Raw genomic sequence first — 57,671 nt, 5'->3', positions numbered from 1 at the left:
CGTACCACTTTCAATGATTTTGCCTTGCTGCATCACCACAATGCGGTCGGCTTTTTCGATGGTGGATAAGCGATGTGCAATCACCAAGGTGGTACGACCCACCATCAGGTTTTCTAATGCTTCTTGCACTTTGCGTTCTGACTCGGTATCAAGCGCACTGGTCGCTTCATCCAAAATCAAGATCGGGGCGTCTTTATAAATCGCTCGCGCAATCGCTAAACGTTGTCGCTGGCCGCCCGATAAACGCACGCCATTTTCACCGAGCATTTCCGCAAAGCCTTGTGGCATTTGTTCAATAAATTCAGTGGCAAATGCCGCATCGGCCGCCGCGCGCACCCGCGCCATATCGATTTCATCCACACCATAGGCAATATTGGCGGCGACGCTGTCATTAAATAACACCATGTCTTGCGACACTAAAGCGATTTGTGAACGTAAATTGGCCAAACGATAATCCGCCAGCAACTCGCCATCAAGACGAATTTCACCGGCGCTAGGCTCATAAAATCGCGGGATCAAATTGGCCAAGGTGGTTTTGCCACTGCCTGACTGGCCGACCAAAGCCACACTTTCACCCGGTTTGATGTCTAAATCAATCCCCGCTAACGCTTTCACGCCATCCACTTGATAGGCAAACTCAAGTTGGCTAATCGTGATGTGCCCTTTCACGCGCTGCGGCGCCAATGTGCCATGATCTGGCTCTAATGGCTGATCCAAAATACCAAACACCGAGTCAGCAGCAGCCAAACCGCGATGCAATGAATCGCTCAGCTTAGATAGATTTTTAATCGGTTGTTGCAACAGCATCATGGCGCTCATAAATGATACAAATGAGCCCGCAGTCATCGCGCCATCGGCTGCGCGTAAACCGGCAAAATAAATAATCGCTGCAATCGTGACCGCGATTAAAAACACCGTAAAGCCCGAATTCAAACTTGCCGTTGCTGCCCGCTTTACCGCTAAACGCCGCACATTTTGATTGGCCGCGCCAAAACGTTTCGCCTCATAGTTGGCACCACCAAAAATCTTAATAATCCGCTGCCCGCCTAAGCTTTCATCCAAGATTTGGCTCATTTCGCCCATGGTGTCTTGCGTTTGTTGCGATAATTTGCGTTGGCGTTTGCTCACAATCCGAATTGATACTGCGGCACCGGGCAGCATAATCAAGCAAAACAAGGTCAGCTGCCAATCAGTCCACAGCATAATGCCGAGCAAAGCAATCGCCATCACCGAGTCTTTGACCAACACGGTAAGCACATTCAGGCCTGCATCCATGATCTGGTTAATATCAAACGTCACTCGCGACAATAAAACCCCGACTGACGATTGATCAAAAAAACGAATCGGCATCGCCATCATGCGTTCAAACACTTGCTGGCGTAAATCATGCATCACGCGTGACGACAGCCAAGCGCTGCCATATTCGTAAGCAAAACTCGACACTAAGCGCACCAAGCCCAAACCAAACAAAGCCAGCGGCATCAACCAAGCCGCCTGTGCTGCCGCGTGATTTTGCTTAAAGCTATCAATAATCACGCCGAGCATTTTGACCATCGCGGCATCGACACCACCGGCCACCACCATGGCCAAAATCGCCATCACTGCAATGCCACGGTACGGGCGAAAGTAGGCAAGAATTCGGAAATACAGCTGTTTGCTATTCATGAGCTCAGATAGAGAAAAGGCATAAAGTCAGATTATAACGGAGTCACGTCACGCTCAGGACAGCAGCGCAACATTCACATCATTTACCGCAAATAAAAAGCCTACGCTGGCGTAGGCTCATCATCTAAAATTGGTCGCAATGGATGCATTTAAACCGCTAGGCGCTTTAAAAATCCCCATAGCGTGATTGCAATAAACCAGCAATCACCGGCGCAACGCTTTCGGTGCGTAAAATTCTTGGCCCTAACAAAACAGATGTATAGCCCGCTGCAATAGCTTGACTGTCTTCTTCAGAGGAATACCCCCCTTCAGGGCCAATCAACACGCAAACGCTTGCGACTTTTTCTGGCAAGCTAGCCCATGCCACAGCGCCGGTTGGGCAGAGCAATAATTTTACTTCGTCAGAGTTTGGCTGGGCTAAAAATTGCGCCAGCGTGAGGATAGGCCGGATTTCTAATAAGCGCGTTCGGCCACATTGCTCGGCCGCGCTGGCGGCAATCGCTTGCCAATGCGCGAGCCGTTTTTCGGCGCGCTCGCCTGAATAGCGCTGCTGGCAATATTGCGAAATTACCGGCTGCAACACCGCAACACCCAGCTCTGCAGCTTTTTGCACGGTGTAATCCATGCGATCAGCGGCAGAAATCGCCTGCACCAAGGTGATTCTCAGCGGCGATTCACGATCTACATCGGCAAAAGACAACACATCGACACTAACGGTTTTTTTACCCATGGCCGCAATTTGCGCAGTAAATTCACCACCTTGGCCATTAAATAAAATAATTTCTTCACTCGGCTGCAAACGCAAAACTTGCACATGCCGCGCCACCGACTCGGGTAAGTCAAAACTTTGCCCAATTGAAAGTGGCAAATCAATATAAAAGCGCGGCATAAACCATCATGTCCTTGCAATAAAACACGCATCAATCAAAGGGCATTAAATCCCAAGCGGAGGGAGGTCATGAAATGACGAAGGCACGTCTTTAAGCCGATCAAAACTCACCATTTCATAATTACTCGGATCTGAAAGTAGCTCGCGCAGTAATTTATTATTCATGGCGTGCCCCGATTTATAGCCAGAAAACGCCGCTATCAAAGGGTGGCCGAGGATATATAAGTCGCCAATCGCATCGAGGACTTTATGCCGAACGAATTCATCTTCAAACCGCAAACCGCCTTCATTCAGCACCCGAAACTCATCAATCACCACGGCATTATCCATATTGCCGCCGCGAGCCAAGCCGTTCATGCGTAAGTATTCCACTTCATGAATAAAACCAAAGGTGCGCGCGCGGGCGATTTCGCTGATGTAATTTGAATCAGCAAAATCCAGCGTGATCGTTTGTGCTGATTTTTTAAAGGCAGGATGTTTGAAATCGATCGTGAGTGAGACTTTATAGCCATCATGCGGCTCAAATTTAACCCACTTATCCCCATCGTGAACTTCGATGGGTTTTAACACTTTGACAAACAGCTTAGGCGCGTCGAGCTCGCGCACCCCTGCCGTTTGAATCAAATAAATAAAAGGCGCAGCAGAACCATCCATAATCGGCATTTCTGGCGCATCAACTTCGACAATCACATTGTCGATACCGAGCCCAGCAAAGGCTGACATTAAATGCTCAATCGTGCCGACACGCACGCCGTCTTGCACTAGCGTTGAGGAGAGTCGCGTGTCGTTCACCAAATCGGGGCCGACTTTGAAAGGCGCTGACTCGGGTAAATCAGAGCGCTTAAAAACGATGCCAGTATCCGCAGCAGCCGGTCGCAAAGTGAGTTTTACTTTCTCACCCGAATGCAAACCAACGCCAGTCGCATGGATCGTTGAATCCAAAGTTCTTTGTAAAAACATGCCCATTCTGCCTAAACAATCAATTGCTTGATTTTACCAGTCCTAGGCAAAAGACTGGTTAAATCATTCCAATCATACTGATTGATTTAATTTATTACGCAAATTTCTCGCAAGGTTTAATCCGCTTGGCGACGCAAAAATGCCGGAATATCCATATCGATATTGCTCATTGCGGCTGGGCGAGCGGGTGTTTCTGCTGCACGGCTACCGCGATTATTACGCCAAATTGCAGGCGTATCGTAAGCATCTTCATACGCTTGATTGTCAGTACCCGTTTTCAACGTTTGGCTACTCACAACGGTTAACGATGGCGTACTAATCGCTTTGCCACCCAAACCGGTTGCCACTAAAGTCACGCGAATTTCGTCTTCACCTAGCGCTTCATCGTAAACCACACCGTGCTTCACCAACGCGCCTTCGGCAACGTGTGATTCGATAATTTCCAGCGCTTGGCGGGTTTCTGATTTTTTCAATTTGCCCGGTGCGGTCGAGAAATTCACCAACACGCCACGTGCGCCTTTAAAGCTAATATTGTCGAGCAATGGGCAACGAATGGCTTCTTCGGTGGCACGAATGGCACGATCAGGACCTGTGGCATGCGCCGAGCCCATCATCGCCATCCCCATTTCACGCATCACGGTTTTAACGTCTGCAAAGTCAACGTTGATTAAGCCTGGATATTGAATGATTTCAACAATCGAACCAACGGCATTGCGTAATACGTCATCAGCCGCACGGAATGCTTCATCCACCGTGACATCATCGCCTAAAACTTCTTCAAGTTTTTGGTTAGACACCACAATCAATGAATCCACATAACGCGACAATTCATCAATACCGACTTGTGCCACTTTTTGGCGACGGCCTTCGTCTTGTCCGGGTGAAGTCACCACGCCGACTGTCAAAATGCCTTTTTCACGCGCTACTTGCGCGATCACAGGTGCGGCGCCAGTGCCGGTACCACCGCCCATACCGGCAGTGATAAATAATAAATCTGCGCCAGAAATCAATTCTGCAATGCGTTCGCGATCTTCTTCAGCAGCTTGTCGGCCAATATCAGGATCACACCCTGCGCCAAAGCCTTTAGTGAGTTCAGCGCCCAACTGAACCACATTATCCGCCCGCGATTGCTTCAAAACTTGAGCATCGGTATTGGCGGAAATAAAGTCAACACCGTGCGATTGCATCGCATGCTCGATCATATTGTTGATTGCATTGCAGCCTGCGCCACCAACGCCAATCACTTTGATATTCACGTGATGTGAAACCTCTGGTACTTCAATTAATAATGCCATTTTCACTCTCCTCTTGCCCGATTTTACTGCTTACCCGAATATTTCAGAAGTTATTTTGAAACCATGCCTTCATTCTGCTAAAAACATCACCCATGCCGCCTTCCTTACCTCGAGCACCGGGTGCTTTTTGCATTTGTTGTCTTGCTAATAACAGCAAGCCAACCGCAGTGGAATAGCGTGGATTTTTAACCACTTCAGCCAATCCACCCACATAACGCGGCAAACCTAAGCGCACCGGCATATGGAAAATTTCTTCAGCCAAATCAGTCATACCCGGCATCAATGAAGCGCCACCGGTAATCACAATCCCGCTCGACAATCGATCTTCCAAACCGACACGGCGCAATTCGGCTTGCACAAAGCTATACAATTCTTCAACACGGGGCTCGATCACTTCAGCCAGCGTATGACGGCTCATTTGCCGCGCACCGCGCTCACCCACGCCAGGTACTTCGATCATGGTTTGCGGATCGGTCATATGGCGTAATGCCACACCGTGTTGGATTTTGATGTTTTCGGCTTCACCGGTTGGCGTACGCAATGCCATTGCGACGTCATTGGTAATTTGGTCGCCAGCGATTGGAATCACTGCGGTATGGCGAATTGAACCGCCAATAAATACCGCGATATCGGTAGTACCGCCGCCAATGTCCACCAAACACACGCCAAGATCTTTTTCGTCTTCAGTCAGAACGGCGTAGCTGGAGGCCAATGGCTGCAACACCACTTCCGCGATCTCTAGCCCACAGCGGCGCACGCACTTGGTGATGTTTTGTACTGCTGACACCGCGCCAGAAACAATATGCACCCGCACTTCCAAGCGCACACCCGACATACCGAGCGGCTCTTTGACGTCTTCTTGACCATCAATCACATACTCTTGCGACAAAATGTGCAGCACTTGATGATCGGTTGGAATATTGACTGCGCTCGCCGTTTCAATCACGCGTTCAATATCAGCTGGGGTAACTTCTTTATCTTTAATCGCCACCATGCCGTGCGAATTGAGGCTCTTGATGTGGCTGCCGGCAATGCCGGTATACACTTCGCTGATTTTGCAATCGGCCATCAATTCAGCTTCACCCAATGCCGATTGAATCGCTGCAACGGTTTTTTCAATATCAACCACCACGCCGCGCTTCAAGCCTTTGGATGCTGCGGAACCTAAGCCCACCACATTCAACGAGCCATCTTCCTTCACATCAGCCACTACCGCGACCACTTTTGAAGTCCCGATATCTAGCCCAACGATGAGGTTTTTTGCATCCCTAGTCACTGACAGCCTCTTTTACAATTCTTAATGTTTAACTTTAAATACCACGGCCAACTTAATTGCTTTTTAACCACTTAAAATACCAAAAGCATAAATCATGCCGAAGCTTTATTGGCCTTAGGTTTTACGACAGACGGTGATACACTTCGTTTGCCAGCCTCTAAGGGCGTATATGACGGTAAATGCACCGCAAAGCCATTGGGGTAACGCAAATCAACATATTCAAATGGCTGCTGCAATAAAGCCAATGAATTGGGATAAGCATTCACAAAACGCTTCACTCTATCCACCGCTTGATCACGCCCTACTTCTACAATCAATTGTTTATCTAATTCAAAACGCCACGCCCGTCGATCCGATAGCCACAAGCGCGTTGGCGTGCGCTGTAAAGGCAATAACACCGTCTGCAAAGCCTTAAACTCACTCACCATCAGCTTTTCAGAACCTTCAGGTCCTTCCAAAATGGGTAAAGGATCACTGGTTGCTGCGTCGAATTTTTCACCATGTGAATTGAGTAAACCCGTCGTTCCCCAGCGCGCCACCGCTTTGTGCTCTTCGATATTCACTTCTAATCGATCTGGCCAGCGACGACGTACTTCAACTTGACGTACCCACGGTAATTTTTCAAAATTCTGCCGCGTTTTATCCAAGTCCAGCGTAAAAAACGTCCCTTTCAATTCGTTTTTAATCACATAGCGTAATTGCTCGCGCGTTACGTGCGCTAAATCCCCGTCGACCTTAATCATGCGAACAGGAAACAAGGGCGAATGCACCGCCAAAAACAATAACGAATAAAACAATAACATCAATGCTAAAGCTGTCAGCAAGTTAGCAAGCCACATCAATAGCTGTGGCTTATCCCACATAACAGCTCACTTTTAAGTGTCGATTTAAAGCCCACTCAGGCATATGGATTGATTCCTAATTGGGTGCTTCAAACACCCACCCAGCATGGGTATGCAAACGTAGCCAAATTATAACAATAGTTGCAAGGATATACCCTTACAAAGCGCAAAACCTATGAGATTGTTCCTAAAATCGTCAATACCAAGGCGTCGTAGCTAATTCCTGCTTCACGAGCGCACATTGGAAATAAACTGTGCGTCGTCATGCCGGGGGCGGTATTGGGCTCAAGCAAAAACATATCGCCCTGCTCATTCATTAAAAAGTCGATTCGCGCCCAACCTGAAGCACCGAGCACTCGATACGCTTGCTCGCATAAATCACGCGCTTTTTGCTCTTGCTCGCCCAATAAACCCGGGCAGTGATACACCGTATCATCACGGATATATTTCGCTTCAAAGTCATAAAACTCAGTCGCCGGTTCAATCTTAACGGTGGCCAAAGCCTTACCGTCGAGTACCGCGCAAGAATACTCACCGGCACTAATCGCCCGCTCGGCCAACACCAAAGCATCGTATTGCGCAGCCAAGGCGTAAGCCTGAGCAATTTGCGCAACGCTGCTACAACGCGTAACACCGACGCTTGAGCCGCCATTGGCGGGTTTTACATACAGCGGCAAATCTAACTGCTTGGCAACGGCAGCAAAATCACTGTTGGCATCGAGCAAAACATAATCAGGAATCGGCAAACCGGCCGCTTGCCACATCAGCTTGGTACGCCATTTGTCCATCCCAATCGCCGAAGCCATCACGCCACAGCCAGTGTAAGGAATCGACATAAACTCCAAAGCACCTTGGATCGTGCCATCCTCGCCATAGCCGCCGTGCAAAATCAAAAAGGCGCGCTCAAAGCCTTCATCATGCAACGCTGACAATGGCTTTTCAGCGGGGTCAAAACGATGTGCATCCACCCCTTGGCGAACTAAGGCTTCCAATACACCTGCACCGCTGAGCAAAGAAATTTCTCGTTCGCTCGAAGCACCACCCATAACGACCGCGACCTTACCCATCGCCTTCACATCAACGCCGCTCATTTCACCATCTCACATAATAATTTCGGTGTATTCCCAATCGTGCCAGCGCCCATCGTCACCACCACGTCACCTGCTTGCACTGCGGCAAAAATCGCCGTTGGCATATCGGTCATTTGCGCCACAAACACCGGTTCAATCTTGCCGGCCACACGCACTGCACGGGCTAAAGAGCGGCCATCAGCGGCAACAATCGGCGTTTCACCGGCGGCATACACCTCGGCGAGTAATAAGCCATCCACGGTATTGAGTACTTTGACAAAATCTTCAAAACAATCACGGGTTCGCGTATAGCGGTGCGGTTGAAACGCCAATAACAAGCGGCGCCCGGGAAATGCGCCCCGTGCAGCGGCTAAAGTAGCCGCCATTTCAACCGGATGATGACCGTAATCATCGACCAAGGTAAACGTGCCACCCGTCGGTAAAGCGACTTCGCCATAGCGCTGGAAACGACGGCCCACGCCTTGGAAACGCGCCAGTGCCGATACAATCGACGCCTCATCAGCGCCCACTTCAATCCCGATGGCAATCGCAGCTAGTGCATTGAGCACATTGTGCATGCCCGGCATATTGAGCGTAACGGCCAAGCGACGTGATTCGCCGTTTTGCCAAACCGCATCAAAACGCATCATGCCGTTATCAGCCACAATGTTTTCTGCACGCAGCATCGCGTCGTCTGACACCCCATACGTCGTTACTGGGCTAGTGACTTTCGGCAGGATTGAGCGCACATGCGGATCATCAATACATAAAATCGCCCGACCATAAAACGGCAAATGATGCAGAAAATCGATAAAAGCTTGCTTTAGTTTTTCAAAATCATGGCCATATGTGTCCATATGGTCGGCATCGATATTGGTCACCACCGAAATCACCGGCGTGAGGAGCAAGAACGACGCATCGCTTTCATCGGCTTCGGCGACCAAAAAGTCGCCCTGCCCTAAGCGCGCATTCGAACCTGCGGCGTGTAGCTTGCCGCCAATCACAAAAGTTGGATCCAAACCAGCAGCCTCGAGCACACTGGCACTCAAGCTGGTGGTGGTGGTTTTGCCGTGCGTACCGGCAATGGCAATACCTTGCTTTAAGCGCATCAATTCAGCCAACATCATCGCACGCGGCACCACTGGAATCTTGCGCTGGCGCGCGGCAATCACTTCGGGATTGTCGTCTTTCACCGCACTCGAAATCACCACCACGTCGGCATCGGCAACAAACTCTGCCGCATGCCCTTGATAAACTTGGGCGCCGGCATTCAGCAAGCGTTGCGTTGTGGCGCTCACGCCTAAATCTGAACCACTAATTTCAAAGCCTAAATTGAGCAAGACTTCGGCAATCCCGCTCATGCCGACACCACCAATCCCAACAAAATGGATGCGTTTTACTTTATGTTTCATTGCGCTAATTCTTTAATCACTGCAACGACTGCCGCCGTTGCATTAGGTTGAGCTAAAGCACGCGCAGCCGTTGCCATCGTTAGGCAGCGTTCACGCGTCATTTCTTGAATCCATTGCGCCAGTTTTTCTGGGCTGCTATCGCTTTGCGCTAATAAAATCCCCGCGCCCGCTTCGCTTAAAAATTGTGCATTACCGGTTTGGTGGTCATCCACCGCATGCGGAAATGGCACCAAAATACTCGCCGCACCCACGCACGCGAGCTCGGCCACCGTCAACGCGCCAGAACGGCACAAAATCAAATCGGCATCGGCATACGCTTGCGCCATATCGGCAATAAACGCCACGCAATCGGCAGTTACATTCGCAGCGGCATAATTCGCGCGCAATGTCTCTAAATGCTTTTCACCCGATTGATGCGTCACCATCGGGCGATCAGCCGGTGCAATCAGCGCCAAGGCTTTCGGCAATTGTTCATTAAATACTTGCGCGCCTAAACTGCCGCCCACCACCAAAATCTTTAAAGGCCCAGTTCTACCAGCAAAACGCGCCGCAGGTTCGGCCACATGGGCGATTTCACTGCGAACTGGATTGCCAACACAATCGGCCTGATTAGGAAATGCCGACGGAAACGCAAACAACACTCGATTGGCAATTTTCGACAACACACGATTGGTTAAACCCGCCACTGAGTTTTGCTCATGAATCACTAACGGCAACCAGCACAAACGCATCGCCAAGCCACCAGGAAAACCGGTAAATCCACCAAAACCAATCGCCACATCAGGGCGACGGCGGAAAATCAGATTCAACGCCACCAACAACGCTTTGGCTTGCACCCAAGGCTGGCTGAGTTTTTTTAACCAACCTTTACCACGGACACCGGTAATTTTAAGCGTCACCAAATCGATACCTTGCTGCGGTACAACGCGAGTTTCCATCGCGCCAGTTGCGCCCAACCACACCACATCCCATCCCTCAAGACGCAATGCATTAGCCACAGCTAGCGCGGGGAAAATATGTCCACCCGTACCACCGGCCATCACCAACAACGTGCGTTGCCCACCGGTGGCTGCGGGTTCAATCCATTCGGCATCTTCTTTGCGCATTCGCCATCCGCTGACAATCAAAGCCAGCATGGCAACAATAAAAAGCACCGAGAAAACAATCGTCATACCTTATAGCCTCGAATCATTTGACGATTTTCAAAATCAATCCGTAATAAAAAACCCAGCGCCAATAAATTAGCCACAATCCCCGAACCACCAAATGACAATAAAGGCAGCGTTAACCCTTTAGTCGGCATCACGCCCATATTGACGCCGATATTAATCACCGTTTGCACGCCAATCCAAATACCAACGCCTTGCGCTGCTAATGATTGCCAATGCCGCTCTAATTTATTCGCCTGTACGCCAATCGAAAAAGCACGGAAAACTAAAAATGCAAATAAGCTAATCACCACGGTAACGCCAATAAAGCCAAATTCCTCCGCAATAATCGCCATTAAAAAGTCGGTATGCGCTTCGGGTAAATACGAGAGTTTTTCGACACTCAACCCCAAACCAACGCCAGTAAATTCACCACGACCAAAAGCAATTAAAGAATGACTTAATTGGTAACCTTTACCATACGGATCTTGCCAAGGATCTAAAAACCCTAAAACTCGTGCACGGCGATAAGGACTCGAAATAATCAAAGCAAAAAAAGCGCCGCCTAAAAACATAATCAGGCCAGCAAAGATTCGCCAACTAAATCCCGCCAAAAACAAAATCCCCATCGCAATGGCGGTGACGACAATCAAGGCCCCCATATCGGGCTCGGCCAATAATAAGCCACCCACAATGGCCATTACAACGCCGAGCGGTAATAAGACCTTGGTTAAGCTGTCCACAAAAGAAGATGTCATACTGCTGTTTTTACGCACGCTATAATCAGCGGCATACAGCACAGCAAAATATTTAACCAATTCGGAGGGCTGCAAATTAATCACAAATAAACTTAACCAGCGCCGACTGCCATTCACCTCACGACCAATACCCGGAATCAGCACCAAAATTAATAACACAATACCCAATATAAATAAAGCCGGGGCATAACGATGCCATATTTCAGTCGGAATATTAAATGCAATAAATCCAGCAAGTATACCTACAACCAAAAATGCAGAATGCCGCATCAAAAAATAACTGGAATTAAATCCGGTATCTTTATCCACCTCAGCCATTGCAATCGATGAGGAATACACCATTACCAAGCCAATCGTCAGCAATAAAGTAACGCACCAAAATAAGCCTCGATCATAAGCGCTCATTTTGGGTTTCATGCGCTGCATGGCTTGATAAAGAATTTGCCGCATTACTGCTCCAACTCTTTCACTGCGGCAATAAATACTTCGGCGCGATGATGGTAATTGCGAAACATATCTAAACTAGCGCACGCCGGTGACAACAAGACCACATCGCCAGGCTCGGCAAAATTACTCGCTACCGAGACCGCCATTTCTAGCGTCGGTAACATCATCACCGGCAAATAATTATCATCGTCATCTGGCAAATAAGCCGATTGCGCTTCATTTAATACCTCGGCCAAAGCCGGGGCATCTTTGCCAATGAGTAAAACAGCACGACAAATTCGCTCGCAGGCTTCAAGTAATGGTGAGAAATCTTGCCCCTTGCCCTCACCCCCCGCAATCAACACCACCGGCCGCGTCATGCCTTTTAAAGCCGCTTCAGTCGCACCAACATTGGTGCCTTTTGAATCGTCGTAATACGCGACACCATTGATGTCGGCGACAAACTCAACCCGATGCGGTAAGCCTTTGAAGTTTTTCAAAGCCTCAAGCAATGGCGCTAACGGCAAATCGGCGGCACGGCATAAGGCAATCGAGGCCAGTGCATTCACGGCATTATGCAAACCCGCTACCGGTAATTCGGAGGCATTGAGTAATTCAGTTGCGCCATAGCGAAGGCTAAAATCATTGTCGATTTCAAGTAAACCATACTCGCCATCAGCAGGGGCATCTGCGCCAAACCAAATCACATCTTGGTCTGAATCAGCCATACCCTTACACCAACCATCTTCACGATTGAGAATTTGCACCCCTTGGCCGTTAAAAATACGCGCCTTGGTTGCCGCATATTCTTTCATTCCGGCGTAACGATCTAAATGATCTTCGGAGACATTCAGTACCGTCGCAGCCGTCGGCACCAAAGAATAAGTCGTTTCCAATTGAAAACTAGATAGCTCCAACACCCAAAAATCGGGCCACTCGCCACGCGCCTGCCATTGCGCCAATGCCGTCAACACCGGAACGCCAATATTGCCGGCCATCACGGTGGTTTTACCGGCGGCTTCACACATTTGCGCCACCATCGTGGTCACTGTGGATTTACCGTTCGATCCGGTAATCGCAATCACTTTGCCAGGCTGACCTTGCAGCGCCAAAGCCAACAATTCAATATCCCCAATCACTGGGATACCGCGCGCAATCGCCGCCACCACTTCTGGCGTTGCCAAGGGCACACCTGGGCTGGTAATTAAGACATCGGCATCAGCAAAGGTATCGACGTTAAATGAGCCCAAACGCAATGCAACTTGTGGCAATTGCGCTTGAACTTGCGCCAAATTCGGCGGCGTTGGGCGGCTATCGGCCACAGTCACTTGTGCACCTTGCCCGACCAACCAGCGGGTGGTCGCCAAACCGGTGTCACCTAAACCGACCACGATACAATGCTTTGCTTTGAGTTCCATCTTTGCTTACCGTAATTTCAAGGTGGCCAAGCCAACCAAGACCAAGAGCATGGTAATAATCCAGAAACGGACCACCACTTGAGTTTCTTTCCAGCCTTTTAATTCGTAATGATGATGCAATGGTGCCATCCGAAACACGCGTTTTCCGCGGGTTTTAAAACTAGCAACTTGAATCATCACCGACAGCGCTTCAACCACAAACACGCCACCCATAATCAACAACACAATTTCTTGCCGCACAATGACCGCGACCATGCCCAAGCCCGCGCCGAGCGCCAAAGCGCCAACATCGCCCATAAAGACTTCAGCGGGATAGGCGTTAAACCATAAAAATCCAAGGCCAGCACCGGCCATTGCCGCACAGAACACCACCAATTCACCCGCGCCGGGTACATGCGGTACACCCAAATAAATCGCAAATTTTGCATTCCCTGCCACGTAGGCAAAAATACAAAACGCCCCCGCAATCAACACCGTCGGCATAATCGCTAAGCCATCTAAACCATCGGTTAAGTTGACCGCATTACTGGTGCCGACAATGACAAAGTAAGTCAAAATACAAAAGCCAATTGCGCCAAATGGGTACAAGATTTCTTTATAAAATGGCACGACAAAACCGGTAGTTGCTGCGTCATTGCCAAAATTCACCAAAAATAAACCTGCGCTAATCGCAATTGCCGACTGCCAAAACATCTTGGCTTTGGCGGATAAGCCTTTTGGGTTTTTCAGTGCGACTTTTTTATAATCATCCACAAAACCAATAACGCCGGTAGCCAAAGTCACCACCAGTACCAGCCAAATATATTTATTGCCTAAGTCGCCCCACAATAGCGTCGTCAAACCAATCGACAGCAAAATCAAAGTGCCGCCCATGGTTGGCGTACCGGCTTTGATTAAATGCGTTTGCGGGCCGTCATTCCGAACCGCTTGCCCGACTTTCATTTCGGTCAATTTACGAATCACCCATGGACCTAAAGTCCATGAAATAGTCAGGGCGGTAATCGTCGCCAATACAGCGCGTAAAGTGAGGTAATTAAAGACATTAAAGGCACGAACTGATTCGCCGAGCCATTGCATCAACATCAGCAACATGGCTGTGCTCCTTCTAATTCGTTAACAACATCTTCCATGCGCATAAAGCGCGATCCTTTCACCAACACCATCGACTCTGGCGTCAATTCGGCACGCAAACTCGCGAGCAATTGCGCTTTACTGGCAAAATGCTGACCGTGTTCACCAAAAGCGCCCACGGCATGCGTCATCTGTTCGCCGACGGCGAATAAAGCGGCGATGCCTTTTTGCTGGGCATAAGCACCAATCAAAGCATGCTGCTCTGCGGCATCTGCCCCGACTTCACCCATATCCCCCAAGACCAAAACGGTATGCTCTGCCCCCATCGCCGCCAAAACATCAATCGCCGCGCGCATCGAATCAGGATTGGCGTTATAGCTATCGTCCAAAATTTGTGCGCCATTGGCGGCTTGTTTGGCTTGCAAACGCCCTTTTACCCCTTGCCATGCCGAAAGACCGGCAGCAATATCAGCCAAAGGGACTTGCAGCGCCAGCGCCGTTGCTGCCGCGGCCAGCGCATTACGCACATTGTGCAAACCCGGCACCGCGAGCCGCACACTGGCCGTTCCAACTGGCGTGGCCAATTGAAATTGACTACCGAGGGCGTTCAATTCAATCTGCTCGGCGCTGATTTCAGCGTCTTGCAATCCAAATGACACACACTGATGCTCACCCGCCAATTGCCGCCACAAACCAGCAAACTCGTCGTCGTTATTAATAATGGCGACACCATCGGCGACTAAACCGGCAAAAATTTCGCCTTTGGCTTGAGCCACACCGGCCACCGAGCCCAAGGCTTCTAAATGGGCTGCGCCGGCGTTATTAACCACCGCCACATTTGGACTGGCAATGCGCGTTAGGTAATCAATCTCACCAAAGTGATTCATGCCCATTTCAGCAACGACAAAACGATGCTGGGCATTGAGCCCTAGCACCGTGAGTGGCAAGCCAATATGGTTGTTTAAATTGCCTTGGGTCGCGTGCACTTTGCTGGCGTCTCCGACGTGCACTGCCAAAATACTGGCCAGCATTTCTTTCAGGCTGGTTTTGCCATTACTGCCAGTAATGGCCGCTAGCTGAATATCGGCGTGCTTTGCGCGCCAATACCTTGCCAATTGTCCCAACGCTTGTAAAGTGTCCGCCACCACAATCCGGTTACCGTCACCGTCTTTTTCAACGAGAGCTGCAACCGCGCCTTGCGCCAAAGCTTGTTCAACAAAATCGTGCGCATCAAAGTGCTCGCCTTTTAAAGCGACAAACAAATCACCAACGCGAATGTCACGACTATCGGTCGTGACCCGGCTAAAGACCACTTCGGGCGCGCCCGCAAGAAGGCCATTGAGCGCTTGCGCGGTTTCCTGCAAATTCAACATCATGACTTCCTTATTACTTTTTTGGCGAGCGCTTGGCTAGCCACTTCAACATCATCAAAATGATGACGCACACCTTCGATTTCTTGATAGGTTTCATGCCCTTTGCCAGCAATTAAAATCACATCGTTGGCGCTGGCCATTTCAATGGTGTCAGTAATCGCAAAGCCACGATCTGATTCAATCGCATAGTTGGCTTCGCCATTGCCTGGCACCCCTTCTACGCCAGCAATAATTTGCTGAATAATCGCCTGCGGTTTTTCACTGCGCGGATTATCACTGGTAATCACCACCGAGTCGGCCAAACGGCAAGCAATCTCCCCCATCAAAGGGCGCTTACCATTGTCTCTATCGCCACCGCAACCAAACACGCAATATAAACGCGCGCCTTGCGGCATCACGTCGCGCAAAGTCAGTAAGGCTTTTTCTAAAGCATCTGGCGTATGCGCGTAATCGATAACAACTAAAGGCTTGCCCGAACCACCCAAGCACTGCATTCGGCCCGGTGCCGAACGAATTTGGCCCAGCACCCGGCAAGCGTCATCCAGTGCCACGCCATCGGCGAGCAAAACCCCCAAGCAGGCGAGTAAATTACTGACATTAAAACGCCCTAATAAGGGCGAATTAATCGCGCCCGATCCCACCGGCGTATCAACCACCAAAGAGAGGCCATCGAGCGAAGATTCAAAGTGCTTAACGCGTAAATTGCCATGCTCAAAACCATAGCCATACACTTTAGGGGCGCTGGTAAATTCAAGGAGTTCACGGCCAAAAGCATCGTCAGCATTAATCACCGCGTTTTGTAATCCATCCCACTGAAACAATTTGGCCTTGGCGGTGGCATACGCAGCCATGGTGCCGTGATAATCCAAATGGTCACGAGTCAGATTGGTAAAAACGGCCGTTTTAAATGGCACGCCATGCGCACGACCTTGCTCTAAACCATGCGAGGAAACTTCCATCGCCACGTGCGTTGCGCCACTGGCTTTGAACTTGGCTAACCAGCCTTGCAAGGCCAAAGGATCCAAAGTGGTGTGGGTTGATTCGACTAATTCCCCAACAAAACCATTGCCTAATGTGCCTAAAACGCCGGCTTTATTGCCCAATAAATCAAACGCTTGCGCCAACCAATTGGCGATCGAGGTTTTGCCATTAGTTCCGGTAATACCTACTATAGGCATTAGTCCAGAATCATTACCCATCAAGGCGCAGGCAACAATACCCGCCTGATCACGGAGTGCTGGCACCGCCAAATTGGGGACATCCCATGCCGGATTCCACACAAAATCGTCAGCTTCCCAAATCACCGCTGCGGCACCATTGGCCAGCGCATCGGCAATAAATTGCCGACCATCGACATATTCACCACGAAACGCCATAAACACATCACCGGCTTGCACTTTGCGGCTATCGGCCACCAAAGGACGACCCGATTGCAGCTCAATCAGCGCCGTTAAATCAAAAGCAGGCAATTCCCAACTCGCAGGCTTCATGTTTCTTCCTTTACTTCGGCTTCGGTATTGGGCAAGAAAATATTGCTCGTTGGCGCATCCGGTGGCACACCTAACATCCGCAAACTTCCAGCCACCACATTACTAAAAATCGGTGCTGCAACTAAACCACCGTAACGCATCGCAAAAGAGGGCTCATCGATCATCACCGCAACAATTAAGCGTGGATTTGAAATCGGCGCTAAGCCGACAAAAGAACCCACACGTGCCGTATCCGAATACTTACCACCGACCAGTTTTTTGGCGGTGCCCGTTTTACCACCAACGCGGTACCCCACCACTTGCGCCCGAGTGGCCGTCCCACCGGGTAAGGTCACCATTTCGAGCATCTTGCGAACTTGCTCTGCAGTTTGCGCTGAGATCACTGGCTTGCCAGGTGCTGGCGCAACCAATTTGGTAAAGGTCACCGGGTGAATTTCGCCATTGCCTGCAAACAACTGATACGAGCGCGCCATTTGCATTAAGCTCACTGACATCCCGTAGCCAAACGCCATTGTGGCCTCTTCAATCGGCCGCCAATTTTTCCAAGGTCGAATCCGGCCAGCAGCTTCACCAGGAAAGCCGGTGTGCGGCGCTTCGCCAAAACCAACGTCTTTATAAAAATTCCATTTTGACTCACGGTCCATCATCAAGGCCATCTTCGCCACGCCGACGTTAGATGATTTTTGCATAATGGTTTCCACCGTTGCCGCCCCCACCGAATGATCATCTTTCACTCGATTTGGACCGATAGCCATCGTGCCATTGCCCGTTTGAATCACCGTATGCGGTGTGACTTTGCCCGCATTGAGTGCCATCGCCACCGTCACCGCTTTCATCGTCGAACCGGGCTCATACAAGTCGGTTAGCGCGCGATTGCGTTTATGCGCTGGGTCAATTCGAGCGCGACTATTGGGGTTGTAAGACGGCGCGTTGGCCAAGGCCAACACTTCTCCGGTTTGCGCGTCCAGCACCACAATCGCGCCGCCCACTGCACCGGAGCTATCGACCATGTTTTTCAGCTCGCGGTAGGCTAAATATTGAATCCGGCGATCAATCGACAGCTGCAATGTTTGTCCTTCTTGCGGTGGCACGATCGTTGAAACGTCTTCAACAATGTAGCCACGACGATCTCGAATCACTGTGCGAGAGCCTGGCTTACCCGCCAGCATTTTTTCCCGCGTTAATTCAAAACCTTCCTGCCCTTTGCCATCAATGTCGGTAAAACCGACAATATGGGCCATCACTTCACCGGCCGGGTAATAACGGCGATATTCAGTTTGCGAATAGACTCCGGGGATTTTCATCGCCATCAGTTTTTTTGCATCGGCAGGTGAGATATGTCGTTTCACCCACAGAAAATCTGATTTTATTTCTTTGCCTTGCGAGTTTTTTCGTGATGCGGTCAATTTTGTTAGCAACTCACCCGCTTTTAACTGCAAATGCGTTTCTAATTTTTTAACTTCATCCAGCGACAACGGCATCAGCTCATCATCGTTCGCCGGCTTCCAATCTTCGGCACGCTGCTGCCCTGCTGGCAAAATCAACATGCTGCGAGGGCTCATCCAAATCGACTGAACCGGTGTGGAAATCGCCAACGGCTCACCATTACGATCGGTAATCATGCCGCGATTGGCTTCTAGTTTTAACACCCGGCGATAGCGTGCATCGCCTTGGTCTTGCAAAAAACCTTCATTCCACATTTGCAAATACAAACCGCGACCCAATAAGCCGGCAAACAACAGCATCAAACCACCCAATACCGTCCAGACTCGCCAGCGTTCTAATTTGGGGACTACTGCATACTTGGGTCGACGACGGCTTGCCGCCGTTTTTCCTGCTGTCATCATTACAGATCTTTAACCTCAGGTTGCTTCACGAGTTCACCGTGCTCCAAAATAACCTGAGTGCGATTCGAGGGTGCCACTTGCATTTCCAAATTGTGTCCAGCTTCTTGCTCGATCCGCGAATGCATCGCCCAAGTGCTTTGCTCGAGTTGCAATTGCCCCCACTCAACGTCAAGCTTACGAGTGAGTACATCTTCTTTTTGCAACTCAATAAATAGTTTTCGCGACTTATGTCGGCTGGTGATGACCGCCAAGGCGCAAATCACCAAAACCGCCAACAAAAACATATTCAAACGCGTCACAAAGGCCCCGCTGTGCGTGCTGCCACCCGCAAAATTGCACTGCGTGCACGCGGATTGGCTTTAATTTCGATCTCTGAGGCGCGAATCGGCTTACCGATAACCTGCAATGGTGCAGCGGCAATTTCACTGGCACGAATCGGTAAACGCGAAGGCAAATGATCGCCCTTGGCGGCGTCTTGAATAAACCGTTTGACGATGCGATCTTCCAGAGAGTGAAATGCAATCACCGATAAGCGCCCACCAGTTTTCAGCAAGCGCAAAGCTTGAGGCAGTGCTAGCGACAGCTCCTCAAGCTCACGATTGATATAAATCCGTATAGCTTGGAAGGTGCGCGTCGCCGGGTTCTGGCCCGGCTCACGGGTGCGGACAGCCGTTGCCACGACCTCGGAAAGTTCTCCTGTTGTAGCAAAAGGTTTGCTTGCCCTACGCGTAACAATCGCTGCTGCAACCTGCCGAGCAAACCGTTCTTCGCCATAATCTTTTACCACCTCTGCAATGTCTTTTTCTTCGGCTAAATTGAGCCATTCAGCCGCCGTTTGCCCTCGGGTCGTATCCATACGCATATCCAAGGGCGCATCAAATCTAAAGCTAAATCCGCGTGCGCCATCATCCAATTGCGGTGATGACACGCCTAAATCCATCAATAAACCATCAATTTTCTCGATCCCAAGTTGCCCAAGTGATTCGGCTAACGTGACAAAGCCCTCGTGCACAATCGTGAAACGAGGGTCTGTAATCGTTGCGGCTTCGGCAATCGCATATAAATCTTTATCAAATGCGATTAAGCGACCATTGGGTCCTAATTTGGACAAAATCAATCGAGAATGGCCACCACGGCCAAACGTACAATCCACATAAATGCCATCGGGCTGGATCGCTAGCGCATCCACGGCCTCGTTGAGCAATACCGTGCAATGCACGAAGTTTGTTCCAACCACTTCACTCAAAGCACGATTCCTTCCATATTGTTTTCTAAATCATGCGGATCCATCGCCATTACAGAATCCGTCACGGCATTCCATTTAGCTTCATCCCACAATTCGAATTTATTACCCATACCCACCAATGCAACCGCCTTATTCAGTTGCGCGCGTTGCCTTAAAGTCGCAGGGATTAAAATACGGCCCGCTGTATCCATTTCGATTTCTTCAGCGTGACCCACGATTAAACGGCGCACCGACATTTTTGAGCCAGACAAGGTATTGAGCTGATCTCGAACAGGAATCCATTGCGCTTCAGGGTAAATCAGCACGCATCCCGCCGGATCAATGGTAATCACCAGTCGCCCTGCCGCAGACAATAAAGCACGGTACTTAGCCGGCATCGCTAAGCGCCCTTTACTGTCCAATGAAAGAGATGACACACCACCCAACATGTATGCAGACGCCCCTATTTGTTCGCTAATGCGATTCAAAAGCCTGTCAATCTACCTGCAGTGCAATTTTAGCGAAAAAGTGATTATAAAAATACACTTTTACCCACTTTACCCCACCGAAACCCACTATAGAGCAAAAAAAAAACTGGCACAAGTTGCGCCAGTTTTTTTATCTTTTGATACAATGACTTAGTTAAAAATATTTTTTATTCATAAAAGTCTTAAAAATAAACACGAAAGAGTCGAAATCTAAGGTAATACATTAAGTACTGTAAGAAATAAGACAATACTCAACCGCAACATCCCGACCACCGGACACCCCGTGCACTTTCATTCATGAGCAGCAAGCTACTTTATCTGTGCATATTTTTGCTCACCGCCCATTTTGCTTGGCGTCGCCTTCATCCGGCACACCGCAAAGAATTGCACCGAATCAGTAAAATCAGCGCAGCGACACTCATCGCTGCCAGTATGATTGCCATCACTTGGCATTTTTTTCGTGCCTAACAATCAAAAATTGTCCAAAAAAAAGAGCGCCGATTATGGCGCTCATTTTTGATTTTTCTTTATTTAAACTGTAGCTGGCAACAAAGTTTGCTTCATTTTTTGCAATGCTTTAGCCTCGATTTGCCGAATTCGTTCGGCTGAAACTTTAAATTCGGCAGCCAAATCATGCAACGTCAAAGACTCGCCCTCATCGGTCAACCAACGCGCCTCAATAATACGGCGACTACGCTCATCAAGACCATCTAAGGCCTCTGAAATACCGCTTGACTGCAAACGATCGGTCGCAACCCTTGCCATGGCCGCAGTCGGCTCATTATGGCTATCAGCTAACCAATCTATAGGGGCATAGCCGTCATCATCGCTGTCATCTGCAATCAGCGCAATGTCTTGGCCGGTCATGCGCGTTTCCATCTCAAGCACTTCTTCGGGCTTAACACCTAAATCATCCGCGATTTCTTGCGCTTGCTTATGGGTTAATGCCGCAAAACTGGTTTTCATCGAGCGCAGATTAAAAAACAATTTACGCTGTGCTTTAGTCGTTGCAATCCGCACTAAGCGCCAATTGCGCAAAATATACTCATGGATCTCAGCTTTAATCCAATGCACTGCAAATGAATACAAGCGCACACCGCGTGTGGCTTCAAAGCGTTTAACCGCTTTCATTAAACCAATATTACCTTCTTGAATCAAATCAGCTTGTGGTAAACCATAGCCACTATAACCTCGCGCGATCGAAACGACGACGCGCAAGTGGGACATCACAAGCTGACGCGCGGCCTCCACGTCACCACTTTCTTGGTGTCGTGTCGCCAAATCGTGCTCTTCTTGAGGTGACAGCATAGGTACCGCATTAACGCGCTGAATATAACGTTCAATACTATCGCCAATCGATAATGTTGAAAGTGTCATCGCATTGCCCATCGCTTGAATCTCCTGTCGTAAAACAAAGCTGACTGTAGCATAAAATATTAGCACTCAAATGTTCAGAGTGCTAAATCGCCTCAAATCAGAATTCTATTCAATCACATGCAGATCGCATTGTGCACGGTAATTATTACTATTCAAGTCATAGTCTTAAGCAATCTGCTTAGCGGCATTTAACGAAATTGATATAAATATCTGGATACTGCCAAGCTCGCCCCAATAAGGCACAACACAGCACTCGCCAAACAGACCACCACGATCGTTAAAAGGTCTGGCGCCAATAAACTCACCGATTGCCCATAAGCACTTGCCAGCTCGATGACCGTTGGGTTTACGTACGCGACCAAGCCCCACACAATCAGCACTGCCACACCGCCACCGAGCAATCCTTGCACCATAGCCGCATGCATAAAGGGACGGCGAATAAATGAATCGGTCGCACCAATCAGTTTGGCGACTTCAATTTCATCACGGCGCGTTAAGATTTGCATCCGAATGGCATTGCCCGTAATCAGCACCAAGGCCAAGGCCAATAAGCTCGCCAACACTTCAAAAATGGCACGGCCTAAATCGGTAATCCGTGCCAAACGCTCAGCCCAATCGGAATCTAACTGCACTTCTTCGACAATCACAATCGACGAAAGTTCTTTTTTTAAGGCATCCAATCCTGCTGGATCATTCTCTTTTGCCTGCAAAACAAATGCATCCGGCAGTGGGTTTTCTGCCAAACCCGCCGTTAAATCCGTTGCCCCTAAATTTGCTTGCAAAGCCGCCAATGCATCGGCTTTGGGGATAAATTCAACTTTAAGCCAGCGTGCATCGGCTTTTAATGTCGCCTGCAAACCTTTCACGTCTTCAGCTGTCGCGCTGTGCCGCAAAAAAACGGAAAGCTCAGGCTCGACTGAAACTTGATCGCTAATTTGCGAAATACTCATAATCAAAGTCCACAGCGCCAGCGGCAATGCCGTCGTAATCCCAATCACCAATAAATTCAATAGGCTACCTAAGGGGTGGCGAAACAAACTGCCAATCGTGCGTGTTAGTGCCAACAAATGCAGGCGAAACCAATTTTTCATTATTTTCCCTTCGCTCAACTTTGCCGAATTTAAGCGCAAAACTGCCCATGTTTGAGTCGCAAAATACGTCGACCATAATCCATCATCAACGATTCATCGTGCGCCGAAATCAAAATTGTTACCCCGACTTGATGAAACGATTTAAACAATTCCAAAATATCATGCGCATAATCACTATCCAGATTCGCCGTTGGCTCATCAGCCAGCAAAATCGACGGCCGATGCACCACCGCGCGCGCAATACATAAACGCTGCTGTTCACCACCCGATAGCGAAATTGGATTGAGCTTTTCTTTACCCGCCAAACCCACTTTATCCAGCGCTGCCAAGACGCGGCGGCGACCCTCCATGTGATCAAAGCCAATAATATCCAGTGGGAGACGCACATTATCAAACACAGTGCGATCATATAAAATCTTATGATCTTGGAAAATCAGCCCAATATGCCGGCGCACAAATGGCAATGAAGCACGGCTCATCCGCGCTAAATTTTGCCCATTAAGCAGCACCGCACCGCTACTGGGTTTTTCGATCCCGGCCATTAATTTGAGTAAAGTCGATTTACCCGCCCCCGAATGCCCCGCCAAAAACACCAACTCACCATCGGGAACTTCAAAACTTAAATTACGAATGGCATCAAAGCCACCGGGATAGCTTTTACTGACTTGTTGAAATTGAATCATTAGCATCCTTCATTCTCAAAACGAACCACCCAAGCGACTTGTGATCACTGATCCATATCCCACCCATCGCTCGTTCTACAACAAGCAATGGTCTAAATTCATTCAGGGACGAAATTAAAGCGAGCACCTCTGCATCAACGAAATCACAGAGTGTATGGGTATATGCACACCAGGCTTATTCAAAAAAGCCTCTACGCAAATACCCCCTTATTCAAATAAGGCATCGATATAATCTTTTGCCACAAATGGGCGCAAATCATCAATCGATTCACCAATTCCGATAAAGCGCAGTGGCACCGGACGATTTTTGGCAATCGCTGCAATCACGCCGCCTTTGGCCGTGCCATCAAGTTTGGTCAACACCAACCCTGTTAAACCCAAGGCATCATCAAACGATTTGACTTGTGCCAAAGCGTTTTGCCCCGTATTGGCGTCCAGCACCAGCAAAATTTCGTGCGGGCCACTCGGCTCAGCTTTTTGCACCACACGTTTTACTTTTTTGATTTCTTCCATCAAATGCAATTGCGTCGGCAAACGTCCAGCGGTATCAACAATCACCACGTCGATGCCACGTGCTTTGGCGGCGTTGACCGCGTCAAACGCCACTGCGGCGGCATCGCCCGATGCTTGCGCAATCACTTGCACGCCATTGCGCTCGCCCCAAACGACCAATTGCTCACGCGCCGCAGCGCGAAATGTATCCCCGGCAGCCAACAACACCGATAAATTTTGCGATTGAAAATATTTGGCTAACTTACCGATGCTGGTGGTTTTACCTGCACCGTTCACGCCAGCTACCATCAGAATAAATGGCTTGTGGCCCGATACATCCAGCGGGATTTCTAGCGGTTTAATCAAATCAGTCAGACTGAGTTTGAGCGCGTCTTTAAGCTCAGCCGAATCTTTTAAACCACGCAGCGATACCCGCTCTCGAACGTCTTTTAATAAATGCTGAGTCGCATCGACACCCATATCGGCGGTCAACAACACGGTTTCGAGCTCTTCGTAAAGCTCGTCATCAATTTGGCCGCCACCAAAAATACTGGCTAAGCTTTTACCTAATTTATCGCGGGTTTTTGCCAAACCCATTTTTAAGCGTTCAGTCCAAGATAATTTAGGCCGTTCTTGTGGCTGAGCTAAATCGGCTGGCGGTACAAACGCATCGGCATGCGGCACAGGCTCCGCTTCTTGGGTAATCAAGGGTTCAATCGCCGACTCAAGCGGCGCAACGGGTGCGGGCTTAATCTCAATTGCAGCGGCAATTGGCTCAATTGCAGCGGCAATTGGCTCAATTGGCTCAATCGATTCAATGGTTGCGATCGGCTCAACGATAACGGGCGTTTCAGGTAGAGAGACTGGCGTGAGCGGCTCAGTTTCAATCACCGTCACTGGGGTTGCTGGCGCAATTTCTGCGACAATTTGCGCCTCTGGCGGCTTCTTTTTCTTAAAAAAACTAAACATGACGTTGGCGGCTATCCTACAAATCGAGGAAAATGGTTGATTATTTAGATTTTAACGCGGAGCGGCAATGTCAGCACAGCATAAAAATCAGGTTCGTGTGATTGGTGGGCAATATAAAAGCCGAATTTTAAAATTTCCGGACTCATTGGCGCTACGACCGACACCTGATCGGGTTCGTGAAACGCTCTTTAACTGGTTAGGGCAAGATTGCACCGGTATGGTTTGTCTGGATCTTTTTTCCGGCAGTGGCGCGCTCGGTTTTGAAGCGGCTTCACGCTGGGCCAAAAAAGTCGTCATGATCGAAGCCGCAAGACCGGTGGTTGCCGCGCTCAAAAGCAATCAAGCTTTACTCGCAGCCGATCAAATTGAGATTATTTGCAGTACTGCCGAGCATTACCTCAGCCGATGCCAAGAACAGTTTGATCTGGTCTTACTGGATCCTCCATTTGCCAGTACTTTGCTCGATGAAATTTTGCCGCAAATTGCCCAGCATCTTAGCCCTACAGCACGGGTATATATCGAATGCGCCCAATGGCCAGAGCTCAGCGATTGGGAGATTTTGCGCGAAGGCAAAGCCGGCACGGTCAAATATGCATTATTGTGCCGTGCATCAGGCCAATAAGATACTTTTTCCCACTCAAAACACTTAGGGTTGTGACTTAGGCCCGAAAGTGGGAAAATCCCCCACATATCGAATACTTGACTATTTTACTAAGGAATTGTCAATCATGGCACTTATTATTACCGACGAATGCATTAACTGTGATGTTTGTGAACCGGAATGCCCAAATAGCGCCATTTCACAAGGTGAAGAGATTTATGTCATCGACCCTAATCTATGTACCGAGTGCGTTGGTCATTACGATGAGCCACAATGCCAACAAGTTTGCCCAGTTGACTGTATCCCACTCGATCCAGAACACAAAGAAAGCAAAGAAGAACTTCAAGCCAAATATTTGATCATTTCAGGTCAAGCTTAAATAGTAATAATTTCAGATCAGCGGGCTTAGGCCCGCTTTTTATTTGCGATATGATGCGCAAAATTTCAGTGGATCAACCCCTGCAACAAATCAACACATAAGACAATTTTTAATTTTTGCTTAACAACGCATAACCCTGTACTCATGCCGCAGCGGTTTTAGGCCGCAGGAGAACAGAATGGGTTTTTATGATTTACGTGCCGAAATTGAGCAAATGCTACTCATTGCACGTGCTCTGGTATATACCGAACCCGCCGAAACCCTTCGTTTAGCCCAATTCATTAGCTTTCGCGCCCAAAGCATTAACGATGCTCGCGCTGAAACACAAGCAACCTTACTCATTGCCTTGGCTTTTCGCGCGACACCCAGCGTCGCTGAAGGCGTGCGAGAACACATGGCCGAAGTCGCCTGCCAACTTGCACAGCACTATGCCGATGATGAAAGCTGGCTCGCCGCCGTTGATTGCCACGCAGATGTCGCCTATGACATCGCCAACTACGCCAAAGCTATGGATTTATGGTTGCAGCTGTTAAAGCGCTCATTAGCCCAACAATGGCCAGAAGGCATGGCTCGAGCCTATATCGGGTTGGGAAAACTGTTTTTTATTAGTGAAGATTTAGCCAGCAGCCTCGCCACGCACTTAAAAGTAGCACCGCTACTGGCGCAAATTAGCGACAAAAATCTGCATATTTGCCATCACATTAATATTGCCGCCGCCCAATTGCATTTAAACCACGATACGGCAGCCCAATTGGCGCTAGATCGAGCCCAAGCACTGTTATGTGAACTGCCATTTTGTGAATTTGAACCCGAACTGCATTACTATCGCGCCCATTTATTACGCAAAGCTGGCCATCAAGACTTAGCCAAGCGACAGTTAGAGCGAGCACTCGCACTCAGCGCACGCAGTTGTAATCACTGGGGAAAGGTCGTCAATATGATTGCGCTGGGTGAGCTGCATTTAGAACAACAGCAAACGCATGCCAGCCAATATTTTATGCAGCAGGCGCTCGATACCGCGACCGAAATCCCAGCAAAATATCTAGTCCAACTGGCGCATGCCGGATTAGCCAAAAGCTACGCGGCCAGTGGCCAAACCGATTTAGAATTTACGCATTGGCAGCAACACTTTGCCATTTATGAAGAAATAAAAAGCAACAACCAGCGCCAGCAGCTCAGTAGCAGCAAGTTAAGCGATTTGCTGCGACACGTAGAGCAAGAAACCATCCCCAATTCATGCGATAACCAAGCGCATCATCAGCAATAACGGCGATCAAAGCAGGCAAGGCGTGGCTGAGCGCCGCGCCCTCATCAATAAGCGCTTTAATAGCGATAATGCGCTGATTTATACGGTCCTTCTTTGGGCACATTGATATACGCCGCCTGTTCATCGGTTAAAACAGTCAGTTTTGCCCCAATTTTCTTCAGGTGTAAACGCGCTACCATTTCGTCCAAATGCTTGGGCAATACATACACCCCAACCGGATATTGTGCCAGTTTGGTGAACAATTCGATTTGCGCCAAAACTTGATTGGCAAACGAATTACTCATCACAAATGAAGGATGGCCAGTACCACAACCCAAATTCACCAAGCGACCTTCGGCCAATAAGATGATGCGTTTGCCATCCGGAAACACCACATGATCCACTTGTGGCTTGATATTGTCCCATTCGTATTGCCGCAAACTCGCCACTTGAATTTCAGAATCAAAGTGGCCGATATTACAAACAATGGCGTTGTGCCGCATGCGAACTAGATGTTCGTGAGCAATCACGCTGACGTTACCAGTAGTCGTAACGAAAATGTCGGCTTGATCCGCTACGTCATCCAAAGTCACCACGCGATAGCCTTCCATCGCGGCTTGTAGTGCACAAATGGGGTCAATCTCGGTAATCATCACCGTTGCCCCGAGGCCGCGCAGCGACTGCGCGCAACCTTTGCCAACATCGCCATAACCCAGCACCAAGGCCACTTTACCGGCCACCATCACATCCGTCGCGCGCTTGATTGAATCGACCAAAGACTCTCGGCAGCCATACAGATTATCAAATTTGGATTTGGTCACTGAGTCGTTGACATTGATCGCAGGAAAAGCCAATTTCCCTTGCTCATGCATTTGATACAAGCGATGCACGCCGGTGGTGGTTTCTTCAGTAACGCCGCGAATCGCCGCCAAACGCGTTGAATACCAGTTTGGGTCTTGCTTAATTTTTTCTTTAATCGCAGCGTAGAGAACAGTTTCTTCAGCATTATTCGGCTGACTGACAACACTCAAGTCACTTTCGGCACGCGCCCCCAAATGCAATAACAAAGTGGCGTCGCCACCATCATCCAAAATCATATTGGCGTATTGCGGCTGGCCATTAGCGTCGTTAGGCCAATCAAAAATTTCATGGGTAAATTGCCAATATTCACTGAGCGATTCACCTTTAAAAGCAAATACCGGCGTATCGGTGGCCGCAATAGCGGCCGCAGCATGGTCTTGGGTGGAGAAAATATTACAAGACGCCCAGCGGACCTTAGCCCCCAAGGCTTGCAAGGCTTCAATCAAGACGCCAGTTTGGATTGTCATATGCAAGGAGCCCGCAATTCGCGCGCCTTGAAGCGGTTGCTGAGCCCGATATTCATCTCGCACTGCCATTAAACCCGGCATTTCGGTTTCAGCAATGGTGAGCTCTTTACGGCCCCATGCTGCTAACGATAAATCGGCCACTTTAAAATCGGTAAACTGAGTCATTGGTTTTCCTTTTAAAAATAAAAGCAAATCCAAGGTATAGCTATGCAGCCTTTATAAATAAAGATCTACATGACTATACCATCACAATATGTAAAGCTGCAGTAGCCGAAAAACCGACAACTTATCTGCCTAGGCGAATGGGTACACCCAAATAACGCAGGTATGAAGACGAGATGGCAATAGAAATACCAGACTATTTTGCAGCTCTATGTAAGATTTGCAATGCACAATCGCCAGTTTCGCGACTTGCTTTTAGTTCTAGCAGGAATTCAGGAATTTGGATGTCGGGCTCGGTAAAACCGTGCTCAATCATTAGAGGACTATCCACCGCTTGCGCCAGTGCCCAGCAAGCTTGATGGGCAATCCAGCGAGCAGCATCTTGCATTAACAATGCGGGAGCTTCGAGATGATCGGCTTGTAAGCCATGTAATATTAACTCGCCACGCTCGTGGCTTAAGCGAACCAATCCGACATAACTAGCATCGTTTTCAGCCACTACCAATAAATCAGCCAAACTAGGCTCACCCAATCGGGCGGTATCGGCATACGCTTTAACAGCAGCTAACTCAGCAGGACGAACTAAACGCGCAATAACGGTCATCGCTAAACTCCAAGCAAAAAAAGAGGAAGCCGCACTCGCCCCAATGGGTAGAGTGCGAATTCCTCTTTGTATCACTTTAAGCCAGCTGCCGCTTTGAGCTGTTCGACCTTATCAGTACGTTCCCAAGAAAAATCAGGTTCGTCACGGCCAAAATGGCCATACGCCGCAGTGCGGCTATAGATTGGACGCAGCAAATCGAGCATTTTGATAATGCCTTTCGGACGCAAATCAAAGTTTTCTTTGATAATGTCGACGATTTGATCATTTGGAATCACACCGGTATCCCAAGTATCGACCATGATCGACACCGGTTGTGCCACACCAATGGCGTATGACACTTGCACCAAGCATTGCTTAGCAATACCAGCGGCGACGATGTTTTTGGCCACATAGCGCATCGCATAAGCCGCCGAGCGATCCACTTTACTTGGATCTTTACCCGAGAAAGCACCACCACCGTGCGGCGCAGCGCCACCGTAGGTGTCGACAATAATCTTACGACCGGTCAAACCACAATCGCCCATTGGGCCGCCAATCACAAAACGCCCAGTTGGGTTGACCAAGAATTTGGTATTGGCGGTTAGCCATTCTTTTGGCATCACTGGCTTGATGATTTCTTCAATCACCGCTTCGCTCAATTGCGCGTGCGACACATCTGGATGATGTTGCGTCGACAATACGATGGTATCGACTTCTTTCACTTTGCCGGTTTCGCCATCGTAACGCAGCGTCACTTGCGATTTCGCATCCGGGCGCAGCCATGGCAAACGGCCATCTTTACGCAATTCAGCTTGGCGCTGCATCAAACGATGCGCGTAATAAATCGGGGCTGGCATCAATTGTGCAGTTTCATCGCAGGCATAACCAAACATCAAGCCTTGATCGCCAGCACCCATGTCTAAATCAAGGCCTTCGCCTTCATTCACACCTTGGGCAATGTCCGGAGATTGCTTATCGTAGGCCACCAAAACCGCACATGTTTTGTAGTCAAAACCGATGTCCGAATGATCATAACCAATACGCTTAATGGTATCGCGCGCAATTTGGATGTAATCGACATTGGCATGCGTGGTGATTTCACCGGCCAAAACCACTAAACCGGTATTGACTAAAGTCTCTGCCGCAACGCGGGCATATTTGTCTTGGGTGAAAATGGCATCCAAGATTGCATCCGAAATTTGGTCGGCAACTTTATCAGGATGGCCTTCTGAAACAGATTCAGAAGTAAATAAAAAGTCTTTCATTCGTGTATTACCCTCGGTTACATGACCCCAAATGAGCCAATCGCAGCTACAATCAGGCCTTAAATCACAGTTTTCATCGAATTATGCTGCTTACGTTCTGCAAATTATTGGCTAAATTGCCGCTGCCCTTACTGCAAGCGCTGGGTTGGTTGCTCGGCTGGCTGGTCTGGTGGGGCAGTGCCCATCATCGCAAAGTCCTGCGTAGCAACCTCACTCAAAGTGCGATTGCGAAAAATAGTATGGATTATACCCGATTACTTCGCTCAAGTATTCCCGAGCACGGCATCGCGGCCACCGAGCTGTTGGCGCACTGGATGCGGCCGATTCCTGAACTTCTCGCGCTAGTGCACGAAAAAACCGGCTGGGAACACGTCGAAGCGGCACTCAAAACCGAGCGACCGATTATTTTTGTTTCACCGCATTTAGGTGCACTAGAAATGGTTGGGGTATGTGTCGCTGGCTTAATTCCTAAAAAGCTTGCGCCGCTATACCGTCCACCTAAACAAGCTTATCTTGAACCATTGATGATTTACTCGCGCTCGCGTAGTGGTGCCGAACCGGCGCCAGCCAATGCCTCTGGCGTGCGGGTGCTGCTTAAAACCCTTAAGCAAGGGGGTGTGGCCTATTTACTGCCCGATCAAGCGCCGGGTGGCGGTGAAGGCGTTTGGGCGCCTTTTTTTGGTCGCCCTGCCTACACCATGACCTTGTTGTCTAAATTAGTAAAATCGAGCAATGCCATTATTTTGCCGTGTTATGTCGAGCGCCTTGGCATCGGCAAAGGCTATCGTTTACATGTTCAACCGTTTGTTGGCGAGCTCAATGGTGATAATGAGCACGACGCCACCGTCCTCAACCAAAATCTGGAAGACCTGATCCGCCAAGTGCCAGCGCAATATTTCTGGAGTTACAGTCGCTACAAACACCCAGCAGGCGCACCATTACCGCCGGATGCCGCGTAACTTGCAATTGTCTAAATCCATCCTCAAAACGCACCAGCACTGCAGTAATCACCGCACACTGGCAGCGACGAAATGGGATGGAGCGTATTTTTCAGCGCGGCACCATCAACGCGCTGCTCGGAGTCAGTATGAAACTTAAACTCACCATCGCCCTACTTTGGTTGCTGCATTTATTGCCATTTCGCGTAATGCAATGGATTGCGATTCCATTGGGATCGCTACTCTTTTTCGTCGTCAGTGGTCGCCGCAAAGTCGGGCTGACCAATTTGCGTTTATGCTTTCCAGAATGGACAGAAAATCAGCGCCGCGCCGTACTGCGCCAACATTTTATTCAAATGACTAGCACATTACTGGGCTACAGTATCTTGCTACACGGCAGTAAAAACAGGCTACGCAGACTGATACATATCGAAGGCTTTGAAAACTTCACCGCAGTTCAAGATCGACCGATCATTATGTTAGTCCCGCATTTTTTAGGACTCGATTTTGGTGGCATGGGTTTTATCATGGATCATCAAGGCAGTAGTATGTACGCCGAGCAGCGCGGTGTATTTCATGAAATCAGCCTGAAAATCCGCTCGCGCTACAATAATCCACAACTGATTAAACGCAGCGCCGGCATCCGCTCGATTGTTCGCACTTTAAAATCAAAACTGCCGTTTTATTATCTGCCCGACCAAGATATGGGGCCGCAGCAATCGATTTTCGCGCCGTTCTTTGGCATCCCTACCGCCACCTTGCCAATGCTCGGTAAACTCGCCGAAATGACTGATGCCGCTGTCGTGCCGGTTATCACCACCATCGCCAAAGGCCATGTCGTTTCGCGCTACTACCCAGCTTGGGAGAACTTCCCGAGCGGCGATATGCTCGCCGACACCACGCGAATGAATCAATTTATCGAAGACATCGCCCGCGAACACCCTAGCCAGTATTATTGGCTACACCGGCGCTTTAAAACGCGGCCCGAGGGCGAGGCGAGTTTTTATTAAGCGATACCGCCAACAAAATACCTCAACGATCCACCAAGGCCAATTTAATCCCAAATGAAATAAAGAGCGCACCGATGAGTCGATTTAACCATTGACTCACTGCGCGACTCGCTTGCAAACGCTGGCTGGCCATGGCGGAAGTCACGGCAAGTAAATGACACCACAGCATGCCATTTAAATTAAAAATACAACCCAAAATAATAAAGGCGAGGGCTTTATTTTCCGCTTGCGGGCTAATAAATTGCGGCACAAAAGCCAAAAAGAAAATCGCGACTTTAGGGTTAAATAAATTAGTCAAAAATCCCTGCACATAAATACGCCGTAATGATAAAGGCGCTAAACTCTCCTCAGCAACCGGTGTAACCGCCGCAGTTTTACTCAGCAATAAACCAACACCGATATACAATAAATAAATCGCACCGATATATTTCACAATTGAAAATGCAGTGGCCGAAGTCGCTAAAATCGCAGATAAACCTAAAGCCGCCGCAATAATATGCACCAGCGTACCGCTCCCGATGCCCAATGCGGCAGCCGATCCCGCGCGCCAGCCTTGCGCCGCACTGCGCGTTACAATTAATAATGAATCTGGTCCCGGTGCCATATTGAGCAATAAACCCGAAATTATAAACAAGCCTAAATCATGAACCCCAAACATTCATTTACCTCAGTCTATTTTAAATCCAAGATCAACACTGCAACTATGCAATACAAATAGCGTTCTATTAAAAACGACCACCTCGACAAGGTCAATTTTTATTTCTAATCACGATTATTCAATCCAATTAAAATACAAATACAAATTTTTAGCGCAAAAAAAATCCCGCGATGAACGCGGGATTTTTTAAATCGATGGCTTAAGCTAATTGGCCATGACAATATTTGTATTTCTTACCTGAACCACATGGGCAAGGATCATTACGGCCAACGCCTGAGAATTGGATTTTTACCCCACTGTCCTCTTGCATCGCCGCCATTAAAGCTTCGCGAATTTGTTCTTCGTCGCCACTGGCCAAGATTTCTTCTAAAGCTTCGTGCGAAAACTGCATCGCTGATTCTGGCACTTCATGCTGTTGCACTTCTGGCACATCTTCTGGGCCACGAATTTGCACCGTCATAATCACTTTCAACACATTGCGCTTAATTGAATCGAGCAAGCTAGAGAACAATTCAAATGCTTCACGCTTGTATTCTTGCTTCGGATTTTTTTGTGCGTAACCACGCAGATGAATCCCTTGACGCAAATGATCCAGCGCTGACAAATGATCGCGCCATTGCTGATCAACGTGCTGCAACAACACCGAACGTTCAAAATGACGGAAGTTGGTTTCACCCGCTTGCTCAACTTTACTATCGTAAGCGGTTTTTGCTGCGGCCAATACGCGCGTTTTCATCTCATCAATGGTCAAGGTGGTTTCATTGGCCACCCAACCGGCGATATCCGCTTCGATTTGCATTTCAGCCAAGGCCGCTTGCAAACCAGCCGCATCCCACAATTCATCCATCGAGTTCGGTGGAATATATTGATCAAACATATCGGCAATCGCGCTATCACGCATCGCGTTAATCGTCGCTGAGACTTCTTCGCTTTCTAGAATTTCATTCCGTTGGCCATAAATAGCTTTACGCTGCTCGTTAGATACATCATCGTATTCCAGCAATTGTTTACGCATATCGAAGTTACGGCCTTCGACTTTACGCTGCGCAGATTCAATGGCGCGTGACACCATGCCCGCTTCAATCGGCTCGCCTTCTGGCATTTTGAGCTTATCCATCACGTAGGCAACGCGATCACCGGCAAAAATACGCAATAGCGTGTCTTCGAGCGACAAGTAAAAACGACTTGAGCCTGGATCACCTTGACGACCAGAACGACCGCGCAATTGATTGTCGATACGACGTGAATCATGGCGCTCGGTACCGATGATGTGCAAACCACCCGCTGCCAGCACGGCATCGTGTTTAATTTGCCATTCGGCTTTCAGAGCAGCAATTTGCGCGGCTTTGGCTGTGGCATCGAGTGACTCATCGTGCTCGATTTCTTTGATTTCACGCTCAATACTACCGCCGAGCACAATATCAGTACCACGACCGGCCATATTGGTGGCAATCGTTACTTGGCCAGCGCTACCGGCTTGCGCGACAATTTGCGCTTCTTTGGCGTGATGTTTAGCATTCAGCACATTATGGGTAATGCCATCGGCCGTCAAAATACCCGAGAGTAATTCTGATTGCTCAATCGACGTAGTACCCACCAACGTTGGCTGACCGCGCTCGGCGCAGCCTTTAATATCTGTGATAATCGCTTTGTATTTTTCATTCGCGGTTTTAAACACTTGATCTTGTCGATCATCGCGCAGCATCGGTTTATTGGTTGGAATAATGACGGTTTCCAAACCATAAATTTGCTGGAATTCATATGCTTCAGTATCGGCGGTACCGGTCATACCCGATAATTTGGCGTACATACGGAAGTAATTTTGTAAGGTAATGGTGGCCAGAGTTTGGTTTTCTTGCTGAATCTCAGCGCCTTCTTTGGCTTCAACGGCTTGATGCAAGCCTTCTGACCAACGACGACCCGACATCAAACGGCCAGTATGTTCGTCAACGATAATTACATCGCCATCCATCACCACATAGTGCTGATCTTTCACAAACAAGGTATGTGCGCGCAATGCGGCATTCAAATGATGAATTAAATTAATATTGGCCGCGCCATACAAGCTTTCGCCAACCGGCAATAAGCCCATTTCACCCAAGATGGCTTCGACTTTTTCATGGCCAGATTCAGACAACATCACTGAATGGGCTTTTTCATCAACCCAATAATCGCCTTCGCCGTCTTCAACTGTTTGCGCGACCAATTGCGCTGGAATGCCATTCATTGCCAAATACAAATCAGTATTGTCGTCAGCAGGGCCCGAGATAATCAACGGTGTACGTGCTTCGTCGATCAAAATCGAATCCACTTCATCGACAATGGCAAAGTTCAAACCACGCTGTACCCGCTCCGCCGGTGTAAACACCATATTGTCGCGCAGATAATCAAAACCAAATTCGTTATTGGTGCCGTAAGTGATGTCGGATTCGTAAGCGGCTTTTTTGTCTTCATGCGCCATTTGGCCCAAATTAACGCCACACGACATGCCTAAGAATTCAAACAGCTTCGCCATCGTATCGCGGTCACGCTTGGCCAAATAATCATTCACGGTAATCACGTGAACGCCTTTGCCCGACAATGCATTTAAATACGCGGCCAACGTGGCGACCAGCGTTTTACCTTCACCGGTACGCATTTCGGAAATCTTGCCCTGATGCTGAACCAAGCCACCAATTAACTGAACATCAAAATGACGTAAACCTAAACTGCGCTTCGCACCTTCTCGGCACACCGCAAAAGCTTCGGGCAGAATTTGATCTAAGGTTTCGCCTTTTGCCAAACGCGCCTTAAATTCATCCGTTTTTGCGCGCAGCGCCTCATCCGACAAAGCCACCATCTGCGGCTCAAGCGCATTAATCTGCTTTACGATGACACCGTATTGTTTGAGCAAACGGTCGTTACGGCTTCCGAAAACTTTTTTAAGCAGGGTTGAAATCATCTTGTGCTACCAGCGTTTGGTCTTTTGCAGACTTTAGTTATAAATAAATACATCGGCGTTTTATCAAGCTATTAGGGCTATATGGTTGCATGCTTACAAAATTTCAAGCAACAATCATTTTCTTAAATGCTCAGGTAAAAAATTAATACCTACATCGGCATGATGAAGATCGATCAGACCATTGCGTTGACCCGCACGGCTCGACTTCGCTTTATTTTTGCGCCAATGCTGATGAATTAGAATCGATAAAACGAAGCGGATTTTGTGCAACGCCACGATAGCGGATTTCAAAATGCAAATGTGGTCCTGTTGATCGACCCGTGCTACCCAATAAAATCACTGGCTCGCCCACCTTCACCGTATCACCCACTTTCACCATCAAGCGACTGCCATGCGCGTAACGACTGGTTAAGTCATTGCCATGATCAAGCTCGACCATATTACCATACTGAGGGTGGTAAGCCGCATACACCACCTTGCCTGTCGCGGCGGCACTCACTGGCGAGCCAGTATCTCCCTGAAAATCCACCCCCTCATGAAACACTTGCGAGCCATTAAATGGATCTACTCGCCAACCAAAACTCGATGATTGCGGCGGCGCTTGCATTGGAGAATGCCGTGGCAAATGCGCAGAATTTGGCGTTAACAACACCGCTTCAGCCAACGTCAGCTGATCAATCAGCGCCGACATTTTGCCCGATGTCTGCTCTAAAACTTGCGCCAAACCCGGCACAGAAAACGATGGGCCGCGCGCGGCCAAGCCGCCTTGTGGCACGGCATTACGACTTAAAAATGGTTGCACATCAATGCCGGTTTTATCCCCCACTCGCGCCGCCAAACCATCCAAACGCGTTAACTTGGCCTGTAACTCACCCACTTGCACCGCCAAAGCGTCGATTTCACCCTGCCTAGCGTGCTGGCCCGGCATTAAACGCAATAAAGGCTCGACGCGATTGGGTGCAAACAGCATCCCTAAACCAAATGCCGCAGCACCGACTAATAGCGTTAAAATTAAACCTAGAGCCAACAGCTCTCGCTGCCCCAGTGAAATCGCTTTATCAAGACGACTGGAAACTACAATGATATTCATACGATGTGCTGCTTATGTATCATAAAAACCCCTCATTTGACCGCTTGCTCCATCGTGATTTTCAACTCAAACGCTTAGTGCAACAGGTCGATACACTCAATCAAATTTTGGATATTGTTCGTGGCGCGCTGCCGCCCGAAGTGGCCAATGTTTGCCAAGGTGTCGCTTGGGCCGGTACCGAACTGATGATTGCCGTGCCCTTTAGTGCTGCCGGAACTCGGCTACGGCAAGCTGCGCCAGATATTTTGCGCGCACTCGAGATGGCCGGTTGGCACGCTACCGCAATTAAGCCCAAGGTGCAAGTTGCATTACAACATGGAAACCCGATTCAAACCAAGAACTTACAAATTCCTGAGGCAGCGCAAACAGCGATTGATGAGCTCAGTCAAAAAGTCGATGATCCCGCTCTCAAAGCCGCGCTAGCGAGCTTGCTCAAACATCATCGCCGCTAAAATCTGCGGCTCTAATTTTTAAGTGCCTGCGGCCGCTTTCGGCTCGGTCAGCTCATTTGCTGATGCTCTATCGAAAAGACAAAAAAAACGGGCACCCAAGGTGCCCGGTCAAATCAGGGAGGAGATGAACAAAATGTATTTACACGTTGCACACTCCTCATCAAAACTGGGGGTAGGAATAGACTTTCACAAGCCTGGTGTAAATATTCACACAGATTGCTGAAACCTTTAGCCGGAAATCTCAATCCCGCTTCGCCCAGTTAAAACCGGCTGTCTGCCAAAATCACCCAGCACAATCAAAGCGAACAAAAAACGCTGGCTGCGATATTTTTACCGACAAATCACAATATCGCCCCCGCAGCCGCTTATAATCCCACCCCATCTATCAACCCACCGAGCGCCAGCCAGCATGGATCCGATTTTATTGTTTCATTCCCTCATTATGGGTTTGGTTGAAGGGATTACCGAATTCCTGCCAATCTCATCGACCGGTCATTTAATTTTAACTGGCGATATGCTCAATTTTTTGAGCAAAGAGAAGCGCGACGTTTATGAGATTTTTATCCAACTTGGCGCGATGATGGCCGTGATGTGGGAATACCGCGCCAAACTCTGCACCACGCTATCGGGCATTCAACGCCCGGGCAATGAGCGCAATTTATTTTTAGGCATCGTGATTGCTTTTATTCCTGCCGCCATCATGGGCTTGTTATTTAGCAAAACGATTAAAGCGTATTTATTTCAACCAATCCCCGTTGCCACCATGTTTATCGTTGGCGGTTTGATTATTTTATGGGCCGAAAAACGCCAGCATAAAATCACCGTCGCCACGGTGGACGACATCAGCCTGAAAGACGCCATCAAAGTCGGTCTGTGCCAATGCTTGGCCTTGATTCCTGGCACCAGCCGTTCGGGCGCCACCATTATTGGCGGCATGTTTTTAGGCTTATCACGCAAAGCCGCGACCGAATTCTCATTCTTTTTGGGGATTCCTACGCTCGGCGCGGCGTCGATTTATAGCCTGCTCAAACATCGCAGCGAGCTGAGCATGGACGACTTTGGCGTGTTTGCCGTGGGCTTTTTGGCGTCCTTTGTCTTCGCCTTTATCGCCATTCGCGCCTTAATCAAATTCATCTCAACGCATACCTTTATCGTCTTCGCTTGGTATCGCATCGCCTTTGGCTTAGTGGTACTGGGTACTTGGTATTTTGGCTTGGTGAACTGGACGGCTTAATGGATAGGTATTGCGTTGCAGGCAATATAAATATTGATCTACAACGCAATACCCTAGATAGATTTCAAAATCATCCCGCCGACCTTGGCGGGATTTTTTATGCATGACGGAACAAACCCAAGCTGATGTATTCCCCGGCAAAGGTCAGCAAGCTAGACAACCATCAGCCCGGATCTCGCTGAGCAACGAGCGGCAAAGTTAGCGTGGATAAAGCCTGTTTTTGCTGGCCATTGGCAGCAAAATTGTCGTCATTTAACCAAGCCATTAACACCGCCGATAAAGCCGGCCACTCGGTATCGATCACCGAAAACCATGCCGTATCTCGATTACGGCCTTTATTCACGGCGGCTTGCCGAAAAATCCCTTCAAAACTAAAACCTAAACGCTGCGCGGCGCGCCGTGATGGCGTATTGAGCGCATTGCACTTCCATTCATAGCGCCGATAGCCCAGTGCAAAAGCGTTTTGCATCAGCAATACCATCGCCGCAGTGGCCAAGCGCGTGCCTTGTAGCGCTGGCGAAAAATGCAGCCAGCCGACTTCAATCGACCCCGCCGCTGGCGCAATGCGTAAATACGCCGCCAAGCCCAATGCCGCACCCGATTGCGCGTCGACAATTGCGTAATACTGCGGGTCTTGTAGCTGTGCGCGCAGGCTTAATTCATGCTCAAACGCCGCCAAATCAGCATACGGGCCGGCACTAAAATACGTCCATAATGCGCCACTATCGGCACTAAATGCCTGCCATAAACTGGCGGCATGTTGCACCGCATTCAGTGGCTCGACGCGGCAACCCCAACCTTGCAACACCCGCCATGGCGGAAAAGGCGCTCCCTGCCAATTGGCAACGATGTCACCCACCGGCTGATTAAATTCATTGATTGGCATCGATGACTCCTCGCGCCCATGGCGCCGCCAATTGCGCGGCAATCCCCGCTTGATTTTCTGCGCTTTGATTTTGGCTGAGCTTAAATTTACCGCTAATTTGTTCAATCTTGATTTCAATACCCACAATCGCCGCCAGCATTTTTTGCATAAAATCAGCCGGTGCTTCGTCGATATGCCAAGGCCGATCGCGCCCAGCTTCATGCCGCGCCGTCATGTGCGACACAATGGCGCAAACTTCAGCCGCATCGTCAATGGCGCGTAAAGCCCCTTTGATTTGCACCAGCGCATAATTCCACGTTGGCACCACGCGCGGATCACTCGCTTTGCTTGGATAAAATGACGGCGACACATAGCCATCCCCCGCTTGAAACAGCGCCAATATGGCTGAATCGGCCTCTTGCCATAGCGGATTTTTTCGCGCCACATGACCACGCAATACGCCCAATTCAGAGCCATCATCCACCCAATACAGCGGAATCACATTGGCGCTCAGCCCAGCCTTGGTCGATTGCACCAAGCTCGCCAGCGGATGTGCCGCAATCAAATGTAATAAGCGCGAACGATCTGTTACTGCAAAATGTGGTGGGGTATACATATCAACACTCGCAATCAATTGTGCTAGCCATCAATACCCCAGCCGCTTCACCCGTCGCCACGGCATAACCATCTTGCTGCCAATAACGCAGACCGCCGATGAGTTCTTTCACCTGAAACCCCAGCTTGGCCAATTTATACGCGCCCCATGTCGAGCCATTACAGCCAATCCCGTCGCAATAACACACATACACCTGCTGGCGATCCCAATTGGCGGTGGTTTCAGCAGTCATCGTGCGATGGGGCACACTCACAGCGCCGGGAATATGCCCCGCCTGATACGCCGCCGCTGAGCGCGTATCAATCACCACAATCTGCACTTCACCCGCGATTAAATCCGCCGCCAAATCCGCCGCATCAGTACGAAACTGCAATTGCGCGGCAAAAAACTGCGCTGACTCACTCGCCGTTGCTAAACCACTGGCTAACACTGCACTCATTTTTTTCTCCCCGTTGACCATTAAGCACTCAATCACTCAGCAGCGCCGAGCTTTAAGAAAACGCCAGCACCGCAGCCAAAATCGCCAACACACTGGCGGCCAAACTCACTTTGCCCAGTATCGGCAAGCGCAATAAAGCCGCCGGTTGCTGCGGCACTTGTCGCATCCGCCAAATACCGAACACGGCGCAAATCACAATCACCGTGACCGCAAGCGCTTTGACCCACAGCCACGGCATCTGCGCTAACTGTGTGCTGTAAGGCCGCAATAAAGCGCTGCCCGACAGCACTAACAGCAACAAACCAACATACGAGGCATAGCGCAGCGCAAACAAGCGCACCATCGTCTCGCGCCGCGCCTCTGCTGGCCAACGCTGCGCCAAATGACCAATAAAAAACAAGGCAAAGCCAGAACCTGCCCCAAGCACCAAACCCAAAAAATGCACCAACAATAAAACATCCCGCACGCTGATTTCCTTTAATCAAATAATTCGCAAGCGCCAACGCGCCTGCGATCAAAGCAGTCAACATTCAGATTCAAGTCAAGAAACCCACACCGCTGCTGACCAAACTACCTAGGCAATTTACTATAACGGCATAATGGTCTTTTGCTACAGACCAATTTCTACAACTAGGCCAGACCAATGTCCGCATTGCCCACGTGCTGATTATTACTGCTCAGGATCTAGCATTAACCGCTGAACACCTGGCCATGCCATTCGAATAACCGGCACGAGCGAGCCATCTGGTGCGCGCCAAACATCGACGTCATATGCGACGGCAGAACATGCTTGATAAAAGCGAATCGCATAGGTATTGATCTCTATTGTCCATAAATAAAGACCTTGCGATGGATACACTTCATCATGCCAGAGTGCGACTGCTGCCAATAAAGCACGACCGACGCCACTACGCCGCGAGGTGGCTGCAACATGTAGATTGTCGATATACGTTCCCCATCGCGGATCTTGCCCGCCATAAGCACAAGCGAATCCGCATAGTTCACCGTCGTTTTCGGCCAACCAAATACTTTGATTATCCGCTGGCTGTTGTAAACGCATTTGCCAAAGCGCCAAGCGCTCCTGTGGAACCTGATCACGCAGATATGCGGCACTTAATGATTCGTGATACGCCTGCTGCCAGTTTTTCGCATGTAATGCCGCAATGGCCGTGGCATCTTGCATAGTTGCTTTCCGAATAATCATCACTTCAACCCCAAGCTTTTCACAAGCCTTACTGTAACGGCATAATGGCCTAATGTTGCAAACCAATTTAGCGATAGAGGCCAGACCAATGTCCGCATTGCCCACTTTATTTGCCGCCGAGTCGCAGCCTGATTTAGCACTGTATGAACAATTATCGCGAACTTTACGCAAGGCGATTTTGGCGGGGTATTTGCCATTGGGAAGCAAAGTGCCGGCCAGCCGCGTGCTAGCAGCCGATTTGGCGATTTCACGCAGCACGGTTGAGCTGGCATTTTCGCAATTAGAAGCCGAAGGCTATCTGCATCGCCAAGTGGGCGTTGGTAGTTTTGTCGCCATTGCCGCGCAGCCCAAGCCAGCGCGTCCGCGCAAAACCGCCGCAGGCTTATCACAACGCGGGAAAATGATGGTTGAGGCTGGCACTTGCCGCGATGCCACCTCGCCATTCACCGCTTTTACTGCGGGCCAACCTGACCCCGCCGCGTTTCCCCGTGAATTGTGGGGCAAAATGACCCAACAGCGCTGGAAAAAAGACGGCGAGCGCTTGATGCGTTATGGCGATTCGCAAGGTCTGCCCGAACTACGCGAAGCCATTGCCGGCTATTTGGCGCAATCGCGTGGCGTGGTTTGTGATGCGGCGCAAATTTTAGTGCTAACCAGCTCGCAGCAAGCACTGCAACTCATTGCCCAATTACTAATTGATCCAAATGACAGCGTATGGCTCGAAGAGCCCGGCTATTTGGGCGCACGCAACGCGCTGCTCTCGGCTGGCGCAAAAATCATTCCAGCACCAGTCGATCACGATGGTCTCAACACCGAGCTTTCCAGCACCCTATCGCCACCCAAGCTAATCTACACAACGCCCTCACATCAATACCCGCTTGGGGTAACAATGAGTTTGCCCCGCCGCATGGCCTTACTCGAGCAAGCGGCGCAGCACAATGCGTGGATTATTGAGGACGATTACGACAGCGAATTTAGCTACGAGCAGCGCCCGCTCCCCGCCCTGCAAGGGCTAGATCAGCAAGGCCGCGTGATTTATATCGGCACCTTTAGCAAAGTGCTGTTTCCATCATTACGCATCGCTTATCTCGTTTTACCGCCCGATTTAATACCGGCCTTTGTCAATGCGCGCGCCGCGTTTGACGGCCATACGCCGCAACTGGCGCAAGCTGTTACCGCCGATTTTATGCACCAAGGGCATTTCGCCAGTCATATCCGGCAAATGCGCGTGCTCTATCGTAGCCGCCGAGATTTATTGCTCACGGCTTTGCAACCACTCTCTGAGCTGATTCAAACCGTCAATGTGAACGGCGGCTTGCAATTTGCAGTTGAAGTCGACCATCACCGCGAACCGCAATGGACCGCAGCCGGCCAAGCGCAAGGCCTCGCGCTACGGTCACTGTCGCAATTTTATTTGGGGGAAAGAAAAAAAAGCGGCTGGCTGTTGGGGTATGCATCGCTAAGTAATATTCAAATTAACTCAGCAGTCGATACCCTCAAGAAATGTCTTTGATTGAAGTTTGATTAATATTGGGTCGGTTCCGTTTAAGTGATTTTTCGGTGCTAGTTCCGTATGTGAAAGTAAAATGTGAAAAACAGGCCTTTTTTGGCCTGTTTTCGTTGGTTCCGATTAGGTATACCCAATTAAACAAGCTTAAATGGGGAGAGTTTCAGAAGATTTATAGGAAATCTAAAAACTTAGATTTGAGTAAGACCGCCATCAACCGTAAGTTCAATGCCGTTAACGTATCTTGCATCATTTGATGCTAAAAATAATGCAGCAGTAGCAATCTCTTCTGGTTGAGCTACATAACCCAATGGCACGACCCCTTCCGCATAATTCTTGAATGCTTCAATTTGAGCTTCATCCCATTTCAAACCATTTTCCATAATAGGTGTGCGCGTGAATCCAGGACTAAGTGCGTTGACACGTATTTTTCGTCCTTTTAGATCATTAGCCCATGATCTTGCAAAGGAGCGTACCGCAGCCTTGGACGCGCTATATAAGCTAAAATTTTCCATACCTTTGTTAGCAACCATGGAGGCTGTTAGTACTACCGATGCCCCGTCTTTCACTAGAGGCAGCAATGTTTGAACGGTGAAAAAAACTCCCTTTACATTGATGTCGAAAGTTTTACCAAAATCAGCTTCAGTCGTTTCACCAAAGAAATTATTTTCCGCTATCCCTGCGTTGGCGAATACTGCATCCAATTGATCTCCACGCTTTTCAATCTCATGCTTAAGCGTTTGTAGATTGGCTAGGCTGGAAACATCGGACACGACTGAAATTGCAGCATCCCCTAGAGTAGCAGTAGCTTCGTCGAGGCTCTTGGCCGATCGACCTGTAATGTAGACGCGCTTAGCCCCTTCTGTGAGGAGTGCTTTAGCAATGGCGAAACCAATTCCTGTTGAACCACCGGTAACGACAGCTACTTGATTTAAAAACTTACCAGACATTTTTGGAGCCTTTATATGTGAGTGAATTTAGAATTAAATTAGTTGTTTGTTCTTATGTTCTAATTTAATCGAACATTGGTACATTACATTGTAATGTGCAATACTGCAAGTATGAGGACACCTGTGCACCCATCAAAAGAGAGTATTACCTTGTCGGGTATTTTGTATGCCCTTAGCGACCCGACACGCCTTGCTCTTATCCAAAGCCTTGCTAGTAAAGGCGCTCAATCCTGTGGGGCGCTAAGCCTCCCTGTAGCCAAATCAACGGCGTCTCATCACTTTCGTGTGCTGAGAGAGGCTGGCATTATTCAGATGCAAGCGGAAGGCACTCAATTTATTAATTCGTTACGTCGAGATGATTTGGATAGCCGTTTCCCTGGACTGCTTGATGCTGTGCTACTAGCGTCTGAAGTTGCTTAAGACGGTTGAACATTAGATGTTGCAGCTGCTGCTGTTTTAATTTCAAGATTAAAATAAGTCCACGATGAAACCAGTTGCAGAAACTATCGTTTGTGCAACGACAAGCTGCTAGCGGTCAATTTTGTTTAGCGCCCTCAAAGCAACAAAAACAGGCCTAATTGAACTGCACCCCAAAAGTTGGACATCCGTCCATATTTTTGGGGTGTTTTTATGTTCAAGTACACGATGTAATTCAAGCTTTCTGCTGTTCAGCAATATTATATAAAGCCAGCTGCATCTTAAAAACAACGATGGCAAGCCATGCTGGCGACAATGAGCGAAGCGAATTGCGCCAAATTACCGTGGGTAGATAACCCAAGCCAATGAGATTCAAGCATTGAGCAATCCGCACCAAGATCGGTTCAATTTACGCCAAAGCCGGTGCAATTCGCTTCACTCATTGCCCCCTACGGTTACATCAAATTCGGAACGATTGCGGCTTACGAGTGGAAGTTGCAGTTCAGCGCGGGTCACGACCCGCCCTTATACCGCTTTACATCCGCGCCATCCCGCACATAAAAAAACCGCCATTGCTGGCGGTTTTCATTGCATCCGGCGTCTTACCGCTGCGCGAGCAATACGCCGAACAAAATCAATGCGCCTCTTCCCAATTATTACCCACGCCGACTTCGGCCAATAACGGCACTTTGAGTTGCGCCACGCTGGCCATGATTTCGGGCAGTTTTCGCGTCACCAATTCCAACTCGGCTTCAGGCACTTCCAAGATCAATTCATCGTGCACTTGCAGTAATAACTTACTTTGCAATTGTTCGGCATCCAACCACTTGGCTACGGCAATCATTGCCAATTTGATTAAATCAGCGGCAGTACCTTGCATTGGTCCGTTAATCGCCGCGCGCTCGGCACCGGCGCGTTTGGCACCATTGCTCGATTTAATTTCGGGCAGCCATAAACGGCGACCAAACACGGTTTCGACATAACCTAGCTCGCGCACCGATTGCCGCGTTTGCTCCATATAATCGGCCACGCTGTAAAAGCGATTGAAATAGCGCTCGATAAAGGTTTTTGCCGCTTCGCGGGTGATTTCCAATTGCTGCGCCAAACCAAACACGCCCATGCCGTAAATCAAACCAAAGTTAATCGACTTGGCATAACGGCGCTGCTCGCTGCTGACTTCGTCCAGCGCAATGCCAAACACTTCCGCGGCAGTGGCTTTGTGAATGTCTTGCCCTTGCTCAAACGCTTTGAGCATCGCGGCATCGTTAGATAAATGCGCCATAATCCGCAGTTCGATTTGCGAGTAATCGGCCGAAACAATTTTGCTGCCCGCTGGCGCGATAAACGCTTCGCGGATTTTGCGGCCCTCTAACGTGCGCACCGGGATATTTTGCAAATTCGGCTCGGACGAGCTCAAACGCCCAGTGACTGCGACGGTTTGATTAAAACTGGTATGAATTCGGCCGGTTTTTGGGTTCACCATTAACGGCAGTTTGTCGGTATAGGTGGATTTTAATTTCGACAAACTACGATGCTCGAGCAGCACTTTGGGCAAAGGATAATCTTTGGCCAATTCGCTCAACACTTCTTCGTCGGTGGATGGCGCGCCTTTCGGGGTTTTTTTAATCACTGGCAATTGCAGTTTTTCAAAAAAGATTTCGCCCAATTGCTTGGGTGACGCCAAATTAAACGGCTGGCCTGCCAGCTCGTAAGCGTGGTTTTCTAATTCAATTAAGCGCAAACCAATCTCGTGGCTTTGCTTTTGCAATAAAGCCGAATCGAGCAACACGCCGTTGCGCTCCATAATGTACAGCACATCGCGCGATGGCATTTCAATGTCGCGATACACTTCAAGCAAACGGCCAGTTAACCGTGGTTTAAGGGTATGCGCCAGACGCAAAGTAATATCGGCGTCTTCAGCCGCATACCGAGTAGCGGTATCAACGTCGACCTCGGCAAAGCCAATTTGCTTGGCGCCTTTACCGCAAATATCAGCGTATTTAATCGTGGTTTCACCCAGCTCTCGTTCTGCTTGATCATCCATATTGTGCTTTTCATGGCTGGCCAATACGTAAGACATCAATAAAGTGTCATCACAAATGCCTGCCAGCTCAATGCCGTAATTGGCTAAAACATGTTGATCGTATTTCAGGTTTTGCCCGACTTTGCCGTGCTGGCTTGATTCTAACCACGGTTTTAATAAGGCCAAGGTTTCATCAAACGGCAGTTGTTCGGCATGATCTGGGCCGCAATGCGCCAATGGCAAATACGCCGCCTCGCCCTCAGTCACCGAAAACGACATCCCCACCAAGCGCGCCTGCATGGCGTCTAGGCTCGTGGTTTCGGTATCAAAAGCGGTAATGGCTGCGGCATTGATTTTGGCCAGCCAATCGCTCAACTGCGCTGCGGTTTGAATGGTTACATAATGCCGCTCAATTATGGGTGCAGCAGGTATTTCAATCTGAGCGTCATCTACCATTACTTGGGTAGCAATACCTTCGGTTTTCTCTGCGAATAAATCGTCACTACCGCTACTGACTGCTGGCGCGCGACTTTCTAATTCGCGTACCCAGCTGCGAAAACCAAACTGCTTAAACAGCGCCAATAAGGTCGCGCTGTCTTCGCTCGTTGGCACTAAATCGGCCATGCCTTGCGGGATTTCGGCGCTGAGATCCACATCGCATTTAATCGTGACTAATGCTTTGGCCAGCGGCAACCACGGCAAGGTATCGCGCAGATTTTGTCCCACCACGCCTTTGATTTCATCAGCGTGAGCGATCACATTATCCAAGGTTTGATATTCAGCCAACCATTTGGCGGCGGTTTTTGGGCCGCATTTGGGTACGCCCGGCACGTTGTCCACGGTGTCGCCAATCAATGCCAGATAGTCAACGATTTGCTCAGGCCACACATTAAATTTGGCAAACACTTCATCGCGGCGCAGCACTTCATTGGTCATGCTGTTTTCGATACGGGCAAACTCATCGACCAACTGCGCCATGTCTTTATCGCCGGTCGACATAATCGTCGTAATGCCTTGGCGGCTGGCTTCGCGCGCTAGCGTGCCGATCACATCGTCGGCTTCAACGTCGTTGATCATCAAAATCGGAATCCCAAACGCGGCCACGGCTTGATGAATCGGCGCGATTTGTACGCGCAGCTCATCGGGCATCGGTGGGCGCTGCGCTTTGTATTGATCATAAAGTGCATCGCGAAACGTCGGTCCTTTGGCATCGAACACACACGCGATATAATCAGCTGGGGTTTGCTGACGCAGTTTTTTCAACATATTCACAAAGCCATACAGCGCATTGCTAGGTGTACCATCGGGGGCGGTTAAATCTCGAATCGCATGGAAAGCGCGATACAAATAAGATGATCCATCGATTAAAAGCAGCGTTGCCATGCGAGAATTCTCTATACTGTTGTAAGAATGGGGATTGCAGCCCACATTATACGCCGTACTCAGGCCAAAGATTCCCAATGCGTTGCGCGCCCTTGTGCAATGCCTTTGCGATGGATTAAAGCCGCACTGATTGATCCGCTTGGTGACAGCTCAACATCGCTCGACCTTATTTTTACTCCCAAGGAGTGCCTCATGCGTCACCTTATTCTGAGCCTTAGCTTTTGCTTGGCGCTACCAGCTTTCGCCGCCACTATCGGCGATGGCGTTGCCGATACCCCGCCGGCGATGCCAGCAGAAACCAAAGCGACCAAACCCCAGCCACAACCCGATATCCGCATTGTTGAAAAAGGCGATGCCACACTGACCGAATACCGTATCAATGGTCGGCTGTATCAAATCAAAGTCGTGCCGAAAGTTGGCCAGCCGTATTTCTTAATTGATCCTAACGGCCAAGGTAATTTCGTGACGCAAGGCAATATGATTGATAATATCGCCGTCCCAAGCTGGGTTATATTGGAATTCTGAGAGCGCTCCATGTCTGTTTTTACTACCGTCGCCATCGACGAAATTACGCCATTTTTGCACCGCTATTCATTAGGCCAATTGGTCGAGCTTAAAGGCATTTCTGCCGGTGTGACCAATACCAATTATTTTGTCACAACGACGCATGGTAAATATGTACTGACTTTGTTTGAAACACTGCGCGCTGATGAACTGCCTTTTTATGTCAATTTAATGGTGCATTTGGCGCAGCACGGCATCGCCGTAGCCGCGCCGATCGCCAATTTGCAACACCAATATATTGATGAACTCAACGGCAAACCAACACTCATCGTGCCATGTTTACCCGGCTCGGTCGCCGAATCACCCACTACTGAGCAATGCGCCCAAGTCGGTGAAATGTTGGCCCAAATGCATTTGGCCGCAGCGAGCTATACAGCCCAAATGCCCAATCCGCGCGGTCCACACTGGTGGGCGGCCACTGCACCAACGCTATATCCATTGATGAAGCCACAAGACGCCGAGTTACTCGCCGCTGAAGTGGCATTGCAAGCACAACACCAACACGACACGCTGCCAACCGGGGTGATTCATGCGGATTTATTCCGTGATAATGCCTTAATGAATGGCGAACACGTTGGCGGATTTATTGATTTTTATTACGCCTGCACCGACGTCTTGCTATACGACTTAGCGATCACGCTCAACGATTGGTGCGTGCTTGAAGACGGCGAAATCGATGATGAACGTGCATTGGCAATGCTCACCGCCTATCAAAGCGTGCGGCCACTCAACCCTGCCGAAATTCAAGCTTGGCCAACGCTACTACGCGCTGCGGCGCTGCGTTTTTGGGTGTCTCGCTTGCTGGATTTTTACCAGCCAGCGGCCGGTGAAATGACGTTTGCAAAAGATCCAAGCCACTTTCAACGCGTCATCCTCCGACACGCGCAACGTTGCAATTTCTGGGTTTAATATGGCCATCTCGGCAAACGAGTTGCAATCTCATCATTCGGCTTTATTGCGCTATGCGCTATTTCAGCTTGGCGATATGCCTTTGGCCGAAGATGTGGTGCAAGAAACTTTGCTCGCCGCACTCGAAAAGCCCGAATCTTTTAGCGGGCAATCGAGCGTCAAAACTTGGTTAACCGCCATTTTAAAGTACAAAATTATTGACGTACAACGCCGTCGCTACCGCGATCCGCAACTGATTTCCCCACTGATCGACGAAGAAAACGATAAAAGCGATTTTGATTCACTGTTTGATTCGCACGGCCACTGGGGCAGCGATGCGCCACGCAACTGGGGCCAGCCTGAAGCCAATTTAAATGATCAGCATTTCTGGCAAACGTATCATCTGTGCGCGACCAAAATGCCCAAACGCACCGCCATGGTGTTTACCTTGCGTGAGGTAATGGAATTAGACATTAGCGAAATTTGTCAGCAATTGGAGATCACCGCGACTAATTGCTCGGTGATGCTGTATCGCGCTCGTATGAGCTTACGGCTGTGTCTAGAAAAAAACTGGTTTGATGCAAAAATATCGGGGGCAATATCATGATGAAGTGCCGCGATATTGCTTTTTTACTCTCGGAATCACAAGATCGATCGCTGTCTTTAAGCGAGAGCCTCCAGCTGCGCCTGCATTTATTTATGTGTCAAAAATGCACTCATTTTTCACACCAACTCAAGGTAATACGCCTCGCGAGCCAAGCTCAAAAAGACGATCGCAAATAACCCATGCCTAGCCATTTTTTGACACAACTTCAGTCAATGACTGAATCTCACGGCCTATTGTTCGGCGAAAACACCGCACCCTATTGTCTCGATCAACGCCGTCGTTTCCAAGGCCAAGCACTGGCCGTCGCTCGCCCCAAATCAACTGAACAACTGGTTGAACTGGTCAAACTTTGCGCAGAACACCACATTGGGATGGTGCCACAAGGCGGCAATACCAGTTTATGTGGCGCGGCAACGCCAGACAGCAGCGGCCATAGCCTGATTATCGCTTTTGAGCGGATGAATCAATTCATCGAAGTCGACGCCGATAACAACACCATTACCGTGGATGCTGGCGTCACACTGCAACAAGTGCAAACCGCCGCTTTAGCCGCCAATCGCTTATTTCCTGCCAATTGGGGCGCCGCCGCCAGTTGCCAAATCGGCGGAGCGCTGGCCACCAATGCCGGTGGCGTCAATGTACTGCGCTACGGCAATATGCGTGAGCTCACCCTTGGCCTCGAAGTCGTACTGGCTGATGGCACGATTTGGCATGGTTTACGCGGTCTACGCAAAGACAACACGGGCTACGATCTGAAGCAGTTATTTGTCGGCGCTGAGGGCACCTTGGGTTTAATTAGCCGTGCCGTATTGCGGCTGTATCCGCTGCCGACAGCACACGCTACCGCTTTAATCGACGTCGATTCACCAGCGGTTGCGGTTGAATTACTGCGCGATCTGCAAGCGAAAGTGGGCGATCGAGTCACCTCTTTTGAGTTGATTTCGCGCCCCTGCCTGGATTTGCTCAAGCGGCATTTTCCAGCACTGCAGCAACCCTTTAGCCCATCACCGGCTTGGTGTGTCTTGCTTGAGCTGTCTGATGGCGGCAATAGCGAGCAATTAATATCGCAATTGGCCGAGATTTTATTTGATGCGGGTTTTAGTAATGCCTACGTGGCACAAAATCAGCGGCAAGCGCAAGATTTTTGGCGTTTACGTGAACGCATTCCCGAAGCGCAGCGCATTGAAGGCGTGAGTATTAAACACGATATCAGTATTCCTGTTGGCGACATCCCGCGTTTTTTAACTGAATGCCAGAATGAATTAATTCAGCAATACCCCGATGCTAATATCGTGGCTTTTGGCCATTTAGGTGATGGTAATTTGCATTACAACTTGTTTTTAACTGAAAAAACCGCATTAATTTATCAATTTGAACTCGCTATCAACAGCATTGTTTATCGTTTAGTCGCTCAATATAATGGCAGCATTAGTGCTGAACATGGGATTGGACAATTAAAGAAACAATCACTGAGTCAATATCGAAGCACGACCGAGCTGTTAATGATGCGAAGTATCAAACAAGCACTCGACCCACAACAACTCATGAATCCAGGCAAAGTTTTACTTGATTGAAACCTCGCTATCGATTGATTACAGCGTTAATGGGTCAATAAATTTATAAGTCTTTAATTAAAAATGCATATTCAGGCAAAAATTTTCTAACGACACGTCAAAATGATAAGCAATGCGACGAGATAAAATCATTCCGTATGAAAATTTTTGCTTTTCTCTTTAACACATTGCAAGAAAATACCTATTTTTAGATTATTATATCTATTTACCATATCTGTGCTTGCTGTATGCTTGCACATCAAGAAAAAACACCAATACCCATCATTACAATGAGTCGCTATGGATAGTCCTACAAGCAGCTCTGCCAAACACGCATTCGATTGGCATTTTAGCGAAAATCAAGCACATTTCGATCCCCTACTCGATTGCTTAGTCGAGCTCACGCGAATTCATGGTGCGCCCTGGACGCATGAAGCACTGGCTGCTGGCTTGCCTTTAGTTGAAAATCGGCTCACACCGTCTTTATTGCCACGCGCGGCCAAACGCGCGGGTCTATCGGCACGCGTATTGCGCCGCAATATCAAAGAAATCCCCGATCGCTTACTGCCCGCTGTTTTATTACTCAATAATCAACGCGCGTGTTTATTACTTGAGCGCCAAGCCGATGGCCAATATAAAGTGCGTTTTCCCGAAGGCGCAGAATCGGTTGAAATCTTAAGCGAAGCTGAATTAACTGAACTGTACAGCGGGATTGTGCTGATTGTTCGCCCGCGTTTTCGCTTTGATTTACGCACGCCAGAAATGGGTAAAATTCGTGAGCGGCATTGGTTTTGGGGCGTTGTATTTGATAATTGGCGAATTTATCGCGATGCCTTAATTGCCGCACTACTGATTAATATTTTTGCCTTAGCCATGCCTTTGTATTCGATGAATGTTTACGATCGGGTGGTCCCCAATCACGCGATGGAGACGTTATGGGTGCTTGCGCTGGGTGCAATCCTCGTCTTAGGGTTTGATTTCGTACTGCGAACTGCGCGCGGCTATATTCTGGATGTCGCCTCAAAACGCATCGATGTGACTTTATCGGCGTTGATTATGGAACGCGTGTTAGGCATTCAAATGGGTTCGCGCCCGGCTTCAGTGGGCTCATTCACCGCCAATTTGCGAGCGTTTGAATCGGTTCGCGATTTTATTGCTTCGGCCTCGATTACCACTTTGGTCGACCTGCCTTTTGTATTGATTTTCTTTTTAGTGTTAGTTTGGATCTCGCCGTGGTTGGTGTTACCGCCCTTGGTTGGCGCGATTTTAATTATTGCTTTTGCTTGGCTGGCGCAAGCCAAAATGAATCAACTGGTTGAACTCACCCAACGCGCATCGGCACAACGCAATGCCACCTTGGTTGAAAGCATGGTTGGACTTGAAACCATCAAAATCATGGGTGCCGAAAGCGAAATGCAACGGCGCTGGGAGCGTGCTACGCAGTTTTTGGCGCAAATTGGCGGCCGTTTAAAGCTCATGTCAACAACCACCGTCAACTTCGCGCAAGCGGTCACCCAATTGGTGTCGGTCGTGGTGGTGATTGTTGGCGTGTATTTACTGATTGAAGGCCAGCTGTCAATGGGGGGCATTATTGCTGCGTCGATGTTGGCTGGCCGTGCGATGGCGCCACTGGGGCAAGTGGCCGGTTTGTTGATGCAATATCAAAACGCCAAAACCTCGCTCGGCGCTGTTGAGTCGCATATGCAGATGCCGATTGAGCGCCCTGCCGACAGTAATTTTTTGCACCGAGAATCGTTTCGTGGCGAGATTGAATTTCGCAATGTGACGTTCAAATATCCGAACAATGACGATATCGCCTTAAAAAACGTCAGTTTTAAAATGAATGCCGGAGAAAAAATCGCCATTATTGGCCGGATTGGCTCGGGCAAATCCACCATTGAAAAGCTAATTTTAGGGCTGTATCAGCCTACAGAGGGCGCGGTGCTTGTTGATGGGATCGATACCCGTCAGATTGATCCGGCCGAACTACGCCGAGCTATCGGCTATGTGCCACAAGATCCTTTACTGTTTTTTGGTTCATTACGGCAAAACATCGCCATGGGTGCCCCCTACGCCGAAGATAGCCACATTATTGCCGCTGCCGATTTGGCTGGGATTGCCGAGTTTGTGAACGCCCATCCGCGTGGCTTTGAAATGCCGATTAGCGAGCGTGGCGAGTCACTTTCTGGTGGCCAGCGCCAAGCGATTTCAATCGCCCGTGCGGCACTCAATGACCCGCCGATTTTTATGCTCGACGAACCCAGCAGCGCGATGGACCACCAAAGTGAAGAGCGTCTCAAGGGGCGCTTGCGCACTTATCTGGCCGGAAAAACCATGATTTTGGTCACCCACCGCACCTCATTACTTGAGCTCGTTGATCGACTCATCGTCATCGACCAAGGGCAAATCATGGCCGATGGCCCTAAATCCCAAGTGGTTGAAGCCTTACAACAAGGTCGCATTGGCAAAGCAGGGAGCAGTTCATAATGCAGCGACTACTGCAAAACCTTAAATCGATGTGGGCGCGCTTGCAACATTGGAGTGATCGGGTCTTTGATCGCTATTTATTTAGCACCGAAAAAAGCGATTTAATCGACGATAGAGACTTCATCGCCGATGCGGACAACGTCATCATGGAGCAAAGCCCGCGCGGCGCTCGCGTGCTGATTCGCACTGCGGCGCTGGCCGTCGCGGTGCTCTTACTCTGGGCCGGTTGCGCCAAAATCGACGAAGTCACCAAGGGCGATGGCCGAGTGATTCCATCCAGTGAATTACAAGTGATCCAAAGCCTGGACGGCGGGATCGTCAAACAAATTTTGGTGCATGAAGGCCAAGCGGTTAAAAAAGGCGATTTGCTGATCAAAATTGATTCGACCCGTTTTGCCTCGTCGCTCAATGAAGGTCGCGCACAATATTTGTCGCTCAAAGCCAAAGCCGCCCGCCTTGATGCCATTGCCAATGGCAAAGCACTGAGCATCCCTGAAGACGTTGAAAAAGAAGCGCCCGATATCGCCGCACAAGAAAAGCTGCTGTATCACTCAAAAATGGCCGAACTCGATGCCAGTATGGGCATTGCCAAGCAGCAACTGAATCAAAGATCACAAGAGCTCAACGAAGTACGTACCAAGCGTGAACAGGCAATTCAAGGCTATGACTTTACCAAACGAGAGCTCGACGCGACTCGGCCATTATTAAAAAGTGGTGCCGTTTCTGATGTCGAAATTTTACGCTTAGAGCGCGATGTATCTCGCTACAAAGGCGAGATGGACGGGGCGTCCGCGCAGATACCCCGTATTCAATCCTCAATTGCCGAAGCGGGCCGAAAATCACAAGAAGTCGATTTGATGTTTCGCAATCAAGCGCGTACTGAACTGGCGGAAACCTCGGGCAAACTGAGCAGCATCAGCCAAGGCAATTTAGGCCTTGCCGACCGCGTTAAACAATCGGAGATTCGCTCGCCAATGGATGGCACAGTCAAACAGCTGTTTGCCAATACCGTGGGTGGCGTCGTCCAACCGGGTAAAGACATTATTGAAATCGTTCCAGCCGGCGAAAGCTTACTACTCGAAGCCAAAGTCTTACCCAAGGACATCGCTTTTTTGCGTTCTGCCCAACCGGCTTTAGTTAAATTCTCTGCCTATGACTTTTCAGTCTATGGTGGATTAGAAGCTGAAGTTGTCAACATCAGTGCAGACACTGTCAAAGACGAGAAAGGTAACGCGTTTTATTTGGTTCGAGTTAAAACCAAAAATAGCTTTTTAGAAAAAGATGGCAAACGTTTACCAATTATTCCGGGGATGATGGCTGAAGTGGATATCTTGACCGGAAAAAAAACCATTCTTTCTTACTTAATCAAGCCAGTACTGCGGGCTAAATCTTCTGCGTTGACCGAACGATGATACCTGCCATTTATTTTTATACTCAAGACAGCGGCCTATTGCGCCACTGGCAAGCCAGCTTTGATGGCGTTGAGTTGCCACAACAAGAATGGGCGCATGCTGCCGGTAGTATTGCGGTTATCGATAGCCAATACCCCATGCTGCCGGCATGGAACGAACCGATTTGGCAACAAAGGATGCAGCATCAATACGTCATTGTGGTCAACACTTGTCCCAATGATGAAGAAGGCTACGCCGTGCTATTGGCTGGCGCAGCAGCATATTGCCATGCAGCCGCCCCCAAAGAATTATTACAACAAGTGATTAGCGCAGTTATTTCTGGCGAAATCTGGGCAGGACGAAGCTTGGTATTGCGCTTACTGAATGCCGTCAACCGCCTTCCGGCAAAACCCGATCCACTCTTAGTGCTGTCTGATCGCGAACGAGAGGTCGCACACGCTGCCGCCCGTGGACAAAGCAATAAAGAAATTGCCCGAGCGCTCAATATCACCGAACGCACGGTTAAAGCGCATTTGAGTGCCTGCTTCGAGAAACTCGGAGTCAGCGATCGCGTTCAGCTGACGCTCAGAGTCAACGGCATTAATTAATCACGCAAGTTGTACTTCAGTACAATCGCATTTGTCATAAGCTGTGCGTAGACTTCTAAATAGAAAATTCTATCTGGAGTCTGATCATGGCCGAGCAAATCATTGCAGTAAACAGTGGCGCAAAACAACAAATCGTCGTCGTTCAAGGCGAAGCATTTATTAAAGATGCTCGCGGTCAGCTGCAAGCGATTAAAGCCGGCGATGTCTTGCTCGAAGGCCAAATCATCGTCACCGATGCCCAAGGCCACCTCACCGTATTACTCCCGAATGGACAAATCATCGAACTGGGCGCGGATCGATCTTTATTGATCGACGGCGACCTGCTCGGCACCGCCCCCACCGACAGCACCGAAGCCGCAGTCGCCAAAACCAATGACAGCGCCGATCAAATCATTAATGCCCTCAACGAAGGGAAAGATCTCTCCACCAATTTAGAAGCCACTGCAGCAGGCCTTAATGCCGGTGGCGGCAGTGACGAAGGCAGTGGTTTTGTGCGCTTAATGCGCGTCGCCGAAGGCGTTGACCCACTTAGCTTTAACTTTGCAACCGCGCTCGATGCCACCGAACCACCGCCAGTGGCCAACTTTGCCGATGCCATTGCTGCCGGAATTGTTGCCGACAACATCAATCCAGAATTTGTGGACGCCAATAACGCCCCACTCGGTAGCGACCAAACCACCACAACGCCAGAAGACACGCCAGTTAGCGGCCAACTCGTCGCCAAAGACAACAACGGCGACGTACTCGTCTTTAGCAAAACCAGCGACCCAACGCACGGCACTGTCGTCGTCAATGCCAATGGCACGTACACCTATATCCCCAACAAAGATTACACCGGCCCAGACAGCTTCCAAGTTCAAGTCAGCGACGGCAAAGGCGGCACCGACACCCTTACCGTCAATGTGGGTGTCACGCCGGTTAATGATCCAGCGATCATCGGTGGGGTGAAGCAAGGTGAAGTCACTGAAGACGTCGCAGTTGTCGGCAATGAAATCAAAACCCAAGGTCAGTTAACCA

General features: G+C 49.2%; 54 protein-coding genes (1 of these 54 running past the window's edge). 19 read left to right on the top strand and 35 right to left on the bottom strand.

What is annotated here, in order from left to right; translation table 11 throughout:
- From msbA to mraZ, 18 genes are all read right to left on the bottom strand, one after another.
- Positions 1–1,665 carry the 5' portion of a lipid A export permease/ATP-binding protein MsbA gene (msbA, locus tag LG219_RS11195; RefSeq protein WP_226764576.1) on the bottom strand. 90 nt of this gene lie to the left of the window's left edge, so only the first 1,665 of its 1,755 coding nucleotides appear in the window; it begins with the start codon at positions 1,663–1,665; its stop codon lies off the left edge, out of view.
- Positions 1,666–1,831: 166 nt separating this feature from the next.
- The gene (locus LG219_RS11190; protein ID WP_226764575.1) at positions 1,832–2,554 is read right to left on the bottom strand and encodes a 16S rRNA (uracil(1498)-N(3))-methyltransferase; all 723 of its coding nucleotides are present in this window, start codon (positions 2,552–2,554) and stop codon (positions 1,832–1,834) included.
- Between the two features lie 45 nt (positions 2,555–2,599).
- On the bottom strand, positions 2,600–3,514 hold the full coding sequence (gene lpxC / locus LG219_RS11185) for a UDP-3-O-acyl-N-acetylglucosamine deacetylase (protein WP_226764574.1): 915 nt from the start codon (positions 3,512–3,514) through the stop codon (positions 2,600–2,602).
- Between the two features lie 116 nt (positions 3,515–3,630).
- Positions 3,631–4,809, bottom strand: coding sequence for a cell division protein FtsZ (ftsZ, locus tag LG219_RS11180; RefSeq protein WP_226764573.1), 1,179 nt, complete (start codon positions 4,807–4,809; stop codon positions 3,631–3,633).
- A gap of 43 nt (positions 4,810–4,852) precedes the next feature.
- Positions 4,853–6,085 (bottom strand): cell division protein FtsA, encoded by a 1,233-nt coding sequence (gene ftsA / locus LG219_RS11175; protein ID WP_217390289.1) that lies wholly within the window; start codon positions 6,083–6,085, stop codon positions 4,853–4,855.
- 92 nt (positions 6,086–6,177) lie between these two features.
- Positions 6,178–6,948 (bottom strand): cell division protein FtsQ/DivIB, encoded by a 771-nt coding sequence (locus tag LG219_RS11170; RefSeq protein WP_226764572.1) that lies wholly within the window; start codon positions 6,946–6,948, stop codon positions 6,178–6,180.
- Between the two features lie 152 nt (positions 6,949–7,100).
- On the bottom strand, positions 7,101–8,018 hold the full coding sequence (locus LG219_RS11165; RefSeq protein ID WP_226764571.1) for a D-alanine--D-alanine ligase: 918 nt from the start codon (positions 8,016–8,018) through the stop codon (positions 7,101–7,103).
- The gene (gene murC, locus LG219_RS11160; RefSeq protein WP_226764570.1) at positions 8,015–9,409 is read right to left on the bottom strand and encodes a UDP-N-acetylmuramate--L-alanine ligase; all 1,395 of its coding nucleotides are present in this window, start codon (positions 9,407–9,409) and stop codon (positions 8,015–8,017) included. Before murC ends, LG219_RS11165 begins: the two co-directional genes overlap by 4 nt.
- Positions 9,406–10,515, bottom strand: coding sequence for an undecaprenyldiphospho-muramoylpentapeptide beta-N-acetylglucosaminyltransferase (gene murG / locus LG219_RS11155; RefSeq protein WP_226764681.1), 1,110 nt, complete (start codon positions 10,513–10,515; stop codon positions 9,406–9,408). The genes murC and murG overlap by 4 nt, the downstream gene beginning before the upstream one ends.
- Before the next feature lie 62 nt (positions 10,516–10,577).
- Entirely contained in the window at positions 10,578–11,765 is a 1,188-nt protein-coding gene (gene ftsW, locus LG219_RS11150) for a putative lipid II flippase FtsW (RefSeq protein ID WP_226764569.1), read from the bottom strand.
- The gene (gene murD, locus LG219_RS11145; protein WP_226764568.1) at positions 11,765–13,159 is read right to left on the bottom strand and encodes a UDP-N-acetylmuramoyl-L-alanine--D-glutamate ligase; all 1,395 of its coding nucleotides are present in this window, start codon (positions 13,157–13,159) and stop codon (positions 11,765–11,767) included. The genes ftsW and murD overlap by 1 nt, the downstream gene beginning before the upstream one ends.
- Positions 13,160–13,165: 6 nt before the next feature.
- Positions 13,166–14,239, bottom strand: a complete 1,074-nt coding sequence (mraY, locus tag LG219_RS11140; RefSeq protein ID WP_444542520.1) for a phospho-N-acetylmuramoyl-pentapeptide-transferase — start codon at positions 14,237–14,239, stop codon at positions 13,166–13,168.
- 2 nt (positions 14,240–14,241) lie between these two features.
- Positions 14,242–15,603, bottom strand: coding sequence for a UDP-N-acetylmuramoyl-tripeptide--D-alanyl-D-alanine ligase (locus LG219_RS11135; RefSeq protein ID WP_226764566.1), 1,362 nt, complete (start codon positions 15,601–15,603; stop codon positions 14,242–14,244).
- A complete protein-coding gene (locus LG219_RS11130) occupies positions 15,603–17,093 on the bottom strand; it encodes a UDP-N-acetylmuramoyl-L-alanyl-D-glutamate--2,6-diaminopimelate ligase (protein WP_226764565.1) in 1,491 nt (496 codons plus the stop codon). The genes LG219_RS11135 and LG219_RS11130 overlap by 1 nt, the downstream gene beginning before the upstream one ends.
- Positions 17,090–18,940, bottom strand: coding sequence for a peptidoglycan D,D-transpeptidase FtsI family protein (locus tag LG219_RS11125; RefSeq protein ID WP_226764564.1), 1,851 nt, complete (start codon positions 18,938–18,940; stop codon positions 17,090–17,092). The genes LG219_RS11130 and LG219_RS11125 overlap by 4 nt, the downstream gene beginning before the upstream one ends.
- A complete protein-coding gene (gene ftsL, locus LG219_RS11120; protein WP_173532988.1) occupies positions 18,940–19,239 on the bottom strand; it encodes a cell division protein FtsL in 300 nt (99 codons plus the stop codon). The genes LG219_RS11125 and ftsL overlap by 1 nt, the downstream gene beginning before the upstream one ends.
- On the bottom strand, positions 19,236–20,177 hold the full coding sequence (rsmH, locus tag LG219_RS11115) for a 16S rRNA (cytosine(1402)-N(4))-methyltransferase RsmH (protein ID WP_226764680.1): 942 nt from the start codon (positions 20,175–20,177) through the stop codon (positions 19,236–19,238). Before rsmH ends, ftsL begins: the two co-directional genes overlap by 4 nt.
- A gap of 5 nt (positions 20,178–20,182) precedes the next feature.
- Positions 20,183–20,614, bottom strand: coding sequence for a division/cell wall cluster transcriptional repressor MraZ (gene mraZ, locus LG219_RS11110; protein ID WP_226764679.1), 432 nt, complete (start codon positions 20,612–20,614; stop codon positions 20,183–20,185).
- 336 nt (positions 20,615–20,950) lie between these two features.
- On the opposite strand from mraZ, the gene LG219_RS15625 reads away from it, so the two are divergent.
- On the top strand, positions 20,951–21,121 hold the full coding sequence (locus LG219_RS15625) for a protein MIGRI (protein ID WP_444542518.1): 171 nt from the start codon (positions 20,951–20,953) through the stop codon (positions 21,119–21,121).
- Positions 21,122–21,184: 63 nt separating this feature from the next.
- Here LG219_RS15625 and rpoH read toward each other — a convergent pair whose 3' ends face one another.
- From rpoH to ftsY, 4 genes are all read right to left on the bottom strand, one after another.
- Complete coding sequence (gene rpoH / locus LG219_RS11105) at positions 21,185–22,030, bottom strand: RNA polymerase sigma factor RpoH (RefSeq protein WP_250647303.1); 846 nt, start codon at positions 22,028–22,030, stop codon at positions 21,185–21,187.
- A gap of 188 nt (positions 22,031–22,218) precedes the next feature.
- Positions 22,219–23,121 (bottom strand): permease-like cell division protein FtsX, encoded by a 903-nt coding sequence (ftsX, locus tag LG219_RS11100; protein WP_226764562.1) that lies wholly within the window; start codon positions 23,119–23,121, stop codon positions 22,219–22,221.
- A gap of 29 nt (positions 23,122–23,150) precedes the next feature.
- Entirely contained in the window at positions 23,151–23,804 is a 654-nt protein-coding gene (gene ftsE, locus LG219_RS11095; protein WP_226764561.1) for a cell division ATP-binding protein FtsE, read from the bottom strand.
- A gap of 207 nt (positions 23,805–24,011) precedes the next feature.
- Positions 24,012–25,265: a signal recognition particle-docking protein FtsY gene (gene ftsY, locus LG219_RS11090; protein ID WP_226764560.1), complete on the bottom strand. Its 1,254-nt coding sequence runs from the start codon at positions 25,263–25,265 to the stop codon at positions 24,012–24,014.
- A 67-nt stretch (positions 25,266–25,332) separates the two neighbouring features.
- On the opposite strand from ftsY, the gene rsmD reads away from it, so the two are divergent.
- The 3 genes from rsmD (at position 25,333) to LG219_RS11075 (ending at position 27,512) form a co-directional block, all read left to right on the top strand.
- On the top strand, positions 25,333–25,887 hold the full coding sequence (rsmD, locus tag LG219_RS11085; protein ID WP_226764559.1) for a 16S rRNA (guanine(966)-N(2))-methyltransferase RsmD: 555 nt from the start codon (positions 25,333–25,335) through the stop codon (positions 25,885–25,887).
- 106 nt (positions 25,888–25,993) lie between these two features.
- Positions 25,994–26,245: a YfhL family 4Fe-4S dicluster ferredoxin gene (locus tag LG219_RS11080; protein ID WP_173532981.1), complete on the top strand. Its 252-nt coding sequence runs from the start codon at positions 25,994–25,996 to the stop codon at positions 26,243–26,245.
- Between the two features lie 178 nt (positions 26,246–26,423).
- A complete protein-coding gene (locus tag LG219_RS11075) occupies positions 26,424–27,512 on the top strand; it encodes a tetratricopeptide repeat protein (protein WP_226764558.1) in 1,089 nt (362 codons plus the stop codon).
- Positions 27,513–27,568: 56 nt separating this feature from the next.
- Here LG219_RS11075 and ahcY read toward each other — a convergent pair whose 3' ends face one another.
- The 3 genes from ahcY to metK all read right to left on the bottom strand — a co-directional run bounded on the left by ahcY (position 27,569) and on the right by metK (position 30,829).
- The gene (gene ahcY / locus LG219_RS11070) at positions 27,569–28,984 is read right to left on the bottom strand and encodes an adenosylhomocysteinase (protein WP_226764557.1); all 1,416 of its coding nucleotides are present in this window, start codon (positions 28,982–28,984) and stop codon (positions 27,569–27,571) included.
- 193 nt (positions 28,985–29,177) lie between these two features.
- Positions 29,178–29,585 carry a hypothetical protein gene (locus tag LG219_RS11065; protein ID WP_226764556.1) on the bottom strand — a complete coding sequence of 136 codons (408 nt, stop codon included), beginning with the start codon at positions 29,583–29,585 and terminating at the stop codon, positions 29,178–29,180.
- Between the two features lie 71 nt (positions 29,586–29,656).
- Positions 29,657–30,829, bottom strand: coding sequence for a methionine adenosyltransferase (metK, locus tag LG219_RS11060; protein ID WP_226764555.1), 1,173 nt, complete (start codon positions 30,827–30,829; stop codon positions 29,657–29,659).
- A gap of 83 nt (positions 30,830–30,912) precedes the next feature.
- Here metK and LG219_RS11055 point away from each other — a divergent pair, with 83 nt between their 5' ends.
- Entirely contained in the window at positions 30,913–31,788 is an 876-nt protein-coding gene (locus tag LG219_RS11055) for a lysophospholipid acyltransferase family protein (RefSeq protein WP_226764554.1), read from the top strand.
- A gap of 128 nt (positions 31,789–31,916) precedes the next feature.
- Positions 31,917–32,777: an LpxL/LpxP family acyltransferase gene (locus LG219_RS11050; RefSeq protein ID WP_226764553.1), complete on the top strand. Its 861-nt coding sequence runs from the start codon at positions 31,917–31,919 to the stop codon at positions 32,775–32,777.
- Positions 32,778–32,799: 22 nt separating this feature from the next.
- On the opposite strand, the gene LG219_RS11045 is transcribed toward LG219_RS11050, so the two are convergent.
- The 3 genes from LG219_RS11045 to LG219_RS11035 all read right to left on the bottom strand — a co-directional run bounded on the left by LG219_RS11045 (position 32,800) and on the right by LG219_RS11035 (position 37,466).
- Positions 32,800–33,435, bottom strand: coding sequence for a LysE family translocator (locus LG219_RS11045; RefSeq protein ID WP_226764552.1), 636 nt, complete (start codon positions 33,433–33,435; stop codon positions 32,800–32,802).
- A gap of 199 nt (positions 33,436–33,634) precedes the next feature.
- On the bottom strand, positions 33,635–36,376 hold the full coding sequence (secA, locus tag LG219_RS11040; RefSeq protein ID WP_226764551.1) for a preprotein translocase subunit SecA: 2,742 nt from the start codon (positions 36,374–36,376) through the stop codon (positions 33,635–33,637).
- A 211-nt stretch (positions 36,377–36,587) separates the two neighbouring features.
- Complete coding sequence (locus LG219_RS11035) at positions 36,588–37,466, bottom strand: M23 family metallopeptidase (protein ID WP_226764550.1); 879 nt, start codon at positions 37,464–37,466, stop codon at positions 36,588–36,590.
- 14 nt (positions 37,467–37,480) lie between these two features.
- Here LG219_RS11035 and LG219_RS11030 point away from each other — a divergent pair, with 14 nt between their 5' ends.
- Together LG219_RS11030 and LG219_RS11025 are read left to right on the top strand one after the other, a co-directional pair.
- Positions 37,481–37,918, top strand: a complete 438-nt coding sequence (locus tag LG219_RS11030; RefSeq protein ID WP_226764549.1) for a DciA family protein — start codon at positions 37,481–37,483, stop codon at positions 37,916–37,918.
- Positions 37,919–38,327: 409 nt separating this feature from the next.
- Positions 38,328–39,152: an undecaprenyl-diphosphate phosphatase gene (locus LG219_RS11025; RefSeq protein WP_226764548.1), complete on the top strand. Its 825-nt coding sequence runs from the start codon at positions 38,328–38,330 to the stop codon at positions 39,150–39,152.
- Positions 39,153–39,315: 163 nt separating this feature from the next.
- Here LG219_RS11025 and LG219_RS11020 read toward each other — a convergent pair whose 3' ends face one another.
- The 5 genes from LG219_RS11020 to LG219_RS11000 form a co-directional block, all read right to left on the bottom strand.
- The gene (locus tag LG219_RS11020) at positions 39,316–40,038 is read right to left on the bottom strand and encodes a GNAT family N-acetyltransferase (protein WP_226764547.1); all 723 of its coding nucleotides are present in this window, start codon (positions 40,036–40,038) and stop codon (positions 39,316–39,318) included.
- Entirely contained in the window at positions 40,025–40,633 is a 609-nt protein-coding gene (locus tag LG219_RS11015; RefSeq protein ID WP_226764546.1) for an FMN-binding negative transcriptional regulator, read from the bottom strand. The genes LG219_RS11020 and LG219_RS11015 overlap by 14 nt, the downstream gene beginning before the upstream one ends.
- A gap of 1 nt (position 40,634) precedes the next feature.
- Positions 40,635–41,072 carry a rhodanese-like domain-containing protein gene (locus tag LG219_RS11010; RefSeq protein WP_226764545.1) on the bottom strand — a complete coding sequence of 146 codons (438 nt, stop codon included), beginning with the start codon at positions 41,070–41,072 and terminating at the stop codon, positions 40,635–40,637.
- 52 nt (positions 41,073–41,124) lie between these two features.
- Entirely contained in the window at positions 41,125–41,538 is a 414-nt protein-coding gene (locus tag LG219_RS11005; protein WP_226764544.1) for a hypothetical protein, read from the bottom strand.
- 204 nt (positions 41,539–41,742) lie between these two features.
- Complete coding sequence (locus tag LG219_RS11000; protein ID WP_226764543.1) at positions 41,743–42,255, bottom strand: GNAT family N-acetyltransferase; 513 nt, start codon at positions 42,253–42,255, stop codon at positions 41,743–41,745.
- 109 nt (positions 42,256–42,364) lie between these two features.
- Here LG219_RS11000 and pdxR point away from each other — a divergent pair, with 109 nt between their 5' ends.
- Positions 42,365–43,789: a MocR-like pyridoxine biosynthesis transcription factor PdxR gene (pdxR, locus tag LG219_RS10995; RefSeq protein ID WP_226764542.1), complete on the top strand. Its 1,425-nt coding sequence runs from the start codon at positions 42,365–42,367 to the stop codon at positions 43,787–43,789.
- 185 nt (positions 43,790–43,974) lie between these two features.
- Here the strand turns inward: pdxR and LG219_RS10990 are convergent, their stop codons facing one another.
- Entirely contained in the window at positions 43,975–44,733 is a 759-nt protein-coding gene (locus LG219_RS10990) for an SDR family oxidoreductase (RefSeq protein ID WP_226764541.1), read from the bottom strand.
- A gap of 123 nt (positions 44,734–44,856) precedes the next feature.
- On the opposite strand from LG219_RS10990, the gene LG219_RS10985 reads away from it, so the two are divergent.
- The gene (locus LG219_RS10985; RefSeq protein WP_226764540.1) at positions 44,857–45,153 is read left to right on the top strand and encodes an ArsR/SmtB family transcription factor; all 297 of its coding nucleotides are present in this window, start codon (positions 44,857–44,859) and stop codon (positions 45,151–45,153) included.
- A 631-nt stretch (positions 45,154–45,784) separates the two neighbouring features.
- Here the strand turns inward: LG219_RS10985 and polA are convergent.
- The gene (gene polA, locus LG219_RS10980) at positions 45,785–48,556 is read right to left on the bottom strand and encodes a DNA polymerase I (RefSeq protein ID WP_226764539.1); all 2,772 of its coding nucleotides are present in this window, start codon (positions 48,554–48,556) and stop codon (positions 45,785–45,787) included.
- Between the two features lie 192 nt (positions 48,557–48,748).
- Here polA and LG219_RS10975 point away from each other — a divergent pair, with 192 nt between their 5' ends.
- The 9 genes from LG219_RS10975 to LG219_RS10935 all read left to right on the top strand — a co-directional run.
- Positions 48,749–49,081, top strand: a complete 333-nt coding sequence (locus tag LG219_RS10975; RefSeq protein ID WP_226764538.1) for a DUF2782 domain-containing protein — start codon at positions 48,749–48,751, stop codon at positions 49,079–49,081.
- Between the two features lie 9 nt (positions 49,082–49,090).
- Positions 49,091–50,029 (top strand): homoserine kinase, encoded by a 939-nt coding sequence (locus tag LG219_RS10970; RefSeq protein WP_226764537.1) that lies wholly within the window; start codon positions 49,091–49,093, stop codon positions 50,027–50,029.
- Between the two features lies 1 nt (position 50,030).
- Positions 50,031–50,615 (top strand): sigma-70 family RNA polymerase sigma factor, encoded by a 585-nt coding sequence (locus LG219_RS10965; RefSeq protein WP_226764536.1) that lies wholly within the window; start codon positions 50,031–50,033, stop codon positions 50,613–50,615.
- Positions 50,612–50,791 (top strand): anti-sigma factor family protein, encoded by a 180-nt coding sequence (locus tag LG219_RS15600; protein ID WP_373314869.1) that lies wholly within the window; start codon positions 50,612–50,614, stop codon positions 50,789–50,791. The genes LG219_RS10965 and LG219_RS15600 overlap by 4 nt, the downstream gene beginning before the upstream one ends.
- Positions 50,792–50,827: 36 nt before the next feature.
- On the top strand, positions 50,828–52,189 hold the full coding sequence (locus tag LG219_RS10955) for an FAD-binding oxidoreductase (RefSeq protein WP_226764535.1): 1,362 nt from the start codon (positions 50,828–50,830) through the stop codon (positions 52,187–52,189).
- Positions 52,190–52,468: 279 nt separating this feature from the next.
- Positions 52,469–54,655, top strand: coding sequence for a type I secretion system permease/ATPase (locus tag LG219_RS10950; RefSeq protein ID WP_226764534.1), 2,187 nt, complete (start codon positions 52,469–52,471; stop codon positions 54,653–54,655).
- Positions 54,655–56,067 (top strand): HlyD family type I secretion periplasmic adaptor subunit, encoded by a 1,413-nt coding sequence (locus LG219_RS10945; protein ID WP_226764533.1) that lies wholly within the window; start codon positions 54,655–54,657, stop codon positions 56,065–56,067. The genes LG219_RS10950 and LG219_RS10945 overlap by 1 nt, the downstream gene beginning before the upstream one ends.
- Positions 56,064–56,654 (top strand): response regulator transcription factor, encoded by a 591-nt coding sequence (locus LG219_RS10940; protein WP_226764532.1) that lies wholly within the window; start codon positions 56,064–56,066, stop codon positions 56,652–56,654. The genes LG219_RS10945 and LG219_RS10940 overlap by 4 nt, the downstream gene beginning before the upstream one ends.
- An 86-nt stretch (positions 56,655–56,740) precedes the next feature.
- On the top strand, positions 56,741–57,671 hold a 931-nt coding region (locus LG219_RS10935; RefSeq protein ID WP_226764531.1), incomplete at its 3' end, for a retention module-containing protein.

The organism is Deefgea salmonis, assembly GCF_020531905.1.
GTDB lineage: Bacteria > Pseudomonadota > Gammaproteobacteria > Burkholderiales > Chitinibacteraceae > Deefgea > Deefgea salmonis.
Note: the sequence above shows the minus strand (reverse complement) of the source record. Positions and strands in the feature narration are given on the sequence as shown.

Excerpts from the sequence above, each read along its gene's own strand:
- LG219_RS11190 (WP_226764575.1), bottom strand. The coding sequence starts at position 2,554 with ATGCCGCGCTTTTATATTGATTTGCCACTTTCAATTGGGCAAAGTTTT.
- lpxC (WP_226764574.1), bottom strand. The coding sequence starts at position 3,514 with ATGTTTTTACAAAGAACTTTGGATTCAACGATCCATGCGACTGGCGTT.
- ftsZ (WP_226764573.1), bottom strand. The coding sequence starts at position 4,809 with ATGGCATTATTAATTGAAGTACCAGAGGTTTCACATCACGTGAATATC.
- LG219_RS11170 (WP_226764572.1), bottom strand. The coding sequence starts at position 6,948 with ATGTGGGATAAGCCACAGCTATTGATGTGGCTTGCTAACTTGCTGACA.
- LG219_RS11165 (WP_226764571.1), bottom strand. The coding sequence starts at position 8,018 with ATGAGCGGCGTTGATGTGAAGGCGATGGGTAAGGTCGCGGTCGTTATG.
- murC (WP_226764570.1), bottom strand. The coding sequence starts at position 9,409 with ATGAAACATAAAGTAAAACGCATCCATTTTGTTGGGATTGGTGGTGTC.
- murG (WP_226764681.1), bottom strand. The coding sequence starts at position 10,515 with ATGCGCAAAGAAGATGCCGAATGGATTGAACCCGCAGCCACCGGTGGG.
- ftsW (WP_226764569.1), bottom strand. The coding sequence starts at position 11,765 with ATGCGGCAAATTCTTTATCAAGCCATGCAGCGCATGAAACCCAAAATG.
- murD (WP_226764568.1), bottom strand. The coding sequence starts at position 13,159 with ATGGAACTCAAAGCAAAGCATTGTATCGTGGTCGGTTTAGGTGACACC.
- LG219_RS11135 (WP_226764566.1), bottom strand. The coding sequence starts at position 15,603 with ATGTTGAATTTGCAGGAAACCGCGCAAGCGCTCAATGGCCTTCTTGCG.
- LG219_RS11130 (WP_226764565.1), bottom strand. The coding sequence starts at position 17,093 with ATGAAGCCTGCGAGTTGGGAATTGCCTGCTTTTGATTTAACGGCGCTG.
- LG219_RS11125 (WP_226764564.1), bottom strand. The coding sequence starts at position 18,940 with ATGATGACAGCAGGAAAAACGGCGGCAAGCCGTCGTCGACCCAAGTAT.
- mraZ (WP_226764679.1), bottom strand. The coding sequence starts at position 20,614 with ATGTTGGGTGGTGTGTCATCTCTTTCATTGGACAGTAAAGGGCGCTTA.
- LG219_RS15625 (WP_444542518.1), top strand. The coding sequence starts at position 20,951 with ATGAGCAGCAAGCTACTTTATCTGTGCATATTTTTGCTCACCGCCCAT.
- rpoH (WP_250647303.1), bottom strand. The coding sequence starts at position 22,030 with ATGACACTTTCAACATTATCGATTGGCGATAGTATTGAACGTTATATT.
- ftsX (WP_226764562.1), bottom strand. The coding sequence starts at position 23,121 with ATGAAAAATTGGTTTCGCCTGCATTTGTTGGCACTAACACGCACGATT.
- ftsE (WP_226764561.1), bottom strand. The coding sequence starts at position 23,804 with ATGATTCAATTTCAACAAGTCAGTAAAAGCTATCCCGGTGGCTTTGAT.
- ftsY (WP_226764560.1), bottom strand. The coding sequence starts at position 25,265 with ATGTTTAGTTTTTTTAAGAAAAAGAAGCCGCCAGAGGCGCAAATTGTC.
- rsmD (WP_226764559.1), top strand. The coding sequence starts at position 25,333 with ATGTCAGCACAGCATAAAAATCAGGTTCGTGTGATTGGTGGGCAATAT.
- LG219_RS11080 (WP_173532981.1), top strand. The coding sequence starts at position 25,994 with ATGGCACTTATTATTACCGACGAATGCATTAACTGTGATGTTTGTGAA.
- LG219_RS11075 (WP_226764558.1), top strand. The coding sequence starts at position 26,424 with ATGGGTTTTTATGATTTACGTGCCGAAATTGAGCAAATGCTACTCATT.
- ahcY (WP_226764557.1), bottom strand. The coding sequence starts at position 28,984 with ATGACTCAGTTTACCGATTTTAAAGTGGCCGATTTATCGTTAGCAGCA.
- LG219_RS11065 (WP_226764556.1), bottom strand. The coding sequence starts at position 29,585 with ATGACCGTTATTGCGCGTTTAGTTCGTCCTGCTGAGTTAGCTGCTGTT.
- metK (WP_226764555.1), bottom strand. The coding sequence starts at position 30,829 with ATGAAAGACTTTTTATTTACTTCTGAATCTGTTTCAGAAGGCCATCCT.
- LG219_RS11055 (WP_226764554.1), top strand. The coding sequence starts at position 30,913 with ATGCTGCTTACGTTCTGCAAATTATTGGCTAAATTGCCGCTGCCCTTA.
- LG219_RS11050 (WP_226764553.1), top strand. The coding sequence starts at position 31,917 with ATGAAACTTAAACTCACCATCGCCCTACTTTGGTTGCTGCATTTATTG.
- LG219_RS11045 (WP_226764552.1), bottom strand. The coding sequence starts at position 33,435 with ATGTTTGGGGTTCATGATTTAGGCTTGTTTATAATTTCGGGTTTATTG.
- secA (WP_226764551.1), bottom strand. The coding sequence starts at position 36,376 with ATGATTTCAACCCTGCTTAAAAAAGTTTTCGGAAGCCGTAACGACCGT.
- LG219_RS11035 (WP_226764550.1), bottom strand. The coding sequence starts at position 37,466 with ATGAATATCATTGTAGTTTCCAGTCGTCTTGATAAAGCGATTTCACTG.
- LG219_RS11030 (WP_226764549.1), top strand. The coding sequence starts at position 37,481 with ATGTATCATAAAAACCCCTCATTTGACCGCTTGCTCCATCGTGATTTT.
- LG219_RS11025 (WP_226764548.1), top strand. The coding sequence starts at position 38,328 with ATGGATCCGATTTTATTGTTTCATTCCCTCATTATGGGTTTGGTTGAA.
- LG219_RS11020 (WP_226764547.1), bottom strand. The coding sequence starts at position 40,038 with ATGCCAATCAATGAATTTAATCAGCCGGTGGGTGACATCGTTGCCAAT.
- LG219_RS11015 (WP_226764546.1), bottom strand. The coding sequence starts at position 40,633 with ATGTATACCCCACCACATTTTGCAGTAACAGATCGTTCGCGCTTATTA.
- LG219_RS11010 (WP_226764545.1), bottom strand. The coding sequence starts at position 41,072 with ATGAGTGCAGTGTTAGCCAGTGGTTTAGCAACGGCGAGTGAGTCAGCG.
- LG219_RS11000 (WP_226764543.1), bottom strand. The coding sequence starts at position 42,255 with ATGCAAGATGCCACGGCCATTGCGGCATTACATGCGAAAAACTGGCAG.
- pdxR (WP_226764542.1), top strand. The coding sequence starts at position 42,365 with ATGTCCGCATTGCCCACTTTATTTGCCGCCGAGTCGCAGCCTGATTTA.
- LG219_RS10990 (WP_226764541.1), bottom strand. The coding sequence starts at position 44,733 with ATGTCTGGTAAGTTTTTAAATCAAGTAGCTGTCGTTACCGGTGGTTCA.
- polA (WP_226764539.1), bottom strand. The coding sequence starts at position 48,556 with ATGGCAACGCTGCTTTTAATCGATGGATCATCTTATTTGTATCGCGCT.
- LG219_RS10975 (WP_226764538.1), top strand. The coding sequence starts at position 48,749 with ATGCGTCACCTTATTCTGAGCCTTAGCTTTTGCTTGGCGCTACCAGCT.
- LG219_RS10970 (WP_226764537.1), top strand. The coding sequence starts at position 49,091 with ATGTCTGTTTTTACTACCGTCGCCATCGACGAAATTACGCCATTTTTG.
- LG219_RS10965 (WP_226764536.1), top strand. The coding sequence starts at position 50,031 with ATGGCCATCTCGGCAAACGAGTTGCAATCTCATCATTCGGCTTTATTG.
- LG219_RS15600 (WP_373314869.1), top strand. The coding sequence starts at position 50,612 with ATGATGAAGTGCCGCGATATTGCTTTTTTACTCTCGGAATCACAAGAT.
- LG219_RS10955 (WP_226764535.1), top strand. The coding sequence starts at position 50,828 with ATGACTGAATCTCACGGCCTATTGTTCGGCGAAAACACCGCACCCTAT.
- LG219_RS10950 (WP_226764534.1), top strand. The coding sequence starts at position 52,469 with ATGGATAGTCCTACAAGCAGCTCTGCCAAACACGCATTCGATTGGCAT.
- LG219_RS10945 (WP_226764533.1), top strand. The coding sequence starts at position 54,655 with ATGCAGCGACTACTGCAAAACCTTAAATCGATGTGGGCGCGCTTGCAA.
- LG219_RS10940 (WP_226764532.1), top strand. The coding sequence starts at position 56,064 with ATGATACCTGCCATTTATTTTTATACTCAAGACAGCGGCCTATTGCGC.